This is a genomic window from Neisseria sp. WLZKY-1, assembly GCF_046546535.1.
Classification (GTDB): domain Bacteria; phylum Pseudomonadota; class Gammaproteobacteria; order Burkholderiales; family Neisseriaceae; genus Neisseria.
The window spans coordinates 1-56,794 of the sequence record NZ_JBKGTW010000007.1; the positions used below are offsets into that span (position 1 = coordinate 1).

48 protein-coding genes, 2 tRNA genes, 1 other RNA gene and 2 pseudogenes (1 of these 53 cut by a window edge) are annotated in these 56,794 nt (G+C 60.5%); 30 read left to right on the plus strand and 23 right to left on the minus strand.

Annotated elements, in window-relative coordinates; genetic code table 11:
- From ACLD9W_RS03475 to ACLD9W_RS03485, 3 genes are all read left to right on the plus strand, one after another.
- The coding region (locus tag ACLD9W_RS03475; protein WP_410840771.1) for a transposase at positions 1–167 on the plus strand (167 nt) is incomplete at its 5' end.
- 396 nt (positions 168–563) lie between these two features.
- On the plus strand, positions 564–2,396 hold the full coding sequence (locus ACLD9W_RS03480) for an NAD(P)-binding protein (protein WP_410840712.1): 1,833 nt from the start codon (positions 564–566) through the stop codon (positions 2,394–2,396).
- 411 nt (positions 2,397–2,807) lie between these two features.
- Entirely contained in the window at positions 2,808–3,626 is an 819-nt protein-coding gene (locus ACLD9W_RS03485; protein ID WP_410840713.1) for a tetratricopeptide repeat protein, read from the plus strand.
- A 165-nt stretch (positions 3,627–3,791) separates the two neighbouring features.
- Here ACLD9W_RS03485 and ACLD9W_RS03490 read toward each other — a convergent pair whose 3' ends face one another.
- From ACLD9W_RS03490 to purM, 5 genes are all read right to left on the minus strand, one after another.
- Complete coding sequence (locus ACLD9W_RS03490) at positions 3,792–6,071, minus strand: NADP-dependent malic enzyme (protein WP_410840714.1); 2,280 nt, start codon at positions 6,069–6,071, stop codon at positions 3,792–3,794.
- Between the two features lie 199 nt (positions 6,072–6,270).
- Entirely contained in the window at positions 6,271–6,807 is a 537-nt protein-coding gene (locus ACLD9W_RS03495) for a c-type cytochrome (protein ID WP_410840715.1), read from the minus strand.
- Positions 6,808–7,009: 202 nt separating this feature from the next.
- Positions 7,010–8,023: an adenosine deaminase gene (locus ACLD9W_RS03500; protein WP_410840716.1), complete on the minus strand. Its 1,014-nt coding sequence runs from the start codon at positions 8,021–8,023 to the stop codon at positions 7,010–7,012.
- A gap of 79 nt (positions 8,024–8,102) precedes the next feature.
- Positions 8,103–8,879, minus strand: a complete 777-nt coding sequence (locus ACLD9W_RS03505; protein ID WP_410840717.1) for a hypothetical protein — start codon at positions 8,877–8,879, stop codon at positions 8,103–8,105.
- A gap of 87 nt (positions 8,880–8,966) precedes the next feature.
- Complete coding sequence (purM, locus tag ACLD9W_RS03510) at positions 8,967–10,001, minus strand: phosphoribosylformylglycinamidine cyclo-ligase (RefSeq protein WP_410840718.1); 1,035 nt, start codon at positions 9,999–10,001, stop codon at positions 8,967–8,969.
- A 162-nt stretch (positions 10,002–10,163) separates the two neighbouring features.
- Between purM and ACLD9W_RS03515 the strand changes: the two genes are divergently transcribed.
- The 4 genes from ACLD9W_RS03515 to ACLD9W_RS03530 all read left to right on the plus strand — a co-directional run bounded on the left by ACLD9W_RS03515 (position 10,164) and on the right by ACLD9W_RS03530 (position 13,917).
- Positions 10,164–11,234 carry an AI-2E family transporter gene (locus ACLD9W_RS03515; RefSeq protein ID WP_410840772.1) on the plus strand — a complete coding sequence of 357 codons (1,071 nt, stop codon included), beginning with the start codon at positions 10,164–10,166 and terminating at the stop codon, positions 11,232–11,234.
- Positions 11,231–11,749 carry a chorismate--pyruvate lyase family protein gene (locus ACLD9W_RS03520; protein WP_410840719.1) on the plus strand — a complete coding sequence of 173 codons (519 nt, stop codon included), beginning with the start codon at positions 11,231–11,233 and terminating at the stop codon, positions 11,747–11,749. Before ACLD9W_RS03515 ends, ACLD9W_RS03520 begins: the two co-directional genes overlap by 4 nt.
- 364 nt (positions 11,750–12,113) lie before the next feature.
- Positions 12,114–13,376, plus strand: a complete 1,263-nt coding sequence (locus ACLD9W_RS03525) for a Glu/Leu/Phe/Val family dehydrogenase (protein WP_410840720.1) — start codon at positions 12,114–12,116, stop codon at positions 13,374–13,376.
- 85 nt (positions 13,377–13,461) lie between these two features.
- A complete protein-coding gene (locus tag ACLD9W_RS03530; RefSeq protein WP_410840721.1) occupies positions 13,462–13,917 on the plus strand; it encodes a hypothetical protein in 456 nt (151 codons plus the stop codon).
- Between the two features lie 129 nt (positions 13,918–14,046).
- Here the strand turns inward: ACLD9W_RS03530 and fumC are convergent, their stop codons facing one another.
- Positions 14,047–15,435: a class II fumarate hydratase gene (gene fumC, locus ACLD9W_RS03535; RefSeq protein WP_410840722.1), complete on the minus strand. Its 1,389-nt coding sequence runs from the start codon at positions 15,433–15,435 to the stop codon at positions 14,047–14,049.
- A gap of 177 nt (positions 15,436–15,612) precedes the next feature.
- On the opposite strand from fumC, the gene pncB reads away from it, so the two are divergent.
- The 5 genes from pncB to ACLD9W_RS03560 all read left to right on the plus strand — a co-directional run bounded on the left by pncB (position 15,613) and on the right by ACLD9W_RS03560 (position 20,592).
- Positions 15,613–16,824 (plus strand): nicotinate phosphoribosyltransferase, encoded by a 1,212-nt coding sequence (gene pncB / locus ACLD9W_RS03540; protein WP_410840723.1) that lies wholly within the window; start codon positions 15,613–15,615, stop codon positions 16,822–16,824.
- Positions 16,825–16,973: 149 nt separating this feature from the next.
- Positions 16,974–18,656: a vWA domain-containing protein gene (locus ACLD9W_RS03545; RefSeq protein WP_410840724.1), complete on the plus strand. Its 1,683-nt coding sequence runs from the start codon at positions 16,974–16,976 to the stop codon at positions 18,654–18,656.
- 216 nt (positions 18,657–18,872) lie between these two features.
- Complete coding sequence (locus ACLD9W_RS03550) at positions 18,873–19,412, plus strand: NUDIX hydrolase (protein WP_410840725.1); 540 nt, start codon at positions 18,873–18,875, stop codon at positions 19,410–19,412.
- A 97-nt stretch (positions 19,413–19,509) separates the two neighbouring features.
- Positions 19,510–20,166 (plus strand): protein-L-isoaspartate O-methyltransferase family protein, encoded by a 657-nt coding sequence (locus ACLD9W_RS03555; protein ID WP_410840726.1) that lies wholly within the window; start codon positions 19,510–19,512, stop codon positions 20,164–20,166.
- A gap of 99 nt (positions 20,167–20,265) precedes the next feature.
- Positions 20,266–20,592 (plus strand): rhodanese-like domain-containing protein, encoded by a 327-nt coding sequence (locus ACLD9W_RS03560; protein WP_410840727.1) that lies wholly within the window; start codon positions 20,266–20,268, stop codon positions 20,590–20,592.
- Positions 20,593–20,692: 100 nt separating this feature from the next.
- Here the strand turns inward: ACLD9W_RS03560 and ACLD9W_RS03565 are convergent, their stop codons facing one another.
- The gene (locus tag ACLD9W_RS03565; protein WP_410840728.1) at positions 20,693–22,030 is read right to left on the minus strand and encodes a sodium-dependent transporter; all 1,338 of its coding nucleotides are present in this window, start codon (positions 22,028–22,030) and stop codon (positions 20,693–20,695) included.
- A 500-nt stretch (positions 22,031–22,530) separates the two neighbouring features.
- Here ACLD9W_RS03565 and ACLD9W_RS03570 point away from each other — a divergent pair.
- Positions 22,531–23,349 (plus strand): annotated as a pseudogene (locus ACLD9W_RS03570) (sulfatase-like hydrolase/transferase).
- 469 nt (positions 23,350–23,818) lie between these two features.
- On the opposite strand, the gene ACLD9W_RS03575 reads toward ACLD9W_RS03570, so the two are convergent.
- The gene (locus ACLD9W_RS03575; RefSeq protein WP_410840729.1) at positions 23,819–24,811 is read right to left on the minus strand and encodes a LysR family transcriptional regulator; all 993 of its coding nucleotides are present in this window, start codon (positions 24,809–24,811) and stop codon (positions 23,819–23,821) included.
- 295 nt (positions 24,812–25,106) lie between these two features.
- Here ACLD9W_RS03575 and ACLD9W_RS03580 point away from each other — a divergent pair, with 295 nt between their 5' ends.
- A complete protein-coding gene (locus ACLD9W_RS03580) occupies positions 25,107–26,078 on the plus strand; it encodes a TIGR03571 family LLM class oxidoreductase (RefSeq protein ID WP_009427304.1) in 972 nt (323 codons plus the stop codon).
- 139 nt (positions 26,079–26,217) lie between these two features.
- Here ACLD9W_RS03580 and ACLD9W_RS03585 read toward each other — a convergent pair whose 3' ends face one another.
- The 3 genes and pseudogenes from ACLD9W_RS03585 to ACLD9W_RS03595 form a co-directional block, all read right to left on the minus strand.
- Positions 26,218–26,634 carry a pyruvate kinase gene (locus tag ACLD9W_RS03585; RefSeq protein ID WP_410840730.1) on the minus strand — a complete coding sequence of 139 codons (417 nt, stop codon included), beginning with the start codon at positions 26,632–26,634 and terminating at the stop codon, positions 26,218–26,220.
- A 316-nt stretch (positions 26,635–26,950) separates the two neighbouring features.
- Positions 26,951–27,301: an integrase core domain-containing protein gene (locus ACLD9W_RS03590; protein ID WP_410840731.1), complete on the minus strand. Its 351-nt coding sequence runs from the start codon at positions 27,299–27,301 to the stop codon at positions 26,951–26,953.
- A gap of 150 nt (positions 27,302–27,451) precedes the next feature.
- Positions 27,452–27,586, minus strand: a pseudogene (locus ACLD9W_RS03595) (IS481 family transposase); the annotation flags it as partial.
- A gap of 99 nt (positions 27,587–27,685) precedes the next feature.
- Here ACLD9W_RS03595 and ACLD9W_RS03600 point away from each other — a divergent pair.
- The 4 genes from ACLD9W_RS03600 (at position 27,686) to ACLD9W_RS03615 (ending at position 31,515) form a co-directional block, all read left to right on the plus strand.
- A complete protein-coding gene (locus ACLD9W_RS03600) occupies positions 27,686–28,531 on the plus strand; it encodes an aldo/keto reductase (RefSeq protein ID WP_410840732.1) in 846 nt (281 codons plus the stop codon).
- A gap of 64 nt (positions 28,532–28,595) precedes the next feature.
- The gene (gene ispF, locus ACLD9W_RS03605) at positions 28,596–29,114 is read left to right on the plus strand and encodes a 2-C-methyl-D-erythritol 2,4-cyclodiphosphate synthase (protein WP_410840733.1); all 519 of its coding nucleotides are present in this window, start codon (positions 28,596–28,598) and stop codon (positions 29,112–29,114) included.
- Positions 29,115–29,185: 71 nt separating this feature from the next.
- Entirely contained in the window at positions 29,186–30,157 is a 972-nt protein-coding gene (locus tag ACLD9W_RS03610) for a YheT family hydrolase (protein WP_410840734.1), read from the plus strand.
- A gap of 62 nt (positions 30,158–30,219) precedes the next feature.
- On the plus strand, positions 30,220–31,515 hold the full coding sequence (locus ACLD9W_RS03615) for an FAD-binding domain-containing protein (RefSeq protein ID WP_410840735.1): 1,296 nt from the start codon (positions 30,220–30,222) through the stop codon (positions 31,513–31,515).
- 103 nt (positions 31,516–31,618) lie between these two features.
- Here ACLD9W_RS03615 and ACLD9W_RS03620 read toward each other — a convergent pair whose 3' ends face one another.
- The 3 genes from ACLD9W_RS03620 to ACLD9W_RS03630 form a co-directional block, all read right to left on the minus strand.
- Positions 31,619–32,578 carry a cation diffusion facilitator family transporter gene (locus ACLD9W_RS03620; protein WP_410840736.1) on the minus strand — a complete coding sequence of 320 codons (960 nt, stop codon included), beginning with the start codon at positions 32,576–32,578 and terminating at the stop codon, positions 31,619–31,621.
- A 404-nt stretch (positions 32,579–32,982) separates the two neighbouring features.
- Positions 32,983–33,516 (minus strand): PepSY domain-containing protein, encoded by a 534-nt coding sequence (locus ACLD9W_RS03625; RefSeq protein WP_410840737.1) that lies wholly within the window; start codon positions 33,514–33,516, stop codon positions 32,983–32,985.
- Positions 33,517–33,573: 57 nt separating this feature from the next.
- Positions 33,574–33,858: a PepSY domain-containing protein gene (locus tag ACLD9W_RS03630; RefSeq protein WP_410840738.1), complete on the minus strand. Its 285-nt coding sequence runs from the start codon at positions 33,856–33,858 to the stop codon at positions 33,574–33,576.
- Between the two features lie 380 nt (positions 33,859–34,238).
- On the opposite strand from ACLD9W_RS03630, the gene ACLD9W_RS03635 reads away from it, so the two are divergent.
- Complete coding sequence (locus ACLD9W_RS03635; protein WP_410840739.1) at positions 34,239–34,901, plus strand: winged helix-turn-helix domain-containing protein; 663 nt, start codon at positions 34,239–34,241, stop codon at positions 34,899–34,901.
- A gap of 123 nt (positions 34,902–35,024) precedes the next feature.
- Entirely contained in the window at positions 35,025–36,443 is a 1,419-nt protein-coding gene (locus tag ACLD9W_RS03640) for an ATP-binding protein (protein ID WP_410840740.1), read from the plus strand.
- 43 nt (positions 36,444–36,486) lie between these two features.
- Here ACLD9W_RS03640 and ACLD9W_RS03645 read toward each other — a convergent pair whose 3' ends face one another.
- Both ACLD9W_RS03645 and recQ read right to left on the minus strand, forming a co-directional pair.
- The gene (locus ACLD9W_RS03645) at positions 36,487–36,975 is read right to left on the minus strand and encodes a DUF456 domain-containing protein (RefSeq protein ID WP_410840741.1); all 489 of its coding nucleotides are present in this window, start codon (positions 36,973–36,975) and stop codon (positions 36,487–36,489) included.
- A 130-nt stretch (positions 36,976–37,105) separates the two neighbouring features.
- Entirely contained in the window at positions 37,106–39,451 is a 2,346-nt protein-coding gene (recQ, locus tag ACLD9W_RS03650; protein WP_410840742.1) for a DNA helicase RecQ, read from the minus strand.
- Positions 39,452–39,509: 58 nt separating this feature from the next.
- Here recQ and ACLD9W_RS03655 point away from each other — a divergent pair, with 58 nt between their 5' ends.
- Both ACLD9W_RS03655 and ACLD9W_RS03660 read left to right on the plus strand, forming a co-directional pair.
- Entirely contained in the window at positions 39,510–39,950 is a 441-nt protein-coding gene (locus ACLD9W_RS03655) for a surface-adhesin E family protein (RefSeq protein ID WP_410840743.1), read from the plus strand.
- A gap of 23 nt (positions 39,951–39,973) precedes the next feature.
- Entirely contained in the window at positions 39,974–40,297 is a 324-nt protein-coding gene (locus ACLD9W_RS03660; RefSeq protein WP_410840744.1) for a hypothetical protein, read from the plus strand.
- Here ACLD9W_RS03660 and ACLD9W_RS03665 read toward each other — a convergent pair.
- Complete coding sequence (locus ACLD9W_RS03665; protein ID WP_410840745.1) at positions 40,294–40,509, minus strand: hypothetical protein; 216 nt, start codon at positions 40,507–40,509, stop codon at positions 40,294–40,296. The two genes, ACLD9W_RS03660 and ACLD9W_RS03665, sit on opposite strands and share 4 nt — an antisense overlap.
- 78 nt (positions 40,510–40,587) lie before the next feature.
- On the opposite strand from ACLD9W_RS03665, the gene rnpB reads away from it, so the two are divergent.
- The 3 genes from rnpB to ACLD9W_RS03680 all read left to right on the plus strand — a co-directional run bounded on the left by rnpB (position 40,588) and on the right by ACLD9W_RS03680 (position 43,224).
- Positions 40,588–40,951: RNase P RNA component class A (gene rnpB / locus ACLD9W_RS03670), an RNA gene on the plus strand.
- A 79-nt stretch (positions 40,952–41,030) separates the two neighbouring features.
- A complete protein-coding gene (locus ACLD9W_RS03675; protein WP_410840746.1) occupies positions 41,031–41,714 on the plus strand; it encodes a 2,3-diphosphoglycerate-dependent phosphoglycerate mutase in 684 nt (227 codons plus the stop codon).
- Positions 41,715–41,856: 142 nt separating this feature from the next.
- Positions 41,857–43,224, plus strand: a complete 1,368-nt coding sequence (locus tag ACLD9W_RS03680; RefSeq protein WP_410840773.1) for a DUF2868 domain-containing protein — start codon at positions 41,857–41,859, stop codon at positions 43,222–43,224.
- Between the two features lie 180 nt (positions 43,225–43,404).
- Here ACLD9W_RS03680 and ACLD9W_RS03685 read toward each other — a convergent pair.
- Positions 43,405–43,491: transfer RNA gene (locus tag ACLD9W_RS03685), tRNA-Leu, on the minus strand.
- A gap of 39 nt (positions 43,492–43,530) precedes the next feature.
- Positions 43,531–43,617 (minus strand) — tRNA-Leu (locus tag ACLD9W_RS03690).
- Between the two features lie 72 nt (positions 43,618–43,689).
- Between ACLD9W_RS03690 and rnr the strand changes: the two genes are divergently transcribed.
- The 3 genes from rnr to ACLD9W_RS03705 all read left to right on the plus strand — a co-directional run bounded on the left by rnr (position 43,690) and on the right by ACLD9W_RS03705 (position 48,653).
- Entirely contained in the window at positions 43,690–46,458 is a 2,769-nt protein-coding gene (gene rnr, locus ACLD9W_RS03695) for a ribonuclease R (RefSeq protein ID WP_410840747.1), read from the plus strand.
- Between the two features lie 497 nt (positions 46,459–46,955).
- Positions 46,956–48,341, plus strand: coding sequence for a nucleobase:cation symporter-2 family protein (locus ACLD9W_RS03700; protein WP_410840748.1), 1,386 nt, complete (start codon positions 46,956–46,958; stop codon positions 48,339–48,341).
- 78 nt (positions 48,342–48,419) lie between these two features.
- A complete protein-coding gene (locus ACLD9W_RS03705; RefSeq protein ID WP_410840749.1) occupies positions 48,420–48,653 on the plus strand; it encodes a heavy-metal-associated domain-containing protein in 234 nt (77 codons plus the stop codon).
- 344 nt (positions 48,654–48,997) lie between these two features.
- Here ACLD9W_RS03705 and tilS read toward each other — a convergent pair whose 3' ends face one another.
- From tilS to ACLD9W_RS03725, 4 genes are all read right to left on the minus strand, one after another.
- Positions 48,998–50,311 (minus strand): tRNA lysidine(34) synthetase TilS, encoded by a 1,314-nt coding sequence (gene tilS / locus ACLD9W_RS03710; RefSeq protein ID WP_410840750.1) that lies wholly within the window; start codon positions 50,309–50,311, stop codon positions 48,998–49,000.
- A 116-nt stretch (positions 50,312–50,427) separates the two neighbouring features.
- Positions 50,428–50,850: a hypothetical protein gene (locus tag ACLD9W_RS03715; RefSeq protein WP_410840751.1), complete on the minus strand. Its 423-nt coding sequence runs from the start codon at positions 50,848–50,850 to the stop codon at positions 50,428–50,430.
- Positions 50,851–50,979: 129 nt separating this feature from the next.
- The gene (locus ACLD9W_RS03720) at positions 50,980–52,041 is read right to left on the minus strand and encodes an ankyrin repeat domain-containing protein (protein ID WP_410840752.1); all 1,062 of its coding nucleotides are present in this window, start codon (positions 52,039–52,041) and stop codon (positions 50,980–50,982) included.
- 149 nt (positions 52,042–52,190) lie between these two features.
- Positions 52,191–54,335: an AsmA family protein gene (locus ACLD9W_RS03725; protein WP_410840753.1), complete on the minus strand. Its 2,145-nt coding sequence runs from the start codon at positions 54,333–54,335 to the stop codon at positions 52,191–52,193.
- Between the two features lie 241 nt (positions 54,336–54,576).
- Between ACLD9W_RS03725 and ACLD9W_RS03730 the strand changes: the two genes are divergently transcribed.
- Both ACLD9W_RS03730 and acnB read left to right on the plus strand, forming a co-directional pair.
- A complete protein-coding gene (locus tag ACLD9W_RS03730; RefSeq protein WP_410840754.1) occupies positions 54,577–55,464 on the plus strand; it encodes a chorismate mutase in 888 nt (295 codons plus the stop codon).
- A 244-nt stretch (positions 55,465–55,708) separates the two neighbouring features.
- Positions 55,709–56,794 carry the 5' portion of a bifunctional aconitate hydratase 2/2-methylisocitrate dehydratase gene (acnB, locus tag ACLD9W_RS03735; protein WP_410840755.1) on the plus strand. Its footprint extends 1,503 nt past the window's final position, so the window shows 1,086 of its 2,589 coding nt (coding positions 1–1,086); its start codon is at positions 55,709–55,711; its stop codon lies beyond the right edge, outside the window.

A 56,794-nucleotide genomic window follows, 5' to 3' on the forward strand; every position in this document is an offset into this window, starting at 1 on the left:
CCCGTTATGTGGTCGAACAGAGCTTCGGGACGCTGCACCGTAAATTCCGCTACGCCCGGGCAGCCTATTTCGGGCTGATTAAAGTGAGTGCGCAAAGCCATCTGAAGGTGATGTGTTTGAACCTGTTGAAAGCGGCCAACAGGCTAAGTGTGCCTGTTGCCGCCTAAAAGGCGGCCCGGATGCCTGATTATGGGGTGTCCGGGGAGGATTAAGGGGGTATTTGGGTAAAATCAGGAGTGATTGGGGGAGGAAACAGCCGAAAACCTGTGTTTGGGTTCCGGCTGTCGAAGGAAGGGCTTTTTTGCAAAGGTCTCAACCTGTGTTTGGATTTCGGCTGTTGGGGGGAGAAGGGGAAGAGGGGAATTTTGCAAAGGTCTCAGACGGCCTCATTCAAGCCCGACCTGTATTCCAGTACAATCGCCCCTTTTTATAGTTGCTTAGAATTTCAATGATACGGCGTTGCCACCGCTCTTATGTATTACTCATACACGGCGAGCGTTGTTGCCTTGTCTCATTTCCATTTTAAGCAACTATGCCAACCACAACACAATAAGGAACACACCATGCCTTTACATCTCACCCGCCGCCGCTTTCTCAAAAGCACCGCCGCCGTCGGCGCATTCGCCTTCGCCAGCCCCGTTTACCGCGTCCTCGCCGCCGAAGAAGCCGCCGCCTATTACCCGCCCGCGCTGATTCGCGCGCTGATGGGCGACAACGACGGCAGCCAGGCCGCCGCCCACGGCCTTGCCCTACGCGGGCAAAGCGTTACCCTGCCCGAAAAAGCCGGCGAACAATACGATTTAATCGTGATCGGCGCAGGATTAAGCGGTTTGACCGCCGCCTATCTCTACCGAAAATCCCGCCCCAAAGCCAAGATCCTGATTTTGGACGCGCATCAGGATTTCGGCGGACACGCCACCCGCAACGAATTTAATGCAAACGGCAAACTCATCTTGGGCTACGGCGGCAGCGAATCCATCGACTCGCCCAAAACAGGCTATTCGCGCCAAGCCAAGCAGCTCTTGCGCGACCTCGGCATCGACTACACCAAATTCAACCGCTATTTCGATCAAACCCTGTATCAAAAATGGGGCTTGAAAGAAGGCGTATTCTTTGACGAAGCCACCTTCGGCAAAAACGCCGTCGTCGCGGGGCAGCCTGAAATAGGCAACGCCAAAGCCGCCGCCGTTATCGCCCAATTCCCCATGCCCGAAGACGCACGCGCCGCGCTCACCGCGCTGTACACCAAGCCCGCCGACTACTGGCAGGGCAAAAACAAACGCGAGCGCGCCGAGCTTGCCCACAGCACGAGCTACTACGACTTCCTGAAAAACACCGCCAAGCTGCCCGAAAGCGCCCTCAACTACCTCACCCAAATCAGCAGCGAATACTGGGGCATTTCCATCCACGCCATTTCCGTTTATTCCGCGCTGGAAGACGGCTACCCCGGCGTGCAAAACCTGCAAATCAGCCACACAGCCCACACCGAAGAGCCCTATATCTACCACTTCCCCGACGGCAACGCCTCCATCGCCCGCCTGCTGGTGCGCAAACTCATCCCCGGCATCGCCGCAGGCCACACCATGGAAGACATCGTTACCGCGCAGTTTGACTACGGCAAACTGGACTTGCCCGCCAACAACGTGCGCATCCGCCTCAACAGCACCGCGCTGATTGTGCAAAACACGGCAAACGGCGTGGCAGTGGCATACAAAACCCCGGGCAGCCAAGACTTGGCGCGCGCCGACGCGGCAAAATGCATTTTCGCGGGACACAGCGCGCTGGCGGCGAAAATCATGCCCGAAATGCCCGAAGCGCAAAAAACGGCCGAGCTGAGCAACTCGCGCACGCCCATGGTTTACGCCAACGCCCTGGTAAAAAACGCCCGCGCCTTCAAAAAACTCGGCGTGCACCGCCTGTATTCGCCCGCCGCCTTCTTCTGCGACGTGAAACTGGACGACCCCGTCAGCATCGGCGACTACCAATTCGCCAAAACGCCCGACGAGCCGATTGTGATCCACATGGCGCATATCGCCACCGCCACCGAAGGCAAAACGCCGCAGGAAATGTATAAAAAAGGGCGCGGCAAACTGGCGGGCATGAGCTTTGACGCGATTAAAGAAGAAATGCTCAAACAGCTTCGCGCCATCTACGCGCTGGCAGGCGAAAACCTCGACGACGACTTGCTCGACGTTTCCATCAACCGCTGGTCGCACGGCTACAGCTACGAGCGGCTGGATTTGTTCAACACCGAGCGCAACGCGGCGGACACCACCGCAAAAATGCAAAAACGCCTGGGCAACATCCTGATGTCCGGCAGCGACGTGGCATGGAAGCCCTATGTGCAGGACGCCATCGACCAAGCATACCGCGCGGTGAAAGAAGCGCTGGCCTAGGGTCTGTTGACATTCAGCTTGCGAGACGGTTTTTTGAGTAAAAAATGCCCGAATGCAAGGAAAAAAGCACAGCAAGGTTGGACACCTTGCGAGCATTTTTGACGCGGCAGGCGGGGATTTTTTGCCAAAAACACCGCCGCAAGGCTGATTGTCAACAGACCCTAAAGCATTGCCGTTAAAAAGGCCGTCTGAAAACCTGTAATACAGGTTTTCAGACGGCCTTTTACTGTTCCAGCCCCAATTCGTCGGCGAGCTGTTCAAACTGCCGGGTTTCTTGTGCCTTGGCCGACTGGAAGTAAACTTTTTCAGGCTGCCGCTGCGGGCGGCGGCTTCGATTTGGGGGAAGGGCACTTGGGAAAAGGTGAGCGACAGGCTGCGTAGGGTAGGTGGCAGCGTGCCCAGTGCGGCAAGGTGTTTGCAGTTGAAAAAACCGGCGGTGTGCAGTTTGGTATTGCGGGAAAAATCTGGCGCGGCGGTCAGTTTGGCGACGGTGCTGAAGCAGATTTCCTGCAGCTGCGGCAGGCGGGAAACGAAAGAGAAGTCGTTGGTTTGGCGGCAGGCGGTGAGTTCAAGGCGTTGGAGATTTGGATAGATGTCGGGCAGTTTTTCGGCGCGGATGAGTTCGTGGCGGATGTCCAGCGATACCGTGCTTTCGTTGCGCGGCAGGCGGCTCAAATCCAGTTTGCGCAGTCTGATGCTGTGCAGTTTGGGGTTGTGCAGCAGGGGATAGTCTTTCACGGGCAGGATGCAGTCATCCAGCGACAGGCTTTCCAAACCGGCAATTATGAACAAGCCTTTCGGCTATGGCAGCCGCTTGCCGAGAAGGGCGATGCTCGGGCGCAAAATAATTTGGGCGTGATGTATGAGAAAGGACGAGGCGTAGCACAGGATTACCAACAAGCCATAGCGTGGTGGCAAAAAGCTGCCAATCAGGAAGATGCTAAGGCGCAGTTCAATTTGGGAGTGATGTATGAAAAGGGCTGGGGTGTGAAGCAGAATGACCAACAAGCCGTGGCGTGGTATCAAAAAGCCGCCAACCAAGGATTTGCTATGACGCAATACAATTTGGGCTTAATGTATGCCAACGGTCGCGGCGTGGCGCAAGATTACCAACAAGCCAAAGCATGGTGGCAAAAAGCGCTGGCGCAGCCCGATACAAAAGCCGATGCCGAAGCCAAAGCCCTTGCCCGCGAAAATCTGCAAAAATTAAGAAAAATGGGCATCCGCTAAGCATCCCCAATATTCAGGCCGTCTGAAAACGGATTTTCCTGTTTTCAGACGGCCTCTTTTTGCCGACGCGGCATGGAGGGTTTTGCAGTGGGTTTCAGCTGCTTTAAAGGCCGTCTGAAAGGTCTTTGCGGACTTTTCAGACGGCCTCTTGTCTGCCAAACAGGCTTACTGGCGCTGTGCGTCCACGGCGGCCAGAGCGATCATGTTGACGATGCGGCGCACGGTGGAAATCGGGGTAACGATTTGCACGGGTTTGTTCAAGCCCATCAGGATCGGGCCGACGGTCACGCCGTCGGTGGCGTTGACGCGCAGCAGGTTGTAGCTGATGTTGGCGGCTTCGACGTTGGGCATGACGAGCAGGTTGGCCGCGCCCGAAAGCGTGGTTTCGGGGAAGATGCTGCGGCGCATTTCGTCGTCCAAGGCCACGTCGGCCTGCATTTCGCCGTCGATTTCCAACTCGGGATCAAGCTCGCGGATCATTTCCAAAGCCTGCTGCATTTTGGTGGCATCCGCATCGCGGCGCGAACCGAAGTTGGAGTTGGACACCAGCGCGGCTTTGGGCTTGATACCGAAGCGTTTCATTTCGGCGGCGCACATCAGCGTGCCTTTGGCCAGCTGCTCGGCGGTGGGGTTTTCATTGATGTAGGTGTCGGCGATGAAGAAGTTGCCTTTGTTGGAAATCAGGGCGTTCATGGCAAAGGCTTCTTTTTCGGGGTTGTTGTAGCCGATCACTTCTTCCATCACGGCAAAGTGGTCGTGGAAGCGTCCCATCGTGCCGCAGACGAGGCCGTCGGCGTGGCCGAGTTTGACCATCAGCGCGCCGGCAAGGGTGCTGTTGGCTTTGACGCGGCGACGCGCCATTTCTTCGGTGACGCCTTGGCGTTTGCGCAGGTTGTAATACTCTTTCCAGCTTGCTTCGTAGTGCGGGTTGCCGTTGAGGTCGATCAATTCGAAATCTTTGCCGGCGCGGATGGTGAGACCCTGCGCGATCAGGCGCTCTTCGATGGTTTTGGCGTCGCCAATCAGGATGGGGAAGGCCAGTTTCTGCGACACGACCTGCTGGGCGGCATGGAGAATGCGCTCGTCTTCACCTTCGGTGAGGACGATGCGTTTGATTTCCTTGCGCGCCTGGTTGAAGACGGGGCGCATGAAGAGGCTGGTTTTGTAGACGAACTCGGTGAGTTTTTCGGCGTAGGCTTCCAAATCGGCAATCGGACGGGTGGCGACGCCGGAATCCATTGCGGCTTTGGCGACGGCGGGGGCGATGCGGGCGATCAGGCGCGGGTCGAAGGGTTTGGGAATGAGGTATTCGGGGCCGAAGGTGAGTTCGGCGTCGCCGTATGCGCCGGCTACTTCCGCGCTGGATTCGGCCATGGCCAAATCGGCGATGGCGCGCACGCAGGCGAGTTTCATTTCTTCGTTGATGGTGGTGGCGCCGACATCAAGCGCTCCACGGAAGATGAAGGGGAAGCAGAGGACGTTGTTGACCTGGTTGGGGAAGTCGGAACGGCCGGTGCCGATAATCACGTCGGGGCGGGCTTCTTTCGCTTCGGGCGGCCAGATTTCGGGCTGCGGGTTGGCCAGAGCGAGGACGATGGGGCTGGCGTTCATGGTTTTCAGCATGTCGGTGCTCAGCACGTTCGGGCCGGAGAGGCCGAGGAAGATGTCTTTGCCGGACACGGCGTCGGCGAGGACGCGCTGGCCGTTGTCGGCAATAGCATAGCGTACTTTGCTCTCGTCCATGCGCTCGCGGTCTTCGCGGGTTTGGTAGATCACGCCTTTGGAGTCGCAGACGGTGATGTTTTCGCGTTTCATGCCTAGGGCGACAAGCAAATCGAGGCAGGCGATGGCGGCCGCACCTGCGCCGGAGCAGACGAGCGACACTTGGCCGATGTCTTTTTTCACCACGCGCAGGGCGTTGAGAACGGCGGCGGCGGTGATGATGGCGGTGCCGTGCTGGTCGTCGTGGAAGACGGGGATGTTGCAGCGTTCGCGCAGTTTTTTCTCGATGTAGAAACACTCGGGCGCTTTGATGTCTTCGAGGTTGATGCCGCCGAAGGTGGGTTCGAGCGAGGCGATGATTTCCACCAGCTTGTCGGGGTCGGTTTCGTTCACTTCGATGTCGAACACGTCGATATTGGCGAATTTTTTAAACAGCACGCCCTTGCCTTCCATCACGGGCTTGCCCGCCAGTGCGCCGATGTTGCCCAAGCCGAGCACGGCCGTGCCGTTGGAAATCACGGCGACAAGGTTGCCTTTGGCGGTGTATTTGTAGGCGTTCAGCGGGTTGTCGTAAATCTCCATGCAGGGCGCGGCGACGCCGGGCGAGTAGGCCAGCGACAAATCATACTGCGTGCCCAAGGGCTTGGTGGGGGCGACTTGGATTTTGCCCGGATTGGGGTATTCGTGAAAGCGCAGGGCGGCTTCTTTAATCAGTTCATCCATGCTGTTTGCTCCGTGAGGGTTTCGGGTTGGGGAACAGGCCGTCTGAAAAGCCGTTTGCCGGATTTTTTCAGACGGCCTGTGAAGATTTGCAAAGGCGCGATTCTAACACGCGGCGCGGCGCGGTGGGTATGCGAAAGGCCGTCTGAAAGCCTGCAACGGGGCTTTCAGACGGCCTTGGCGCTCTGCGGCGGACGGGAAATCAGAACTTGCCGCCCGATTCGTTCACCATATACACCACGGCGGCTTTCACTTCGTCGTCCGACAGCGCGGAATTGCCGCCGCGCGCGGGCATCATGCCCTTGTCGGTAAAGCCTTCGAGGGCGTGTTTGAACAGGGTGTCCTTGCCTTTTTTGATGCGCGGCGCCCATTCGTCTTTGTGGGTGATGCGCGGGGTGTCGGGAATGGCGGAGTTCGCACCGTGGCAGCCGAAGCACAGGCCGTCGAACACTTTTTTGCCGTCGGCAGCGGCGCTCTCGGCAGGCTTGGCTTCCGGTTCAGGCTTGGCCTCTTGTGCCGGTTTCTCTTCGGCAGGCGCTTGCGGCTCGGGCGTTTCGGCAGACGCGGCAGGCTGCTGTGCCTGCTCTTGGTCGGCCGCAGCGGCTTCGGATGCGGCCTGATCGGGCGCGGAAACGGCCGCTTCGGCAGCGGGCACGGGTTCGGTGGGTTTCGCCGCTTCCTGCGAGCAGGCGGCCAGTGCCAGAGCGGCGGCGGAAATCATCGCTAAGTAGATTTTCATGCTTTGTGTCCTTTTCGGTTTCGTCATCGTTGCTTGCCATACCGCTGCAAATGAAACGGTATAACACTGGTGAAATTAACACAAAGGCGGACGCGGAAATTTGAGCTGCGTTAAGTTTTGTCAGAATGCAAGGAGGAAATAGGCCGTCTGAAACCCATTTTCAGACGGCCTATTTTCCTATTTTGATGTGCACGCTGCGTTTTCAGACGGCATCAAGCACGCATTCGTCCACGCGCCTGCACCATTGTTCTTTTTCCGCATCACTCAAAAACGATGCTTTGAAGGAGTTTTTGCACAACATGCGGATGTTGTTTTCGTTTAAGTCCAGCGCATCGGCAACGTCGGTGAAATTTTTGTTCATATAGCCGCCGAAATAGGCCGGATCGTCTGAATTGACGGTAACGAGTACGCCGCGTTCGAGCATACGGTGCAGGTTGTGGCGGGTCAGCTCGCTGACGACTTTGAGTTTCAAGTTGCTCAAGGGGCAGACGGTGAGCGGCATTTGTTCGGCAATCAGGCGGCGCATCAGCGCGTCGTCTTCTTCGGCGCGCACGCCGTGGTCGATACGGCTGACTTTGAGCAAATCGAGTGCTTCGTAAACGTATTCGGGCGGCCCTTCTTCGCCCGCGTGGGCAACGGCGAGAAAACCTTCGGCGCGGGCGCGCTCGAACACGCGGGTGAATTTGGAGGGCGGGTGGCCGACTTCGCTGGAATCGAGGCCGACGCCGATGATGTGTTGTTTAAACGGCAAAGCCTGTTCGAGCGTGGCGAATGCGTCCTCTTCGGAGAGGTGGCGCAAAAAGCACATAATCAGGCGGCTGCCGATGCCCCATTTGGTTTCGGCGTCGCGGCAGGCGCGGGTGAGGCCGTTTAATACGGTGTCAAACGCTACGCCGCGTGCGGTGTGGGTTTGCGGGTCGAAAAAGATTTCGCTGTGTACGACATGATCGTCGCGGCAGCGGGCGAAATAGGCGGTGGCCAAGTCGTAAAAATCCTGCTCGTACAGCAGCACCGAGGCGCCGGCGTAATAAATGTCGAGAAAGGATTGCAGGTTGTGGAAATCGTAGGCGCGGCGCAGGGTTTCGACATCGGGATAAGGAATGGACACGCCGTTGCGGCGGGCGATTTCAAACATGAGTTCGGGCTCGAAGGTGCCTTCGATGTGGACGTGCAGCTCGGCTTTGGGCAGGGCGCGGATAAGGGCTTTGCGGGTCATGCATAGGCTTTCGTGGGGATGGTTTGAGGCCGTCTGAAAGGGTTTCAGACGGCCTCAAAGGTTTCAGACGGCCTGGAGCTTATTGTTTTGTCTCGTCTTTCGATTTTTTCATTTTGTCGTAAATCAGGCCGTAGATGCCGAAAGGCTTGGGAATGTCGGGCAGCATGGCTTTGCCGGTTTCTTTCAGGTTTTTCTTGGCCAAATGGCCGGTGGGCGTGTTGCAGCGCTGCACTTCGACGGGGCGGGGGGCGCTGCCGCCAATTTCCTGTATCTGCATACCGCAGCGGCCGCCGTCTTCAAAATACACCGCTTCGTAGTCTTTGCCGGCTTCGGGGATGAATTTCACGGCAACATGGCAGCTTTGGCTTGTCGTGGTGTTGCCGGTTTTCATCGGCATGCCGCCGCTCAAAATCTGAACGGTCACGGGGCGTCCGCCGCGTGCGGCCAGCTCGCGGTAGAAAGCCCGGCCGTTTTGGCTGCCGGTTGCTTGGCGGGAGTAGTCGCTTTCGGGCATGCCGAGGCTGAAGTTTTTGGCGATGCCGCGAAAAGAGGCGGCGGTGTCGCTCCAGCTGTTGCCCGCCGTTACCATAATGGCGTCGGATTTTGGGGTGCAGTCGGTGTCTTCGTAGGCGATGGTGGAAAAATAGTTGCGGCCGTAAATGCGCAGGCGTGCGTCTTCCTCCGGCTTGTAGTCGCGAGCGGGGGTGTAGTCGCCGGGTTTGGCCGGGGCTTTGGCAAACAGGGCTTGGGGACTGCCGAAGATTTTTTTGTCGGGATACAGGGCGTGCAGCACGGGGTTGTAGCAGGCCGAGAGTAGGGGCAGTGCCAGGGTGCAAACGAGAAAGGTTTTTTTCATGGCGCTATCTTTAATGTGTGTTTGGATACGGGAGGCCGTCTGAAAAATGGTTTTGCTTTTTCAGACGGCCTTTGTTTTGCTTCGGCGTTAAGCGACTTGGGTTTGGTGCTCGCCGCCCTCGCGCTCGCGGATGCTGCCCAAGCGGTAAACGGTTTCGCCCTGTTCGGCAAGGAACGCGGCTACCGCATCGGCATCTTCGGCGGCGACCACCAGCACCATGCCGATGCCGCAGTTAAACGTGCGGTACATTTCCTGCGGCTCGACATTGCCCGCTTGTTGCAGCCATTGGAACAGCTTGGGCATCTCCCACGCTTTGGCGTTGATTTGGGCAACGGTGTTGTCGGGCAGGATGCGCGGTACGTTTTCGGTGATGCCGCCGCCGGTGATGTGCGCCATGCCTTTGATAGTAAATTGTTTGAGTGTGGCCAGAATCGGTTTGACATACAGGCGCGTGGGGGCGATTACGGCTTCGCGCAAGGTTTTGCCATTGTCAAATTCCGCGTCCAAATCGGGCGCGTCGCGCTCGATGATTTTGCGGATAAGCGAGTAGCCGTTGGAGTGTGCGCCGTTGGAGGCCAAACCGAGCACCGCGTCGCCCGCTTTAATGCTGCGGCCGTTGATGACGCGGTCTTTTTCAACCACGCCCACGGCAAAGCCCGCCAAATCGTATTCGCCTTCGGGATACATGCCGGGCATTTCGGCGGTTTCGCCGCCGATAAGGGCGCAGCCGGATTCTTCGCAGCCTTGCGCGATGCCTTTAATCACGTCGGTGGCGCGTTCGACATCGAGTTTGCCGCAGGCGAAATAATCTAGGAAAAACAAGGGTTCTGCACCTTGTACCAGAATATCGTTCACGCTCATGGCCACCAAATCGATGCCCACGGTATCGTGTTTGTCCCAGTCAAACGCGAGTTTGAGTTTGGTGCCCACGCCGTCCGTGCCGCTCACGAGTACGGGGTTTTGGTATTTTTTGCCGATTTCAACCAGCGCGCCGAAGCCGCCCAAATCTCCCAATACTTCGGGGCGCATGGTGCGTTTGGCAAAGGGTTTGATGTTTTCGACCAGGCGGTCGCCCGCGTCGATGTCCACGCCCGCGTCGCGGTAGCTTAAAGATTCGCTCATGTCTGCTCTGCTTTCAAAACGGTAGGAAAAAAAACGGTGCGCATTTTACCCGAACTTGCAACAGGCCGTCTGAAAACGTTCGCCGCCGTTTCAGACGGCCTGCTGCGGCAAAACCCGCGCCGTGTTATCCTGCGCGCCTTTTTCTTTTTCGGCAGACAACCCATGTATATCAAGAAAAAACGCGGCCTCTCGCCGTGGATCATCGGCACGGTGTTTTTCCTGGCCGCAGGCTGGCTGGTATACGCCCTGAGCGGCATCCTCACACCGTTTGTCGTTGCCGCCGTGCTCGCCTACATCCTCAACCCGCTGGTGGAAAAACTGCGCGACCGCCACATTTCGCGCGGCATCGCCTCGATGCTGGTAATGATATTCGCCCTACTCGTACTGCTCGCCCTGCTGCTGATACTGATCCCGATGCTGATAACGCAGTTCCAAAACCTGCTCAACCGCCTGCCGCAGCTGACGGATTTCGCGCAAAACAAAGCCCTGCCCTGGCTGCACGCCCATTTCGGCGGCAGCCTGCCGCTCAACCGCGAAGCCGCCGAAGCCTGGCTCAAAAGCCACAGCGGCACACTGCGGCAAACCGTCTCCAACCTCGCCCCCGCCCTGATGGCGCAGGGTGGCGCGCTGGCAGCCGGTTTGAGCAACCTCATCCTGCTGCCGCTGCTGCTTTACTACTTTTTATACGACTGGCAACGCTGGTCGCACGGCATACGCGCCCTCATTCCCCGCCGCTTTATCGACACCTACACCCGCATCAGCCGCGAAATGGACGAAGTGCTCGGCGAATTTTTACGCGGCCAGCTGATGGTGATGCTCATCATGGGCGTTATCTACGGCACGGGGCTGATGCTCACCGGCCTCGACTCGGGCTTTGCCATCGGCATGATTGCCGGCATCCTCGTGTTCGTACCCTATCTGGGCGCGTTTACCGGCCTGCTGCTCGCCACCGTCGCCGCCCTGCTGCAATTCGGTTCTTGGCAGGGCTTGTTTACCGTGTGGACGGTGTTTGCCGTCGGCCAGCTGCTCGAAAGTTTCCTGATTACGCCGAAAATCGTCGGCGACCGCATCGGCCTGTCGCCCTTCTGGGTAATCTTCTCGCTGATGGCCTTCGGCCAGCTGATGGGCTTCACCGGCATGCTCATCGGCCTGCCGCTGGCCGCAATCTGCCTCGTCCTGCTGCGCGAAGGCTCGCAGGTTTATTTCGCCAGCAACTTTTACAACCATAAATGAACGCCCCCATCTGGCACGACGCGCCGCCCGCCGAGTTGAGGCCGTCTGAAAACGGCGGCGCGGCACTTTTGCACATCATCACCGCCCCCTCGCTCACCGCCGCCCTGCGCGCCCTGCCGCACGCCTTTTCCGTGCACCTGCTGCACTTGGGCGCAGACAAGGCCGCCCCCCTGCTCGCCAACGGCGCAACAGAGCAAACTGCCCTGCCCTTCTGCCGCGACGTCTTCCTCTGCCTCGGCAACACACCCGTCGTCTGGGCGCGCAGCCAGTGCCCGCCCGATTCCGCCTTCTGGCGTGGCATCCTCGACTGCGGCACGCGCCCCCTCGGCGAAATGCTCTTCGGCGGCGGCATCGCCGGTCTGCACCGCAGCCCTCTGCAATACGCCCGCCCCGCACCCGCTGCCGTTGCCCAAGCCCCAACGGCCTTCCTTGCCCGCCGCTCCTTCTTCACCCACCAAGGTCAAACCCTCGCCCTTGCCGAGTGCTTTTTGCCCGAACTGGCGGATTTTGTGTAACAAGGCCGTCTGAAAACCCGAGGCCGTCTGAAAACACGGTTTGAAACCCTGTTTTCAGACGGCCTTTTGTATTTGTCTGCCGACCCGGCACAGCGCCGCCCGAAGGCCGTCTGAAACACCGCATCGGCACAATCCGACCCGCCTGCCGTGCAGTCGGAAACGGCCTGCGCCCGCACAAAACGTCAAACTCCGCTGCCGCCTTCCCTCCTGTGTTTTCTTCACACAAATCGTGCAAAAATGTAGACAATGTTAAAAATTAGGGAAATAGCCGTTACACACTATTACATTTCCCGCGAATTTTATATATAGTTGCGCCTTTGTCCGTGCCGAGCACATTCCCGCAAACCCAAACACAGGAAAAGCCATGTCCGCTACTGCAAAAGAAACCCTCAACCCCTTTGAAATCGCCCGCAAACAGGTCAAAACCGCCTGCGACCGCCTCAACGCCGAGCCTGCCGTTTACGAAATCCTGAAAAACCCCATGCGCGCGCTGGAAGTAACCTTCCCAGTGAAGCTCGACGACGGCAGCGTCAAAACCTTCACCGGCTACCGCGCCCAGCACAACAACGCCGTCGGCCCCTACAAAGGCGGCGTGCGCTTCCATCCCAATGTCAGCTTCGACGAAGTCAAAGCCCTTTCCATCTGGATGACCATCAAATGCTGCGTTGCAGGCGTGCCCTACGGCGGCGGCAAAGGCGGCGTGATCATTGACCCCAAACAATATTCCGAAGCCGAACTTGAACGCATCGCCCGCGGCTACGCCAACGCCATCGAGCCCTTAATCGGCGAAAAAATCGACATCCCCGCGCCCGATGTGAACACCAACGGCAAAATCATGTCGTGGATGGTCGACGAATACGAAAGCATCGTCAAAAAATCCGCTCCCGGCGTGTTCACCGGCAAACCTGTGGAATTCGGCGGCTCGCTCGCCCGCAACGAAGCCACCGGCTACGGCGTGAATTTCGCTGCCGTGCAGGCGCTCGCCAAGCTCGGCAAAGACGTCAAAGGCGCGACCTACGCCATCCAAGGCTTCGGCAACGTCGGCTTCCACACCGGTCTCTACGCCCATCAAGCAGGCGCAAAAGTCGTCGCCATCTCCACCGTCGATGTCGCCATTTACAACGAAAACGGGCTGGACATGGACGCCATCATCCAAGAATTCCGCGCCAACGGCTTTGTTACCAACCAAGCGGGCTACGGCAAAGAAATCAGCAACGCCGAACTCTTGGCGCTGGATGTGGACGTACTCGCCCCCTGCGCGCTGGAAAACCAGCTCACTTCCGAAAACGCGGGCAAAGTGCGCGCCAAAATCGTCGTCGAAGGCGCGAACGGCCCGACCACGCCCGAAGCCGACGCCATCATGCGCCAAAACGGCGTGCTGGTTGTGCCCGACATTCTCGCCAACTGCGGCGGCGTGGTCGTTTCCTATTTTGAATGGGTGCAAAACCTGCAAGGCTACTACTGGGAATTCGACGAAGTGCAGGAAAAACAAACCGTCGTCCTGCGCCGCGCGTTTAACGATATTTGGGATTTGGCGCAAGAATTTGATATTGACCTGCGCACCGCGTCCTACATGATGAGCATCCGCCGCTTGGAAAAAGCGATGAAGTTTCGCGGCTGGTATTGATTGCGCCTGATTGAACAGCAGTTGGAAAGGCAGCCTGAAAGCGGGAAATCAGCTTTCAGGCTGCCTTTGCACAGAAAGTTACGCTATGGAAAACAGCCTTAAAATCCACCGCACCGTTTTTCCCGTTGAACGCGCCGTGTTTCGCTATTGCCCCCAAAGCGGGCATCAGCCCTACAACAGCTGGGATTTTAATATTGAATGCGGCGAAAACCCCGATCTCACCGCCCGCCACAATCTCTATGGGCGCACCCCCCGCCTGTATGCCGAGCGCGACCCAATCCCCCTTGCAAACAAAGATGATTTGACAGGCACAGCCCTGATTCTGCCCGATGCTTGGAACAGTGAGTACAACGAACCCTATTTCACCCTTTACGTTTTTGAACACGGTGACCTATTCAACACCAAGCTGCAATTTATTGAAAAACAAGGAAATACCTACCGAATCCACCTGAGCGCCCGCATTCCCGCAGGCAGCGTGTATGGCAGCGAAACCCGTCTTGACTTGCAAACATGGATGGAGCGTTTGCCTGATGGAGAGTGATGTTGCAAATGGGTTTCAGGCTGCTCCTAAATGCCGTCTGAAAACCAAAAAAAGCAGCCTAAAAACCCCGTCACAAGGTTTTCAGGCTGCCTTTTTACTGTATCCAATCAAAATCAAACGAAAAGCAGCTTAACGCGGTGCCACCATATCCGCAGGCACGACCAGTTCGTCAAACTCTTCGCCTGTCAGCAAGCCCAGCTCAATGGCGGTTTCGCGCAGGGATTTGTCGTTTTTGTAGGCGGTTTTGGCGACTTTGGCGGCGTTTTCGTAGCCGATTTTGCGGTTGAGCGCGGTAACCAGCATCAGCGAGTGGTGCAGGAAATAGTCGATTTTTTCCGGCACGGGTTTGATGCCGACGGCGCAGTTTTCGTTGAAACTGTTGCAGGCGTCGCCGAGTAAGCGCACGGATTGCAGCAGGTTGTAGGCAATCATCGGCATGTACACGTTCAGTTCGAAGTTGCCCGACGCACCGGCCATGCCGATGGCGACGTCGTTGCCGAACACTTGGCAGCACACCATGGTCATGGCTTCGCACTGGGTGGGGTTCACTTTGCCGGGCATGATGGACGAGCCGGGTTCGTTTTCGGGGATTTTGATTTCGCCCAAGCCGCAGCGCGGGCCGGAGGCGAGCCAGCGGATGTCGTTGGCGATTTTGTTCAGGCTGGCGGCAAGGGTTTTGAGTGCGCCCGAGGCGTACACGGCGGCATCGCGTCCGGCCAATGCTTCAAATTTGTTCGGCGCGGTAACAAACGGCAAACCAGAAAACTCGGCCAGGCGCGCGGCGGCTTTGGCGGCGTATTCGGGGTGGCTGTTCAAACCTGTGCCGACGGCGGTACCGCCCAAGGGCAGTTCGTACAAGCCTTTGAGCGCGTCTTGCAGGCGGTCTAAACCGTGGTCAAGCTGGGAAACGTAGCCGGAAAATTCCTGACCCAAAGTCAGCGGAGTCGCGTCTTGCAAATGGGTGCGGCCGATTTTCACGATAGGCGCGAACGCTTTGGCTTTTTTGTCCAGCGTGTCGCGCAGGGCTTTAACGGCGGGAATCAGCAGGCGGTTGATTTCAATCGCGGCGGCGACGTGGATGGCGGTGGGGAAGCTGTCGTTGGTGGACTGGGCGTGGTTCACATGGTCGTTGGGGTGCACGGGCTGATAGGCGGCCAAGCCAGTGCCTGCGATTTCGTTGGCGCGGTTGGCCAGCACTTCGTTCATGTTCATATTGGACTGCGTGCCCGAACCGGTCTGCCACACCACCAGCGGAAACTGGCCGTCGAGCTTGCCTGCGAGTACGTCATCGGCAGCCTGCACAATCAAATCCGCCTGTTCCTGCTTGATGCGGCCAAGCGCAGCATTGGTGTGGGCAGCAGCTTTTTTCACCAGCGCCATCGCGTGAATCATCGGCTGCGGCAGGGTTTCGCCGCCGATTTTGAAATTCTGGCGGCTGCGCTGGGTTTGCGCGCCCCAATAGGCTTCAGACGGCACTTCAACATTGCCCATGGTGTCGTGTTCGGTACGGGTGCTCATAAGGTTTCTCCTGTTTGACAAGGTGGAAAGAAAACGGCGTTTTCCGTGCCGTCTCTGCAAATTGATTATAGCTATTGTTTGCATAACTTTGCAAACCGCCTTTTCAGACGGCCTGTTTGCCGCCTTTTTGTAAACGTGTTCTAATGCGTTTTCCCTTCCAACGCAAAGGCAAAAGCCATGTCCCACGCCCCCGTTATCCGTTCCCTGCTCGACACCGACCTGTACAAATTCACCATGCTACAAGTCGTGCTGCACCAGTTTCCGCAGGCGCACGGCGTGTACGAATTCCGCTGCCGCAACAATGAAGACACGGTTTACCCGCTGGCCGAAATCCGCGCGGAACTCGAAGCCGAGCTTGACGCGCTGTGCACCCTCAAACTCACGCAGGACGAACTGGACTACCTGCGCGGCCTGCGCTTCATCAAAAGCGATTTCGTCGATTACCTCGAACTGTTCCAGCTCAAACGCCGCTTCGTAACGGTAACGACCGACGAGGCCGGCCGACTGCACATCCGTGTTGAAGGGCCGATGATACAGGCCATGTTCTTTGAAATTTACATCTTGGCCATCGTCAACGAACTCTACTTCCGCCGTTTGGAAACGCCCGAAGTACTGGCCGAAGGCGAACGCCGCCTGCAAGAAAAGGCAGCCCGCCTGAAAACCTTTGCCGGCAACCAAAATCCCGAAGACCCGCCGTTTCTCGTTTCCGACTTCGGCACGCGCCGCCGCTACACCCTCGCCTGGCAGGAACACGTCGTGCGCACCCTGCACCAAGCCGCGCCCGATGCGTTCAGGGGCACCAGCAACGTCTATCTGGCGAAAAAACTCGGCCTCACCCCCATCGGCACCATGGCGCACGAATTTTTGCAGGCCTTCCAAGCCCTGCACGTGCGCCTGCGCGACTTTCAGACGGCCGCCCTCGAAGCCTGGGTGCACGAATACCGCGGCGACTTGGGCATCGCGCTGACAGACGTGGTCGGCATGGACGCCTTCCTGCGCGATTTCGACCTCTACTTCGCCAAACTCTTCGACGGCCTGCGCCATGACAGCGGCGACCCCTACGAATGGGGCGACAAAGCCTATGCCCACTACAAAAATCTCAAAATCGACAGCCGCACCAAAATGCTCACCTTTTCAGACGGCCTCGACATCGAACGTTCATGGGCGTTGCACCAATATTTCAAAGACCGCTTCAAAACCAGCTTCGGCATCGGCACCAACCTCACCAACGACCTCGGCCACACGCCGCTGAACATAGTCTTGAAACTGGTGGAATGCAACGGCCAGTCCGTCGCCAAACTGTCCGACAGCCCGGGCAAAACCATGACCCACAACGACACCTTCCTGGCCTACTTGCGCCAAACGTTCCAAATCCCCGAACCGAAATAAACGGCAGACCGTCTGAAACCCATAAATTCAGGCGGCCTTTTCCGAACTGCGAATCTGCCGCACCAAAAAAACGCCGAATGCAGGCAAACCGACAAAACAGCCCTCCTGCCGCCCCAAACGGCGGGGTTTCAACCATAAAGGAAATTTCGATGAAAACCCATTCCGACATTCCCGCACGCAAACATATCTTGTTAAACATCACAACCGTCCTGACGGTTGCCGCATTGGCCGCCTGCCAGCCGGCCACCCCGCCACACGAATCGGGTATACAAAAAAACAGCGCGGCAAAAGAAAGTTTGGCTTTGGACGGGGCTGCCGACAAACCGATACCGGCCGAAGCGCCCGCCGCAGTGGCGTATTCGCCTGCCGCCGTATACGATGTACAGGAAACCGCCCCACACGTTACCAACACCGAACGCTACCAGAAGCAGCCTGAAAACCCCGTCAAAGCCGTTGCCCAAGAGCCCGTTTCCACCTTCAGCATCGACGTCGACACCGGCAGCTACGCCAACGTGCGCCGCTTCCTCAACAACGGCCGCCTGCCGCCCAAAGACGCCGTGCGCATCGAAGAAATCGTCAACTACTTCCCCTATTCCTACCCCTTGCCGCAAGACGGCCGCCCCTTCGCCGTGCACACCCAAACTGTCGATTCGCCGTGGCAGCCTGAAGCCAAGCTCATCAAAATCGGCATACAGGCGCAGGATGCCGCCAAGAAAAACCTGCCCCCCGCCAACCTCGTTTTCCTGGTGGACGTTTCCGGCAGCATGGCCGAGCCCGACAAACTGCCGCTGGTCAAAAAAACCCTGCGCATTCTCACCGAACAGCTGCGCCCGCAAGACAAAGTCACCATCATCACCTACGCCTCCGGCGAAAAACTCGTCCTGCCGCCCACCTCCGGCAAAGACAAAGACACCATCCTGCGCGCCGTCAACAGCCTTGAAGCAGACGGCGCCACATCGGGCGAACGCGCCCTCAGAATGGCCTACGAAGAAGCGCAAAAAGCCTTCGTCAAAAACGGCATCAACCGCATCCTGCTGACCACCGACGGCGACTTCAACGTCGGCGTGTCCGATACCGAAACCCTCAAATCCATGGTCGCCGAAAAACGCAAAAGCGGCATCTCGCTCAGCACCTTAGGCTTCGGCACCGACAACTACAACGAAGAGATGATGGAACAAATCGCCGACGCGGGCGACGGCAACTACAGCTACATCGACAACGAAAAAGAAGCGAAAAAAGTGCTGCAACACCAGCTCACCTCCACCCTCGCCACCGTTGCCCAAGACGTCAAAATCCAAGTCGAATTCAACCCCGCCACGGTTAAAGAATATCGCCTCGTCGGCTACACCAACCGCACCCTGCGCAACGAAGACTTCAACAACGACAAAGTCGATGCCGGCGACATCGGCTCCGGCCACAGCGTCACCGCCCTTTACGAAATCATCCCGCAGGGCAAAACCGGCTGGCTGGATAACTCCCGCTACCAGAAAGCCCCCGCCGCAGACGGCAGCAAAAACGAATACGCCTACGTCAAAGTGCGCTACAAACTGCCCGGCCAAAGCGCGAGCAAACTGATCGAGCAGCCCGTGCCCGCCCGCAGCATCCCGCTTGCCCAAGCCGACACCGACACCCGCCTAGCCCTGGCCGCCGCCTCCTACGCCCAACAACTGCGCGGCGGCGAATACAACGGCAAACTCGACTGGAATGCCGTCGAAAAAATGGCCGCCGACACCCGCGCCCACGACCCCTTCGGCCTGCTTGCCGAGTTCCGAGAACTCGTCGGCATTGCCAAAAGTTTGAGCAGCAAGCAGCCTGAAAAACAGGGCGAGTAAACCGCAAAGGCCGTCTGAAAACGGGTAAACGGTTTTCAGACGGCCTCAACACCCGCAAATCTTTTACCGCCGTCATGCCCGCGTTTATGCCCCGAAGGGGTACAGGCGGGAACGACGGCACCGATTGTTTTTCAGGCCGTCTGAAACCCCTTCAGAAACGTCATTCCCGCGTAGGCGGGGATGGCCTCCCACCAACCGAACAAGGAACAACCCGATATGGACTTAACCGAAACCCGAATCGGCAGCGAACCGATTTACGAAGGCTCGTTTGTCACCATCTCCCGCGACACCGTGCGCCTGCCCAACGGCAACGAGGGGCAGCGCGTCGTTATCCGCCACCCCGGCGCGGCCTGCGTGCTGGCGGAAACGGCCGACGGCGAAATCGTCTTCGTGCGCCAATGGCGTTACGCACTGGGCGCGCCGCTGCTCGAACTGCCCGCAGGCAAACTCGATGCGGGCGAAGACCCCGCCGCCTGCGCCCTGCGCGAGCTGGCCGAAGAAACGCCCTACGCCGCCGAGCGCGCCGAGTTAATCGCCACTTTCTACACCGCCCCCGGCTTCTGCGACGAAAAAATGTATCTCTACCGCGCCGCCAACGTCAGCAAAACCAGCACCCTGCAGCCCGACCGCGACGAATTTGTCGAAACCGTCCTGCTCACGCGCAACGAAGTGCGCCGCGCCCTTGAAAACAACGAAATCCAAGACGGCAAAACCCTGATCGCCCTGCAACACTGGCTGTTGCAGGAGGCCGTCTGAAAAACGGTTTTTCAGACGGCCTCTTGCTGTCAAAAGCACGGCAAAGCCTTTATAATCGCGGCCTTTCCCGCCAGACAAAACACAACGGAGCACAATCATGGACTTTGCAAAAGCACGTTTCAATATGGTCGAACAACAAATCCGCCCGTGGGACGTGTTGGACTTCGACATTCTCGACGCGCTGGATGCCATCCCGCGCGAAGCCTTCGTCAGCCGGGAGCAGCAGGGCTATGCCTATGCCGATCTGACGCTCGCCCTGCCCAACGGCAGCGCCATGCTCGAACCGAAAGTCGTCGCCCGCCTGATACAGGGGCTTGCCCTGAAAAAAACCGACAAAGTGCTGGAAATCGGCACCGGCTCGGGCTACGCCTCTGCGGTGCTCGCCAAACTCGCGGGCGAAGTCGTCACCGTAGACATCGACCCCGAACAGCAGCAGCGCGCCCAAACCGTGCTCGATAGCCTGGGTTTCGACAACATCGTCTACGCCCAAGGCGACGGCCTCGCCACGCAGAACGCTGCCGCCCCGTTTGACGCCATTTATGTCGGCGGCGCGGCCGAGGGCGTGCCCGAAGTACTGAAAAACCAGCTCAAAGACGGCGGCAGGCTGGTGATCGTTACCGGCCGCAACCCCGTGCAGCGCGCCCGCCTGATTACCCGCGAGGGCGAGAAATTCGGCGAAAAAATCCTCTTCGACACCATGATTCCCTATCTGAGCGACAAAACCGCCAAGCCTTTCGGCGACTTCGATTTTTAAAACCTGTTCAACACGCCGCGCAGGAGCGATGTTTGGCGCAGGCCGTCTGAATTTCAGACGGCCTGCACTCTTTCGCCCCTGCTTCAAGGAATGTAATCCATGACCGACATCACCCAACTCACCCCGCACGAACTGCAAGCGCTCCTGGCCGAACAGCCCGACACGCTGCTGCTCGACGTGCGCGAGCCGGAAGAAACCGCCCTCTGCGCCCTGCCCGGCAGCGTGCCCATCCCGATGGGCGAACTGGCGATGCGCCATAACGAACTGCCCGACGATACGCCCATCGCCGTCTACTGCCACCACGGCATCCGCAGCCAATACTGCGCCCTCTATCTGGCCGACGCGGGCTTTGCGCCGCTCTACAACCTCAAAGGCGGCATCGACGCCTGGGCACGGGATCTCGAGCCCGATATGCCGCGCTACTGAGCGCAAAGCGGCCGCCCGCCGCCCCGAGGCCGTCTGAAAAAAGGCCGTCTGAAAGCGCAAACCCGCTTTCAGACGGCCTTATTCTTTATCGGCATATCCCCTAAATCCAACCCAACGTATTGGCAAACACCAGCACAATCGCTACCGGAGCGATAAAGCGCAGCGTGTTGAGCCACAGGATCAGCACCGCCTGCGGCACGGTGCTGCCCTCGCGCATATGTTCCAGCACCGCCGCGCGGTTTTGCAGCCAGCCGACGAACACCGACACGCTCAGCGCGCTCAGCGGCATAATTAGCGCGGTAATCATATAGTCCCACAGGTCAAACAGCGTCTTACCGAAAAACTTCACCTCCGCCATCACGCCGAAGGACAGCGCCGACGGAATACCGACGAGAAAAATCGCCGTGCCGATCAGCCAGGTGCGGCTGCTGCGCTTGCTTTCGTCTTCGCGGATCACCGCCGCAATCACCGTTTCCAGCATCGAAAACGCCGAAGTCAGCGTGGCGAACACCACTAGCAGCATAAACACCGCAAACAGCACGCCGCCGAAGGGAATCTTCATAAATACCGCAGGCAGCACCATAAAAATCAGCCCCGGCCCGGAACTGGGCTCGAAACCGAAGGCGAACACGGCGGGGAAAATCACCAGCCCGGCTAGCAGCGACACAAACAGATTCATCCACATAATGCTGTGTCCCGAGCGGAACAAGTCCTGCTTGTTGTCCAAATAAGAGGCATAAGTAATCATCGTCGACACACCGATGCTCAGCGCAAAAAACGCCTGCCCCAGCGCGGTCAGCATCGACTGCGGCGTGAAATACGACCAGTCCGGTTTCAGCAGGAAAGACACGCCCGCCATCGCATCAGGCAGCGTCAGCGAGCGCACCGCCAACACGACAAACAGCACAAACAGCGCGGGCATCATATAGCGGTTGGCCTTCTCGATGCCGTCTGAAATCCCGCTTTTCACCACCCACACCGTCATCAGCATAAACAGCCCCTGATAGGCAATCGAGCCGACGGGATCGGCAATCGTCGCCGAGAACAGCGCGCCGAAATCCGCGCCCGCGTGAATCTCACCCGTAAAGGCGTGCACCACATAATTGAGCACCCAGCCGCCGACCACACTGTAAAACGACAGCAGCACAAAGCAGGCGAACACGCCCAAACGCCCCACCCACGGCCAGATTCTGCTCGACGAGAGCGCTTTGAACGAATCCACCGCATTCTTGCCGCTCTTGCGGCCGATATAAAACTCGGCAAGCTGCACCGGCAGCGCCACCAAAACGGTAAACAGCAGAAACAGCAGGAAAAAAACCGCACCGCCGTTGGTGCCGGCGGTGTAGGGAAATTTCCAGATTGCGCCCAGGCCGATGGCCGAGCCTGCAGCGGACAAAATAAAACCGATCTTGGAAGACCAGCTCGAAGGGGTTTTCATCGCGTAAACCTGTCTTATTGTTAAAAAGAAGCGCGCGATTTTAACAAAAAGGCCGTCTGAAAAAAGCGCCCGCCGCGATAAGGCAGGCTTTGTGCCGAAGAGCCCCGCAACACGCATTTATCTTTCCGAAAAACCTGTTTTCAAAACACGATATTCCGAAATTCTCTTTTAAAAGACGTTTTATATCGTTTTAAAACGTTAAGGCCGTCTGAAATATTACGCAGCCGTATAATCGCGCCTTTTTTCAGACGGCCTCTTCTTTACACTCCGTAACAACTCCCTACCGACCGCGCCACCAAAACATAACATGAAAAAAAGCCTGTCCGTTATCCTAGGGCGTGTTGACATTCAGCTTGCGAGACGGTTTTTTGAGTAAAAAATGCCCGAATGCAAGGAAAAAAGCGCAGCAAGGTTGGATACCTTGCGAGCATTTTTGACGCGGCAGGCGGGTATTTTTTGCCAAAAACACCGCCGCAAGGCTGATTGTCAACACACCCTAGATAGCCGAAGCCTACTCCGCCGGACTGATGACCCGCGTCGCCCTGCCCATGCTGTTTAACGCCGTGCCCCGCCCCAACGGCTTCATGCAGATATCGCGCGGCGACACCTCCCTGATGCGCCTGGCCAAAGAACAGGGCTACACCAACCACTTCCACAGCGCCCAGGCCGAAGGCGAAATGCGGATAATGAACCTGCTGGGCATGAAGTGGATCGACCGCCTCACCTACTCCGGCAGCTTCGGATTCGGCGCGGAAGAAAGCATGCCCGACAAAAACCTCGTCAAACAGCTCAAAGAAACCGACCTGTCGCAGGGCAGGCATTTCATCGTCCTCCACCAGCGGGGCTCGCATATGCCCTACGGCAAGCTGCTCGAACCGCAGGAGCAGGTATTCGGCACGGCCTCGCAAACCGACAAATACGACAACACCGTCCGCCAAACCGACACCGTCCGCGACGAAATCCTCCAACACCTGCAAAGCACGGGCGGCAGCGACTGAATTTTCATCTACACCTCCGACCACGGCCAGCTCGTCAACGACAAAGACGCCGCAGCGGGCGTTTGGCACGAAGACGTCTACACCGTGCCCCTGATGGTTTACACCCCCGACAGCGCCTTGCAGGCACAGGTCAGACAAACCTTCTCCGCCTGCCGCCGCAACCACCACTACCAACTGTCTGCCTGGATAATCGGCCTGCTCGGCTACAACTACCCCGCCGCCCCCTGCCTACCCGCCTATGTGACGGGCAACATCCTCAGCGGCGACGCCGGATATATGGAAATCGACGCAAACGGCAACCGGAAGATGATCGGCAACTGAACGCCGCCTTGCGGCTTGCAAAACGCAGACAGAGGCCGTCTGAAAAAACCACATCCGCGTTTTTTTAGACGGCCTCAACCTTTCAGACGGCCTTTCAGATTTGAAAACCACGTTTTCACTCCGTTTAAGCTTTCCTTTCAGACGGCCTTTCGGGTTTCAGGCCGATTTGAGGCCGTTTCCGCCTTCGCGGGAATGACGTTTCTGAAACCTATCGGACAACGGCGTCCCCTCTCCCGCCAGTACCCCTTCGGAGCATAAACGGGTTAGGGCTAGGGTGAGATGTGCACCGCTGCGGAAATTTTTCGGGAGCGGCTGCGGCGGGAAATGCAGTTCTGCGAACTGCCACCCCCACCCCGACCCTCCCCCGCGCTTGGGGTGTACATTGGGCGCAGAGGAGGGAGTAAGGTGCACGGCGGGATTTTTGATTTCAGACGGCCTTTCGGGTTTGAAAACCACGTTTTCATTCCGTTTAAACTTCGCTTTCAGACGGCCTTTCGGATTTCAGGCCGATTTGAGGCCGTCTGAAAACCCTGTTTTGCAGGCTTTCAGACGGCCTCCCCCTTTCACCCCCGCCCTGCAGCCGGTACTCATACAAAGCCGCGCCGAGGGCTTCGACTGCGGCGCGTACGCGGGCGGGTTGTTCGCGGTTGAGGGTAACGAGGTAAATCGGGATTTTCGGCAGCGTCCATTGCGGCAGGATTTCGATTAGGCGGCCTTGGGCGAATTCGCCGTCAAACTCGGCGCGGGCGCGCACGGCGATGCCGAAGCCTTTGAGCAAAAGTTCTTTGGATAACAATCCGTTGTTGCACAGCATTCGGGCTTTGGGGGCGATGCGGACGCTGCCTTGTGCGGCATGGGTAAACACGTATTCGGCGGGCGCGGCATCTATCCATTGCTGGGCGGGCAGGTCTTGCGGCGTACGGATGGCGGGTGCGGCGGCGAGATAGTCGGGGCTGGCGCAGAGTACGCTTTCGGTTTCCAAGAGTTTGCGGGCGATGAGCTGCGGGTCGTTGAGGGCGTGTGCGCCGCCGCGTATGGCGATGTCGATTTGTTGGCGGTAGAGGTTGCTGAAGCTGTCGTCCACGTGCCATTCGACGGTGAGCGCGGGGTGTTGCGCGAGCAGGTTTTTCAGGCTGTCGGCAATCGGCAGCGCGCTTACGGAAGTGAAGCTGGCGATACGCAGTGTGCCTTCGATTTCGGTTTTCTGCTGCTCCAAAATCCGATGGGCGCGCTCTGCGCCGTGCAGCATTTGCAGGCAGGCTTGGTAAAAGGCTTCGCCGGCGTTGGTGGACGAGAGGCTGCGCGTGGTGCGGTTGAGCAGCTTGATGCCGTGCTGCTGTTCGAGCTTGGACACGGCAAGGCTGACGGTGGACACGGTCAGACCCAAGGCTTTTGCCGCCTGCTGCATGGACTGGTGTTTGATGACTTCGGCGAATATCGCCATGGCGCGGAAATCGTGCATATCGGTTTTCTCTAATGTTTTTTAAATGCCGCTATTCCTGAGCAGGCGGGAATCTTGGTTGGCATTCGGCTATTTCTGATAGAACAATCGGCCGGTTAAAGGGTAGAAAAGATTCCCGCCTGCGCGGGAATGACGGCATTTAGGAAGTTGGCTTGCTAAGCATTCAGGCCACCTGAAACCCCGATTATTTGAAACAATCAAAAAGTTTTTTCATCATTATGCGGTTTTTCTCTGCCAATAGCCAGCCTACAATGCAGCCATTCCCTTTCGGGCAACTGATTTTAAGGAGCAGCAAATGGAAAAAACCGTGCCGCAACATCTGCAAAACCATCGCGGTTTCGCCCGCGCCTTCCGCCCGGGCAGGCTCACGCTGGGCATTATTTCGCCGTTTATGGGCTACGCCGATTCGCCCTTTCCCGACATGAGCGACTTCACCGCGCTGGTGAAACAGGCCGACAACAGCGGGCTGGGTGCGCTGTGGGTGCGCGACGTGCCGTTTTACGACCCCAATTTCGGCGACGCGGGGCAAATGTACGACATCACCGCCACGCTGGGTTATCTCGCCGCGCTCACCGAACACATCACCATCGGCTCGGCGGGCTACGTTTCGCCGCTGCGCGAGCCGATACTCACCGCCAAAGAAGCCGCCTCCGTCGACCAGATGAGCGGCGGGCGTTTTGTGTTGGGTCTGGCAGGCGGCGACCGCCCCAGCGAATACCCCGCCTTTGCCAAAGAGTTTGACAACCGCGCCGAGCGTTTCCAAGAAAACTGGCAAACCATCCGCCGCCTCACCGAGCAGAGCTTCCCGCGCTTCGACACCGCACACGGCGGCCGCTTTTACGGCAATTTGGATTTAACCCCCAAGCCGACCCAATCGCGCCTGCCGATGATGACCGTCGGCCGCGCGCGGCAGGATTTGCGCTGGATTGCCAACGAATCCGACGGCTGGCTGTGGTATTCCGCCGACCTGCCGCACCTGAAAAAACTCTTGGCGGAACTCGATGCGTTGAACGAAAGCGGCATCTGGCGGCCGTTTGGCACGTGCAACTTCGTCGAGCTTTTGGAAGACGCAGACGCGCCGCTGCAAGTGTTCAACGGCATCTACCTGCGCGGTGGTCATAAAGCCATTGCCGACTTTTACGCGCAGCAGCAGGAAATCGGCGTCTCGCACATCGTCGCCAATCTCAAACCCACCCGCCGCCCGCCGCTGGAAACCATGCAGGACTTTTTGGAAAACATCGTGTCGCAGTTTGATGCGGGCAAATAAAACTGAAGGCCGTCTGAAAACCCCAAACAGGGTTTTCAGACGGCCTTTTTGATTTTTCAGACGGCCTCCCGCCCTTCCCGCGTTGATGCCTGTGCAGACACGGATAACGCCGCTTCGGCAGATTGGCGGAGCAACGCTTTCAGGCTGCCTGTACGCGGTGATGCCAGTCGCGGATGATTTGGCTCGTGGCGGTTTGCATATCGGCGCAGCGCACCAGCGTGCCGCGGTTGTGCGGGATGCGCGCGCTGCCGTCTGCCCAATCAAGCACGCGTACGGGGCGGCGGTGCGCCATCCAGCGGCTGTGCGGGTCGGGATCGTCGGCGGGGGCGGCGGTGTAGGCGTCGCCCGCCACTTCCACCAGCGCCACCAACTCCCCGCCCCGTTTGACGGCGACAATATCGCCCGTCTGCATGGTTTCGTGAAACGCGCGAATTGCCGCCGCGCCCTGCGGCCACTCGCCCAGGCCGATAATGCCGCGTGTCAGGATGCCCGCCAGATGCGGCGCAAACTCGGCGGCTTGGCCGCTTGGGTGGATTTGCATATGCCAGTAGTTCATGGTTTTGCCTTTGGCTTGGGGCAGCCTGAAAAAAGGGGTTTTCAGACGGCCTCATGGTTTTCATTGCGTCGGAGTTTGCGGCTTTCAGGCTGCCTTTGCGGCCGTCTGAAACTTGTCGGGCTGCTGCGTCCCTCTCCCGCTTGCGGGGGAGGGCTGGGGTGGGGGCGCAGGCCGCTGTGGAAACTTTTGCGGGATATCGGCAAACGCAGTTCTGCGAACTGCCACCCCCACCCCGACCCTCCCCCGCGCAAGCTGTACAGACCGGACACATAGGTAACACCTGTGCGGGGACATGGGTAACAGTTTTTCGGGCAGTTTAGCAGAAGTCGTTCAGGTCAATCCGGCCGAGGCGGTAGAAGCAGAAATAGACTTCGTACACACCGTCTTCGCTTGGTACCGGACGGCAGGCTACGGTTTGTCCGACCAGCCCTTTGCCGATGCGTATCTGCCGACCCAGCAGGCTGATGTGGCCGTTGATGTCCGTTTTGCGCACTAAGTCTCCCGGCGGGTATTCGACCGGTGCCAAGTGTTCGGGAAATTCCCTCGGGCTGCTGCGGTAGTGTTGCGAAGGGGTGTCCAGTCCCAGTGCTTCATGCGGCCTTTCGTGGTTGTAGCAGTGCCGCCAGCTGTCAAATGCCTGCTGTGCCTGCTCGGGGGCTGTTGGCAACCGGCCTTGCGGCAGTGTTTTTGGTAAAAATCCGCGACTGCCGCGTCAAAAATGCTTGCAAGGTGTCCAACCTTGCTGTGCTTTTTTCCTTGCATCCGCGAATTTTTCCTCAAAAAACCGCTTCGCAAGCTGATTGCCAACAGCCCCGCCGAAGGTTCTGCCTTTGAGCACTTCGGCTTTCAGGCTGCGGTGGAAACGTTCGTCTTTGCCGTTGGTCTGCGGGTGCAGCGGACGGCTGCGGCCGGGGAGGATACCCAGGCGGATAAGCCATGCGGCCAGGCGGGATTGTCAAAGGCTTCTTTTCAAACGGCCTCTGTCTGATTGGGCTGCCTTTGCGGTAAGATTGGCCGTCTGAAACTTCTGTTTACCCGCAAAGGAATCCTTATGCATACCCTCACCCTCAACAACGGCGTAAAAATCCCGCTGCTCGGCTTCGGCGTGTACCAAATCCCGCCGCAAGACACAGAACAGGCCGTTATCCATGCCGTCGAAGCGGGCTACCGCCATATCGACACCGCGCAGGCCTATCTGAACGAAAGCGAAGTCGGCCGCGGCATCGCGCATTGCGGCGTGGCGCGGGAAGACTTGTTCGTTACCACCAAAATCTGGGTGGAAAACGCGGGCGAGGCCGCTGCCGAAGCCTCGCTGCACCGCTCCTTAGGCCGTCTGAACCTCGACTACATCGACATGGTGCTGGTACACCAGCCCTACGGCGACTACTACGGCACCTGGCGCACGCTGGAAAAATGGCAGGCCGCAGGGAAAATCCGCGCCATCGGCGTGAGCAACTTCGCGCCCGAACGCGCCGTGGATTTGGGCGTATTCAACCGCGTGATGCCGCAGGCAGACCAAATCGAAGTCAACCCCTTCCACCAGCGGCTGCGCGAAGCCGCCGAATTGCAGGCCGAAGGCATCGCCGTGCAGGCGTGGGCGCCGTTTGCCGAAGGGCAGCACGGCATTTTTGAAAACCCCACGCTCTGCGCCATCGGCGCGAAACACGGCAAATCGGCGGCGCAGGTCATCATCCGCTGGCTGGTGGAACGCAATATCGTGGTGCTGGCCAAATCCGCCCGCCGCGAGCGCATGGCGGAAAACCTCGACGTGTTCGACTTCGCGCTCGACGATGCAGACAAAGCCGCCATCGCCGCGCTCGAATCCGGCCGCAGCCTCTTTACCCGCGAACCGGTAGAACGCGTGAAATGGGCGCACGGACTGGCTTTCAACATATAACAAACCGGCAAAAGGCCGTCTGAAACCCTTTCAAACGGCCTCCCACCCAAAAAGGAATCCCGACATGAACCTGCGTATCGGCCAAGGCTACGACGTACACCAGCTCGTCCCCGGCCGCCCCCTCATCCTCGGCGGCGTCGCCATCCCCTTCGACAAAGGCCTGCTCGGCCATTCCGACGCCGACGCCCTCCTGCACGCCCTCACCGACGCCCTACTCGGCGCGGCGGGGCTGGGCGACATCGGCAGCCACTTCCCCGACACCGCCGCCGAATTCAAAAACGCCGACAGCCGCGTCCTCCTGCGTGCCGCCTACCAAAGCGTGCGGGAAGCGGGCTGGCGCGTCGTCAACGCCGACACCACCGTCATCGCCCAGCAGCCCAAACTCGCCCCCCACATTCCCGCCATACGCGCCAACATCGCCGCCGACCTCGGACTCCCCGAAAGCTGCGTCAACATCAAAGGCAAAACCAACGAAAAACTCGGCTACCTCGGCCGCAGCGAAGCCATCGAAGCCCAAGCCGCCGTCCTCCTCGCCCCGATCGACAACGCCTTCACACCCCCTCCCGCCGTTCAGACGGCCTAAACCGCCCGAAAGTCCAAAGGCCGTCTGAAAACCGCAAACACGCTTTCAGACGGCCTCCTGCCCTTGCCGACATGACCCCAAACCACAACAAACTTCCCGACCTGCCGCCTTTTTGCAGCCCCCGCTGGCTCGTCGGCGGCCACCTGCAAAGCATCTACGCCAAGATGCGGCAAAGCCCGCCGCCCGCCTACCGCCGCGAGCTGCTGCCCGACAGCTACGGCGAAGACCTGGCCGCCTACGATTTCGTCGACGCGGCCAACCCCGACGCGCCGCTGGTCATCCTCTTCCACGGCCTCGAAGGCAGCAGCCGCAGCCACTACGCCGTCGAACTCATGCACGCCGTGCAGGCGTGCGGCTGGCACGGCGTCGTCGCCCATTTCAGAAGTTGCGGCGGCGTTCCCGCCAAACGCAAATACCACAGCGGCGACACCCGCGAAATTGCCCACATGCTCGGCCTGCTCGCCGCGCGCTACCGCGAAATCTACGCCGTCGGCGTCTCCCTCGGCGGCAACGCGCTGGCCAAATACCTCGGCGAACAAGGCCGTCTGAACGCGCCCGCCGTGCCGCGCGCCGCCGCCGTCCTCTCCGCCCCCGTCAACCTCGCCGCCTCGGGCGCTGCCCTCGAGAGCGGCCTGCCGCGCCTCATCTACACCCGCTATTTCCTTAGCAGCCTGCTGGCGAAAATGCCGCCGTCCGATCGCAAAATCCGCACCCTCGGCGATTTCGACAACGCCTACACCGCCCCCATGCACGGCTTCGCCGACAAAGACGACTACTACCGCCAAGCCGCCGCCCTGCCCTACCTGTGCAACATCGCCGTGCCCACCCTGATCGTCAACGCCAAAAACGACCCCTTCCTGCCCGCGCGTTTTCTGCCAGCCGAACATGACGTTTCCCCGCAAGTGCGCCTGCTGCAACCCGAACACGGCGGCCATGCGGGCTTTGTCTCCGGCGGCAGCCTCGGCCATCTGCGCTGGCTGCCCGAAACCGTGCTGCGTTTTTTCGACCAAGTCCGCCGCGCCAACGGCAAAGAGGCCGTCTGAACACGCGCCGACCGCCGAAAACCGCCCCCGCAACCTTTTCCTTTTTTTCAGACGGCCTCCTCATGCCCGCACCCACCCTTATCCTGCTCCACTTCACCCGCAACCTGCGCCTTGCCGCCAACCCCGCCCTGAACGCGGCGCTGCGCTTTGGCCTGCCCGTGGCGGGCGTGTTCGTCTGGCCGCAGCACGCCAACCCGCGCCAACAGACCTTTCTGCGGCAAACGCTGGCCGAACTTTCAGACGGCCTCGCCGCACACGGCATCCCGCTGCACGTTTTGCACGGCAGCGCCGCAGACGCCCTAAACGGCCTGATGGCGCGTCACCCGTCCGCCCGCCTCGTCACAGCGCAGGCCGTACGCCTGGCCGGCAGCGAAGCCGCAAACCGCGTGCTGCGCGTACAGGAAGAAATCCTCGCCGTGCCCGTCATGCGCCACGGCGCCGATGCCGCGCCGCCGCCCGATTTTTCCGTGTTCCGGCAAGCATGGCTGCGGCAGGCGCAGGCCGACGACGGCGCAGACGGCGAACCCGATTGGGCGGCGGCAGAGCGCATACAGCGCGGCCTGCCCGAAGAGCTGCGCGACGTACCGCCGCTGCCCGACGCCCCCGACGCGCCGCTGTTGCAGCAGGGCGGCGAAACCGCGGCGCAGGCCGCCTGGCGCGCGTTCGTTCCCAAACTGGCGCTCTACCCCCTGCTCAAAGACCTGCCCGCGCAAAAAGGCACATCGCAGCTCTCCGCCGCCCTGCGCTTCGGCCTCCTGTCAGTGCGCGCCCTCGCCCGCGAAGCCCTGCGCCAAGACGCGCCGCAATGGCTCGAAGGCTTGGTTTACGCCGACTACTGCCGCCGCAAAATGCCGTTTTCAGACGGCCTGTGGACGTGGGAAAACGGCGGCCTGCGCGAAATCCTGCCGAGCGCGCCGCCGCCCGAAACACCCGCCGCCGACAGCGCCCGCAGCGAAGCCCTGAGTCGCTGGCAGCGCGGCGAAACGGGCGTGCCGCTTGTCGACGCCGCCATGCGCTCGCTCGTGCGCAGCGGCTGGCTGCACCCGCGCCTGCGCCTGCTGTGCGCCGCCTTCCCCGCCGCCCTGCCCGATATGCCCGCTGCGGCGGCAGAACGCTTTTTCGCCGACACCCTCGCCGACTACGACCCCGCCCTCTGCCGCGCCGGCTGTCGGGAAGCAGCGGCAGGCCGTCTGAAAAACCCCTTCGTCCAATCGCAGCACCTCGACCCCGACGGCCGCTTCATCCGCAGCCACCTGCCCGAACTGGCACACCTGGACAGCAGCCTGATCCACGCACCGCACCGCGCAGGCAGCGGCATCGAGCGCAACGGCTACCCCGCACCGATGGCGGATTTCTGAGCGCGCGGCATCGAAACAAAGGCCGTCTGAAACCCGAAAGGCCGTCTGAAAACCCGTAAAAGCGGTTTTCAGACGGCCTTTTGCGTTTGTGCGGCGGGTTCGGCTAATGGTGGCGGCTGTGGCCGTTATCGGCGTCTTCGGTTTGGCAGTAGAGATGGTCGCCGTGGGTATGGTCTTGCGCGTCGGTTTGCAGGGTGATGTGGCCGATGCCTTTGCCGCGCGCCAGCTCTTCCACGGTGCGGACGACGACCTGCGCTTCGCGCACGGTGAGCGCGCCGTCGAGTACGAGGTGGGCGGATAGCAGGTGGCGGCTGCTGGTGAGTGTCCAGATGTGCAGGTCGTGCACGCCCAGCACCTGCGGCACGGCGCGGATTTCGGCAACCAGCGCGGCTTGGTCGATATGCGGCGGCGCGCCCTGCATCAGGATGTGCAGGGTGTGGCGCAGCACGGAAGCGCCGCTGTTGGCGATAAGCAGGGCGATGAGTACGCTGATAACGGGGTCGGCCCAGCGCCAGTCGAAAAACATCAGCAGCAGGGCGGCGGCCACGGCGCCCAGCGAGCCGAGCAGGTCGCCCAAAACGTGCAGGTAGGCGCTTTTCATGTTGATATTTTCGTGCACGCTGCCGCGGCTGTGCATATAGCGGGCGACGAAAAGGTTGACGGCCAGTCCGACGGCGCCCACCGCCAACATGCCCGCGCCGGCAACGGCGGGCGGGTTGTCCAGCCGTTCGACGGCTTCGATCACGACGAACACGGCAATTGCCAGCAGGGTGAGGCCGTTGAACAGGGCAAAGAGGATTTCGGCGCGTTTGTAGCCGAAGGTCTGGCTGCTGTTCACTGCTTTTTCGCCGAGTTTGAAGGCTAAAAGCGACAGGCCGACGGAAAGGGCGTCGGAGAGCATGTGTCCAGCGTCGGAGAGCAGCGCCAGCGAGCCGGTGGCGAGGCCGCCGACGATTTCCACCAGCATATAGCCCGCGATGATGAAGAAGGACACGGCCAGCACTTTTTTGTTGGCGGTGTGGCCGTGGCCGTGGGCATGGTCGTGATGATGGCCGGCGCTCATGTTCTGCTCCTTATTCCTTATGTGGGAAACGGCAGATTGTATAGTGAAACAAAATAGGAAAGATACAAGGCAGCAAGCCGCAGACAGTACAAGTAGTACGGCAAGGCGCAGCAACGCCGTAGATTTTCTATTTTGTTTCACTATAGCCGAAAGGGGGCGAGACGGGGTTTTCAGACGGCCTAAAACGGAAAAGGCCGTCTAAAAATGATTCAGACGGCCTGAGGGGCAAACGGAATACCTTAGGGTCTGTTGACAATCAGCGTTGCGGCGGTGTTTTTGGCAAAAAATACCCGCCTGCCGCGTCAAAAATGCTCGCAAGGTGTCCAACCTTGCTGTGCTTTTTTCCTTGCATTTGGGCATTTTTTACTCAAAAAACCGTCTCGCAAGCTGAATGTCAACAGGCCCTAGAAATCCAGATGCGAGGAGAGAACCTGACCATCGGCGGCGTTGACGCGCACTTCGTATTTGCGTGCGCCGTTAACCGTTCCCACTTCATATACTGGCAGGTCGCGTTTGTATTTCAACTCGGCTTCTTTGGCGCGGCCGCCGGTTTTCGTTTCGGCGGCGGCAATGGCCTGTTTCAGCGAAATGCCGGTCTGCGGCACGGGGCGGCGCGGTTTGCTGTCGTAGTCGGGGCGGCTGTCGATGATGCTGCCGTTGGCGGCGTCGACGAATACTTCGGTCTCTTCGCTGCCGTTCATGATTTCGACTTTGTAGTAGCTTTGGCCGTGTTTGTGGCGGAAGTCGACGTCGACGGCCTGTCCTTTGACTTTGGCCAGCGCGTAATCGACGGCTTGGGCGGCGCTGATTTTGCTTTGCGCGAGGGCGGCGTGTTTGCTGCCGGGAACCATGCCTGCGGCGTAGGCGCCCGCGCCTGCGGTGCTCAGGAGGGCGGCGGTGACGAGGGCGGCGATGATGCTTTTTTTGTTGGCTTTCATAAGGTTTCTTTCTTTGGTGTCTGAATGATGGCTAAAGGATAATCGGAAAACGGAAAATCAATAGTCGATGCGCTCTTTGATGATTTTCAGGTCGGGGTAGGAGAGCACGATGTCGTATTTGCGGCCGTTTTTATAGGCGTCGATGTCCAAAACGGGTTTGCCGCGACGGTCGTCGGCTTCGACTTCTTGAACCTGATAGCCGCGTTTTTCCAGCATTTTCACTGCTTTGGTGCGGTTTTGCTCGAAATTCCTGTCGCTGTAAATCTGACGCTCGATGTGGTCGTCGGCAAAAGAAGCGGCGGCGGTGAGGGCGATCAGGGCGGTGAAGAGGGATTTTTTCATGTCGGATTCCTTTTTTCGGTTTGAGGTAAATGGGGCGGGATGTTTTTCTGCTGCCATCCCTTTCGATGGAGCGCATTAAACCAAAGCAAGATTAAGCGAATCTTAAGAAGGCATTTTGATGCGGATTTTTATTCAATCTATTGTTTTTAAAACAAACAAATTTAATTGCCCGTTTGGTATACGCGTTTTGTTTATAGTGAGTCAAAATAAAAAAGATACAAAGCAGCAAGCCGCAGACAGTACAGGTAGTACGACAAGGCGCAGCAACGCCGTAGATTTTTTATTTTGGCTCACTATTAAGCTTTCCTTAATCAAACCGTGCTTTAATACAGGCCGTCTGAACGCCTTTCAGACGGCCTCTCACTCATACGGAATCTCCCATGCGCATATTGTTGATAGAAGACGACCCCCACATCGGCGACGGCATCGCCGCCGGTTTGAAAAAGCTCGGCATGGCCGCCGACTGGTTTTCAGACGGCCTCCAAGGGCGCGACGCCGCCGCCCTCGCGCCTTACGACGCCGCCGTGCTCGACCTCGGCCTGCCGGGCATGGACGGTATGGAAGTCTTGCGTGCGTGGCGGCAAAGCGGCCTGAGCTTTCCCGTGTTAATCCTCACCGCCCGCGACGCGCTGCCCGACCGCCTCGCCGGTTTGAACGGCGGCGCGGACGACTATTTGTGTAAACCCTTTGCCCTCGAAGAACTCGCCGCGCGGCTCAACGCCCTCGTGCGCCGCAGCCAAGGGCGCAGCGACAGCGGCCTGACCTTCGGCCGTCTGAAACTCGACACCGCCGCGCAAACGGCCACCCTCGGCGGCGAGCCGCTCGACCTGACCGCCCGCGAATGGCGTCTGCTCGAAATGCTGGTGTCCAAGCCCAAACACATCGTCAGCCGCGCGCAAATCGAAGACCGCCTCTACGGCTGGGAGCAGGAAGTGGAAAGCAACGCCGTGGAAGTGCACATCCACAACCTGCGCAAAAAAATCGGCGCTTCCGTTATCCAAACCAAGCGCGGACTGGGCTACTGCCTCGGCGAAGCGCCCTAGGGCTGTTTGCATCTGGTTTGCAATGCAAGGCCGTCTGAAAACCATATCCCCCGCCATCACAGTTTTCAGACGGCCTCACCGATACAGAGGCCGTCTGCCCTCCCCAATCACTGACAACACGCCATGCCCCTTTTCAAAACCCTGCCGCCCGAAACCGCCATCCGCACCCGCCTGTTCTACTATCTGGCGGGCGGCCTGTTTGCCGTCTGGCTCGTTACCAACGCCGTTTCCCTCACCCTCGCCCTGAACGAGCTCAACGAATCGGCCGACAGCCAGATAAGCGAACTCGCCCGCGCCCTGCCCTATATCGACATCGAAGACGACGAACACGACGACGATGCCGACGATGAAGACGAAGACGACGCCGAAGGCCAAGCCGACTGGGAAACCATCCTCCTGCCCAAAATCAAACACAGCTTTGAAGAAGCGCGGCGCGGCAGTGCCAAAGACAAACACAACGGCATCGCCATCTGGGACAAACGCGGCCGCCTGCTTTTGGCCGACGAAAAAGGCCGCCGCATTCCCTTCAGCGACACCCCCGGCTTCACCGACACCGCCCCCGTCTGGAGCGACGACAGCTGGCGCGTCGTCTACTACCGCAACGACGCCACCGGCCTCACCGCCGCCGTTGCCCAACGCTGGCACGAACGCCTCGAAATGCTCTGGCACATCGTCTGGGTGCAGCTTGCCGCCTCCCTGTTCGTCCTACCCCTGCTCGCCATCCTCCTGCATCTGGCCGTCAAACGCAGCATCCGCCCGCTCGATCTGCTGGCGCGCGAACTCTCCGAACGCCGCGCTGACAACCTTACCCCCGTTACCCACGCCGTACCCAAAGAAACCCAAGCTGTCGTCAACGCCCTCAACCGCCTGCTCGAGCGCGTTCAGACGGCCTCCGAGCGCGAAAAACGCTTCACCGCCGACGCCGCACACGAACTGCGCAGCCCGCTGGCCGCGCTCAAAGTGCAAAGCGAAGTGCTCGCCCTCAGCGACCCCGACGAGCAGCCGCACCACCTGCACCAAATCCGCCAAAGCCTCGAACGCGCCGAACACCTCATCAACCAGCTCCTCACCCTCGCCCGCCTCGACCCCGAAAGCGGCCTCGCGCGGCGCGAAGACATCGATTGGGAAACCCTCAGCGGCCAAGTTTTGCAACAGGCCAACACCGCCGCCCGCGAAAAACGCATCCGCCTCAAACGCGACTTCGCCGGCCGCCCCCTGCCGCTGCAAGGCGACCCCGTTTTGCTGCAACTCATGTTGCGCAACCTCATCGACAACGCCGTGCGCCACTCGCCTAAAGAGAGCGAAGTCGGCCTGTACTTCTACCCCGAGCGCATCGAAATCCGCGACCACGGAGCCGGCATCGCCGCCGAACACCTGCCGCGCATCAAAGAACGCTTCTACCGCCCCGCCGGACAAAACGGCCAAGGCAGCGGCCTCGGCCTCTCCATCGTCGAACAGATCGCCGCCCTGCACGGCCTGACCCTGCGCTTGGAAAACCGCCGCGAAGGCGGCCTGAGCGCGTGGATAGAACAGGCCGTCTGAAAGGCCGTCTGAAAAAAAACAAAGGCCGTCTGAAAACAGGTTTTCAAAACAGGCCGTAGAGCCACACGCCCAGCAGGGTCAGCACGATGGCGGCGGCGCAGCCGATTTTGGCGGCCGTGCCGACAATGAAGCCGACGAAGGCGCCGAGGCCGACTTTTCCCGCGCGCAAGGCTTCGCGGCGGGCGGCGAATTCGCCTGCGGCCGCGCCGAGCAGCGGGCCGAGCAGCAGGCCGGGGATGCCGAAGAAAGCTCCGGCGATGCCGCCGAAAAACGAGCCCCACAGCGCTTCGCGGCTCGCGCCGGTGAATTTGGCGCCGAGCACGCCCGCGACGTAGTCGGTGGCCGTGCCGATGGCGGCGAGGATGCCGACGGCGGCAATCGTGCCGCCGCCTATCGTTTGGTAGCCGTCGGCATAACCGAGCAGCCACGCGCCCGCAAACATCAGTATCAGGCCGGGCAGCGCGGGATAAACCGTGCCGAACAGACCGGCGGCCAAGGCGGCAATGCCGAGGATAATCAGGAAAACGGTCATGGGTGTCCTTTCGTAGGGAGGCCGTCTGAAACGGTTTCAGACGGCCTCAAACAAGGCTTTCAGACGGCCTGTGCACTGCGGCGGCCGTCTGAAAAAACGGGCAAAGCCTGCCGCGTGCCGACGCGCTTTTTCAGACGGCCTCTTCGCGGCAGATTTGCAGGATTTCGCTGCCGTAGCGGGCGGTTTTTTCCGCGCCCATGCCGTGGATGGCGGCCAGGTCGTCCGGGGTTTGCGGCTGTTTGGCGGCGATGGCGCGCAGGGTGATTTTGCTGAGGATGCGGAAGTCTTCTTCGCCTTCGGCGGCGGCGGTGGCGGCGCACCATTGTGTCAGGCGGCGGGCGAGGTTGCGGCGGCGTTCGGCCGCAGGCGGCAGGCCGTCTGAAAAGGGGCGGCAGATGGCGAGGATGTCGGCGCCGTAGCGTTCGATCCGCACTTTGCCGAGGCCGTAAACGGCGGCGAGGTCTATGGTTTCGGCGGGCGGGTTGCGCGACAGGTCGTCTATGCTGTCGTCGGGGCAGACGGTGTGCAGGGCGGTGTTTTCGCTTTCGGCCTGACGCTGGCGCCATTGGCGCAGGGCGACGGCGAGTTCGGCGGCGCGGGGGTTGCCGTCTGTGTCTTTGAGGCCGTCTGAAAGAGCGGGCGGGGCGGCGGCAAAGTCTGTTTCAGACGGCCTGTTGTGTTCCTGCGCGGCGGCGGTGACGGCGAGGATTTCGTCGCCGTATTTGTCGATTTTGGCCGCGCCCAGGCCATAGATGTCGTGCAGGGCGGCGCGGCTTTGCGGTTGTTTTTCCACCAGATCGCGCAGGGTTTTGTCGCCGCAGACGACGTAGGCGGGCACTTCTTCGGCGCGGGCGCGTTCGAGCCGCCAGTGGCGCAGCGCCTGCCACAGGCGTTCTTCGCGCTCGGTACGCAGCCAGGTGTCCTGCGGGGTGCGGGTGGCGGCTTTGTCGCGTTTGAGCGGGCGCAGCATGACGGTTTCGCTGCCTTTGAGCACGGGCACGGCGGCCTCGGTGAGGCGTAGGGCGTGGTAGTTTTGCGCGTCGGTTTCGAGATAACCCAAGCCGATGCACTGGCGGATGATGCCGCGCCATTCTTTGTCGGACAAATCGGCGCCGATGCCGTAGGTGGAGAGGGTGTCGTGGCGGTTGTCGCGTATCCATTGGTCGGCTTTGCCGCGCAGGACGTTGATGATGTAGCCGGAGGAGAAGCGTTGTCCGGCGCGGTAGACGCAGCTGAGGAGTTTGCGCACGTTTTCGGTGGCGTCGAAGCGCACGGGCGGGTGCAGGCAGTTGTCGCAGTGGCCGCAGGGTTCAATGGTTTCGCCGAAGTGGCGCAGCAGGGCGGCGCGGCGGCAGGCGGCGGTTTCGCACACGGCAAACATGGCGTCGAGTTTTTGCAGCTCGATTTGTTTTTGGAAGTCGTCGCCCGTGCCGGTTTGGATGCGCTCGCGCAGCAGGGCGTAGTCGTTGAGGCCGTAGCACAGCCAGCTTTGCGCGGGCAGGCCGTCGCGTCCGGCGCGGCCACTTTCCTGATAGAAGTGTTCGATGCTCTGCGGCATGTCGAGGTGGGCGACGAAGCGCACGTCGGGTTTGTCGATGCCCATGCCGAAGGCGACGGTGGCGACGATGGTGAGGCCGTCTTCGTGGGTGAAGCGGTGTTGGGCGGCTTCGCGCTGCGCCATGTCCATGCCCGCGTGGTAGGCGGCGGCGGGGATGCCGTTTTCGTTGAGGAAGGCGGCGGTGTCGTCGACTTTTTTGCGGCTCAGGCAGTAGACGATGCCGCTTTGCCCGGGCGGCTGCTGTTTGATGAATTGCAGGAGCTGCTTTTTGCCGCCGTTTTTTTCGACGACTTGGTAATAGATGTTCGGGCGGTCGAAACCGGCAACGAATTCGCGGGCGTTTTCGAGTTGGAGATAGTGTTTGATGTCGGCGCGGGTTTCGGCGTCGGCGGTGGCGGTGAGGGCGATGCGGGGGATGCCGGGGAAGCGTTCGGCCAGAAGGCCGAGGCGGCGGTATTCGGGGCGGAAGTCGTGCCCCCACTGGCTGACGCAGTGGGCTTCGTCGATGGCGAACAGGCTGACGGGGGTGTGGTCGAGAAAACGTAAAAAACGCTCGGTAACGAGGCGTTCGGGCGACACATAAAGCAGTTTCAGACGGCCTTGCGCGATGTCTTCGGCAATCTGTCGCACCTCGTCGGGCGGCGTGCCGCTGTGCACCGCCGCACAATGCACGCCCGCCGCGCGCAGGTTGGCGACCTGGTCGTTCATCAGCGCAATCAGCGGCGACACGACAACGGCCACGCCCTCGCGCATCAGCGCGGGAATCTGGTAGCACAGCGATTTGCCGCCGCCCGTGGGCATCAGCACCAGCAGGCTTTCGCCCCGCGCGAGCGTGTCAACGATTTCGGCCTGGCTGCCGCGAAAGGCGGGATAGCCGAACACACCGTTCAGTATCTCGAGCGCACGCGGGTTGGACATAAAATGTTTTCCGTTATAATGGGCGCGTTATTGTAAAGGCCGTCTGAAAGGATAGCAAATGAACGCAAAACGCACGCTCCGCCTTGCCGCACTGCCCGCCGCAGCGGCTTTTTTTCTTGCCGCCTGCCAAACGGCCAACATCCCGCAGGGCGGCGGCGACTGGCACAATATGGGCGAGGCGGGCAACGGCAACCTGATGCTGGCCGTCGATAAAAACAGCATCAAACGCAACGGCGCACTCGTCACCTTCCGCGACCGCAAAATCGTCGTCGACATGAAAAACGAACGATTCGTTAACGTTCCCGCCTACAAAACCGCCATCAGCACTTGGGAAATGCACTGCACCAACAAAACCTTCCGCCTCACCGCGTCCACGCTGTACGACGAAAAAGGCAATATCGTCTCCAACGAAAGCTACACCGCAGTCGACATCCGTCCGATGGCCGTGCCGCCCAACTCGCTGACCGACGAGCAGCGCAAAATCGTCTGCGCGCCGTAAACCGCATTTTCGAGGAACATAAAATGAACATCCGCCTCCTGCTTCCCGCCCTCGCCCTCACTTTCGCCGCCGCCGCGTCGGCCGACCCCGCCGACGAACTCCTCAGCGCCCAGGCCGCCTTCCGCCAGGCGCTGTCGCAGCAAAACAGCGTCGATTCCAAACTCGCCTTCGCAGAAGAAAAACTCACCAACGCCCGCCAGAGGAAAGCCGCCGCCGAAGCCGACATCCAAACCTACGCGCAGCAGGTCGAACAAATGCGTCAGGAAAAAGCCGCCAACGACGCCGCCCTGCAACAGGCGGGCGAGCGCCTCAACGCCGCTTGGCAGGCCGCGCGCGGCAGCCGCTAGGCCGTCTGAAAGCGCAGCTTTACACCTCCGCAAGACTGATTACCAACACGCCCTAGGGCGTGTTGACATTCAGCTTGCGAAGCGGTTTTTTGAGGAAAAATCTGCGGATGCAAGGAAAAAAGCGCAGCAAGATTGGACATCTTGCGAACATTTTTGACGCGGCAGGCGTGGATTTTTACCAAAAATACCGCCGCAAGGCTGATTACCAACACGCCCTAAGGCCGTCTGAAAACGCGTTTACAGCTTTTCAGACGGCCTTTTTCCTTTTCCGCTATAATCCGCGCCGCACACGGGTCGGACAGACAGTCGCCGCGTATCGCGTAAGGCATACGGGGAGGAAAGTCCGGGCTGCACAGGGCAGGATGCCGGCTAACGGCCGGGCGCGGCAACGCGACGGAAAGTGGAACAGAAAGCAAAACCGCCGACGGCCGCTTGAAAAAGCGGCACGGGCAAGGGTGAAAAGGTGCGGTAAGAGCGCACCGTGCCCCTGGCAACAGGGCGCAGCAGGCTAAACCCCATCCGCAGCAAGGCCAAACAGAACGCATTGACGCTGCCCGCCGAGCGTTCGGGTAGGCCGCTTGAACACGCCGGCAACGGCGCGTCTAGAGGAATGACTGTCCGCGACAGAACCCGGCTTACCGTCCGGCCCGCGTGCCCCATTCAGGCCGTCTGAAAACCCTTTCAGACGGCCTTCCCCCAACCGGAAACCGCAAAACACCCAAAGGAGCAAACCATGGAACTCGTCTTCATCCGCCACGGCCAAAGCCAATGGAACGCCAAAAACCTCTTCACCGGCTGGCGCGACGTCAACCTCAGCGAACAGGGCGTCGCCGAAGCGCAGGCCGCCGGACGCAAACTCAAAGAACAGGGCTACCGCTTCGACCTCGCCTTCACCTCCGTCCTCACCCGCGCCATCAAAACCTGCAACATCGTCCTCGAAGAATCCGACCAGCTCTACGTTCCGCAAATCAAAACATGGCGGCTGAACGAGCGCCACTACGGTCGTTTGCAGGGACTCGATAAAAAACAAACCGCCGAACAATACGGCGACGAACAAGTGCGCATCTGGCGCAGAAGCTACGACACCCTGCCGCCCCTGCTCGATGCCGACGACGAATTCTCCGCCCGCAAAGACCCGCGCTACGCCCACCTGCCCGCCGACATCATCCCCGACGGCGAAAACCTCAAAACCACCCTCGAACGCGTCCTGCCCGTGTGGCACGACCGCATCGCCCCCGCCGTCTTGGGCGGCAAACGCGTCCTCGTCGCCGCCCACGGTAACTCCCTGCGCGCCCTCGTCAAACACATCGAAGGCATCGGCGACAACGACATCATGTCCGTCGAAATCCCCACCGGCCAGCCGTTGGTGTACAAACTCGACGACAAACTCAACGTCCTCGAAAAATTCTATCTCTAACCTCAGGGGCTGTTGACAACCGGCCTCGCGGCAGTATTTTTGGCAAAAAACCGTCCCGCAAGCCGAATGTCAACAGCCCCAAGGCCGTCTGAAAGCGCCGCCACGCCTTTTCAGACGGCCTCTGTCCGCCCGCACCGCCATGCTGCTCGACCCCCGCCGCCAACTTGCCGAACTCGTCCGCCTTCTCGAAGAAAGCGGCCACCTCTTCGCCGCCGACCCCGCCCCGATTACCGAATCCCTGCGCCACAGCAGCCTCGGCACGGAAGAGCGCCTGCTGCGCCGCGCCGAACTGGCCGACCGCGACGGCCGCCTCGCCGACGCCCTGCAACGCAACCGCCAAGGCGTATTCTGGCTGTGGGTTGTGGCCGCCACCGCCCTCTTTTCTGCCGCCTTCTCCGCCACCTTCGTCCTGATGGACGAAAAAGGCCTCAACTTCTTCCTCATCCTCGCCGGCGTGCTCGGTACCAACACCGTCATGCTCGCCGTCTGGCTCGCCGCAACCGTCTTTTTGCGCGTCAAAACCCTGCTGCCCGTTTCCAGCCCCTCCACCTGGCTGCGCGGCCGCGACAGCATCAACCAGGCCGTATTGCGGCTTTACGCAGACGAATGGCGCAAACCCGCCGTGCGCTGGCGCATCGGCGCCGCCTCGCACAGCCTCTGGCTCTGCACCCTCGCCGGCATGCTCGTCTGCATCCTGCTGCTGCTCACCGTGCGACAGTACACCTTCAACTGGGAAAGCACCCTGCTCGACAACGGCGCGCTGGTACAGACTGTCGCCGCCCTCGCCAAACTGCCCGCCGCACTCGGTTTCCCTGTGCCCGACGATGCCGCCGTGCTGCAAGGCCGTCTGAACGGCAACGCCGCCCACGCCCGCGCCTGGTCAGGACTGCTGATCGGCAGCATCCTCTGCTACGGCATCCTGCCGCGCCTGGCCGCCTGGGCAGCCTGCACCCTCCTCCTGCGCCGCGCCGCCGAAACCCTGCCGCTCGACAAACCGTATTACCAAAACATCATCCGCCAGTGGCAAAGCGCCATCACCGACGCCGACAAGGGCGGCGAACCCGCGCCCGCTCCCCTGCCCGACATCACCGCCGACAACGGCGCGGCCAAATGGGCGGTGACGCTCGAAACCGAATGGCCCGACAAAGGCTGGTACAAAAACGTCCTCGGCCAAGACTGGCTCGACCAGGGCTGCGCCGACAGCCGCGACGCCGCAGCCGCCCTGCGCGAACGCCTCGCCGCCCAACCCGTCCGCCTGCTGATTGGCATCCGCGCCCACACCGTGCCCGACCGCGGCATCCTGCGCCAAACCGCCGCCCTCGCCGCCGCCGCGCAAGGCGGCGCCATCGTCCAGCTCTTGCAGCAGGATACGGCCGACAAACAGGTTTCAGACGGCCTCGAAGCCCTGCTGCCGCAATGGCACGCCGCCCTCAACAGCCTCAACCTCCCGTGGCTCGACCCGCCGCACGCCGCGCAAAAACAACGCGCCTGCGCATCACAAGAGCGTTGAACAAACAACGCAAAAAGGCCGTCTGAAAGCCCGGTTTCAACCAACCCGAACCTTTCAGACGGCCTCGTGCATCCCGTCCGCCACACGCGGTAAACAAAAACGCCCGCAAAACGCGGGCAAAATAAAAACCGCTTTATGCGGCTTTGTTTTCGTTTTTACATTGTCATGCTGTTTTATTTTTGGTGCCCAGGAGAAGACTCGAACTTCCACACCCGTGAGGATACCAGCACCTGAAGCTGGCGCGTCTACCAATTCCGCCACCTGGGCAATCCGAATTTTTACAGCATCGTTTCAAAGCAAAGTGTTTGGTGCCCGGGAGAAGACTCGAACTTCCACACCCGTGAGGATACCAGCACCTGAAGCTGGCGCGTCTACCAATTCCGCCACCCGGGCTTTGCTTTAATATCCGTCTTGCGTTAAAGTAACGCCCGACCGAAAGGGCGCATTATATATCCCCATTAAGGAATGTCAATCAGAAAAATGAAGAAAAAAGCTAAACCTTTAAGCCTTCGGGAAAAAGACCCGTTTTTGGCACGCGAGCAGCAGCGCTACGAATTCCCCCTGCCCAGCCGCGAATGGATTATCGAAATATTGGAAAACGAGGGCGTGCCGCTATCCATGCCCGCGCTGGCGGAAAAACTCTCCATCAGCGAAGCGGAATACGAATTTTTCGAACGCCGTCTGAAAGCGATGGCGCGCGACGGGCAGATTCTCATCAACCGCCGCGGCGCGGTGTGCGCGGGGCAGAAACTGGAGCTGGTCAAATGCCGCATCGAAGCGCACAAAGACGGCTTCGGTTTTGCCGTACCCGTCGACAAGCTGCCCAAACAGGCCGATTTCGTTTTATACGAACGGCAGATGCGCAACCTGATGCACGGCGACATCGTCACCGTCCGCCCCGCCGGCACCGACCGCCGCGGCCGCCAGGAAGGCGAAGTGCTCGACATCATCGAACGCGCGCAAACCGACGTCGTCGGCCGCTTCTATCTCGACCACGGCGTCGCCATCATGGAGCCCGAAGACAAGCGTCTCAACCGCGCCATCCTGCTCGAACCCGATTCCGTCGCCGCCCTCTCCCCACAACAGGGACAAGTCGTCGCCGCCCGCATCGAAAGCTACCCGCACAACCACCAGCCCGCCGTCGCCCGCCTCACCGAAGTGCTGGGCGATTACGCCGACAGCGGCATGGAAATCGAAATCGCCGTGCGCAAACACCGCCTGCCGCACGAATTTTCCGCCGCCTGCGCCCAAGCCGCCGCCAAAATCCCCGACAAAGTCCGCCCCGCCGAGCGCAAAGGCCGCGAAGACCTGCGCAAACTGCCGCTGATCACCATCGACGGCGCCACCGCCCGCGACTTCGACGACGCCGTTTACGCCGAAAAACAAGGCCGCAACTACCGCCTGGTCGTCGCCATCGCCGACGTCAGCCACTACGTCCGCCCGGGCGAACCCATCGACCGCGACGCCTACGAACGCGCCACCAGCGTCTACTTCCCGCGCCGCGTCATCCCCATGCTGCCGGAAAACCTTTCCAACGGCATCTGCTCCCTCAATCCCGAGGTCGAGCGCCTGTGCATGGTGTGCGACATGACCGTCACCTACGCCGGCAACATCAAAGAATACCGCTTCTACCCCGCCGTGATGCGCTCGCACGCACGCCTCACCTACGACCAAGTCTGGCAATACCTCGAAGCGGGCGGCGACTACCCCCACAAAACCCAAATCGAAACCCTCTACAAACTCTTCCAAATCCTGCACAAAAAACGCGCGCAGCGCGGCGCGATGGAGTTTGAAACCGTCGAAACGCAAATGCTGTTTGACGACCACGGCAAAATCGAGCGCATCGTCCCCGTTATCCGCAACGACGCGCACAAACTCATCGAAGAATGCATGCTGGCCGCCAACGTCTGCGCCGCCGACTTCCTCATCAAAAACAAACACCGCGGCCTCTTTCGCAACCATCTCGGTCCCACCCCCGAAAAACTCGCCGCTCTGCGCGAACAACTCGCCCTGCTCGGCCTCAGTCTCGGCGGCGGCGACAAACCCACCCCAAAACACTACGCCGAGCTTGCTGAAAAAATCAGCGGCCGACCCGACCGCGAACTCATCCAAACCATGCTCCTGCGCTCCATGCAGCAGGCCGTATACGAAGCCGAAAACCAAGGCCACTTCGGCCTCGCCTACGAGCATTACGCCCACTTCACCTCCCCCATCCGCCGCTATCCCGACCTCATGGTGCACCGCGCCATCAAAGCCGTGCTCGAAGGCGGCGCCTACGCCCCCGAATCATGGAACGAAGCGGGCGTGCACACATCCGCCTGCGAGCGCCGCGCCGACGACGCCTCCCGCGACGTCGAAAACTGGCTCAAAACCTACTACATGCGCGACAAAGTCGGCGAAACCTTCGACGGCCGCATCACCGGCATGGCCAACTTCGGCCTCTTCGTCACCCTCGACGACATCCACATCGAAGGCATGGTGCACATCAGCGACCTGGGCGCCGACTACTTCCACTACCGCCCCGAAGTCATGCGCATCGAAGGCGAACGCAGCGGCATCCGCTTTGAAATGGGCGGACGTGTCACCGTCCGCGTCACCCGCGCCGACCTTGACACCAGCAAAATCGACCTCGCCCTTATCAGCGGCGGCGAAGGAAAACGCCAACGCGGTAGACAAAAAACCGAAACAGCCGCGCAGCCCGCAGCGCCGCAGAACAGGCCGTCTGAAAGCACAGCTTCAACAGAATCAAAACAGCAGCAAGACACCCCCGCCAAAAGCCGCAAACGCAAGCGCAGCGGGAAAAAGGCCGAAGCCGCAGCCGCCCCGCAAACAGCAGCACCTCAGGAAAGGCCGTCTGAAAGCACAGCTTTAACAGAGTCAAAACAGCAGCAAGACGCCCCCACCAAAAGCCGCAAACGCAAGCGCGGCGGGAAAAACAGCGAAGCCGCCGCCCCGCAAACGGCAGCACCGCAGGAAAGGCCGTCTGAAAACAGCCGAAAAGCATCTTCCGACAGCCCGGCACCCGCCGCACAGCCAACCCAAGCCCGCGTGCTCGCCACCGTCAACGGCAAAATCACCCTCGTCTCCGGCCGCGCCGACAGCGCCCCTGCCGCGCCAAGCAAAACGACGGCGGACGATGCATCCGATAAAAAGGAAAAAGGCAAAACCCGCAAACCGCGCGGCAGCGGCAAAACCGCCGCACGCAAAAAGAAAACGGACAAACAATCCCGCTGACACGGCAACAACAGGCCGTCTGAAACCCTGCAAGCGCTTTCAGACGGCCTTTCCGCCACCAGTAGGGTGTGTTGCGCAGTAACGCACGCAGTTTTTTGATGCCCCGACAACCTGCGCAGCAGCCCCGCAAATCGACTATGCACCTGCAGCACACGATCCGCACGAATATCCGAAGGCCGTCTGAAACCCGCAAGGGCTTTCAGACGGCTTTTCCGCCACCAGTAAGGTGTGTTGCGCAGCAACGCACGCGGTTTTTTGATGTCACAACAACCTGCGCAGCAGCTCCGTAAAACGCCCGCGCACCTGCGGCACACAATCCGCGCGGATACCCGAAGGCCGTCTAAAAGCGGAGCTTCAACAAAATCAAAACCCGTTTTCGATTCTTTCAGACGGCCTTTGCGCCGCTTTCAGGCGGTGCGCCTCCGCTTTATAATGCCGCCCTTTTCCCGCAGCCGCCCTCTGCCGCTGCGGTTTTCCCGCACACACGAAAGCACGATATGTCCGCCCCCACCCCACAGCAGCCCGCCGATCTGGTCTACCGCCTCGAAGACAGGCCGCCTTTTGCCAATGCGCTTTTGAGCGCCGTCACCCACCTGCTCGCCATTTTCGTGCCGATGATTACGCCCGCGCTGATTGTCGGCAGCGCGCTCAATCTGCCGCCGGAAATGACTTCGTATCTGGTGTCGATGGCGATGGTGGCCTCGGGCATCGGCACGTTTTTGCAGGTCAGCCGCTTCGGGCCGGTCGGCTCGGGGCTCTTGTCCATCCAGTCGGTCAACTTTTCCTTCGTCGGCGTGATGATTGCGCTGGGCAGCGGCATGAAGGCGCAGGGCATGGACGAAAACGCGATGATGTCGGCGCTGATGGGCATTGCTTTTGCGGGGGCGTTTATCGTGGCCGGTTCGGCCTGGCTGCTGCCCTATCTGAAAAAAGTGATTACGCCCACCGTCAGCGGCGTGGTGGTGATGATGATCGGTTTGAGCCTTATCAGTGTGGCGATTACCGAGTTCGGCGGCGGCTTCGCGGCACAGGGCAACGGCACCTTCGGCTCGCTGCAAAACATCGGCCTCGCCTCCTTCGTGCTGGCCGTGGTGCTGGTGTTCAACTGCCTGAAAAACCCGCTGCTGCGCATGAGCGGCATCGCCGTGGGCATGATTGCGGGCTACGCGGTGGCGCTGTATTTGGGCATGGTCGATTTTTCCGTGCTGGACAATCTCCCCACCCTCACCCTGCCCGTGCCCTTCAAATACGGCTTCGATTTCCAACCAGCGCCGTTTATGGTGGCCGCGCTGGTTTACCTTCTGAGCATTTTCGAAGCAGTGGGCGACCTGACCGCCACGGCCATGGTGTCGGGCGAAGACTACGAAGGCGAAGCCTTCCGCAGCCGCCTGCGCGGCGGTGTGCTGGCCGACGGGCTGGTGTCGGTGATTGCCACCGCGCTGGGCTCACTGCCGCTGACCACCTTCGCGCAAAACAACGGCGTGATCCAAATGACGGGCGTCGCCTCGCGCCACGTCGGCCGCTACATCGCCGCGATTTTGGTGCTGCTGGGGCTGTTTCCCGTCGTTGGCCGCGCCTTCACCACCATCCCCAGCCCCGTTATCGGCGGCGCGATGGTGCTGATGTTCGGCCTGATTACCGTGGCCGGCGTGCGCATCCTGATGAGCCGCGGCATCAACCGCCGCGAAACCGTTATCGCCGCCACTGCCATCGGCCTCGGCCTGGGCGTGAGCTTCAAACCCGAAGTCTTTGCCCTGCTGCCGCTCAAAGAGCTGTTCCAAAACCCCATCTGCATGGGCGGCTGCGCCGCGCTTTTGATGAACCTGCTGATGCCGCACGACAACGGCAGCCGCGTCTACCTGAGCGACGATTTGGAAGTATAGGCCGTCTGAAACGGCCGTCCCAAGCGCCTGCCCCGCAGGCTTTTTGTCCGCAAGGACGTTCACACAAGGAAACCCGCCATGACCTCAAAAACCATGCTCGCCGCCGTCCGCGGCATGCACTGCCCCAACTGCGTTGCCAAAGTCAACCGCGCCTTCTCGTCGGTTGACGGCGTCACCGCCGCCGAAGCCGATCTGGACGGCCAAAACGCCCGTATCACCTACGACCCCGCCGTTACCGACCCCGAACGCGTGATGGCGGGCTTCGTCGAAATCTTCGGCAACCGCTTCGAGCTCGCCATACTCGAATCCTGAGCCGCTGCCGTCACGAAAGGCCGTCTGAAAACCCAATTTTGGGGTTTCAGACGGCCTTTTTTATTCGCGCCAATGCCCTGCAAAGTTGCCGCAGCGGTATCAACCCCCACCCTAACCCTCCCCCATTTATAGTGAGTCAAAATAAAAAAGATACAAGGCAGCGAGCCGCAGACAGTACAAGTAGTACGGCAAGGCGAGCTAACGCCGTATATTTTTTATTTTGGCTTACTATATGCTCCAACGGGGTACAAGCGGGGGAGGGGACGCTGTTATCCGATTAAGATTCATCCCAGATCATCCCGATTTCAGAACCATCACTCCCGTACAGGAAACAGCCTTCCGCCCTACTCTTTCATCAGAAATTTATCGTAATCCGGCAGACAGGGCAGCAGGCCGTCTGAAACGGTGTGGCGGCTGTCGGCGCGCAGGTTGGCGAGGGCGAGGGGGCGGTTGTTTTCGTCGGCGATCAGCGGCCAGCAGGGGCGGATGAAGGGGGGGATGCGGTGTTCGTGCAGGATTTGTTTGGGCGGTTTGCGGCCGGCGGGGGTGTGCAGCAGGTCGCCTTTTTCTATCGGGCGGATGCGCAGGGTTTGGTTTAGCAGCTCGCGCGGCAAGCCGTGGCGGGCGGGGCGGAGCTGCCAGCCTGCGGCCTGCAGGTCTTTCAGGCTGCCCTGCCGTGCGGCGGGGGTGTATTGCCGCTGCCAGTCTTGCGGCAGGAGGAACAGGCGGTTTCGGCTGGCGATGAGGGTGTGATCGGACAGAGGCCATTGCGCTTCGCCTGTGCCGATTTGGTCTAACACGCGGCAGAAGTCGGCGAGGAAGGCTTGGTTTTTCAGGCTGCCGCCCGTTTCAAGCAGCAGGCGGCGGGCGGTTTGGCGGCGGCGGGCGGGGGTGAGCTGCCGCCAGGCGGCGGTGTTGAAGCCGTGGGCGTCGTGCACGGCCTGCCAGTCGGCGTCGGCGGTTTCCTGCAATACGGCCAATTCGTCCTGCAACAGGGCGACGGCGGCGCGGATGTGGGCATCCAGCTGCGGCTGTATCTGCCGCAGGCGGGGCAGGCCGTCGTGGCGCAGGCGGTTGCGCAGATAGGCGGGGTCGGCGTTGGCGGGGTCGGTGATGTAGTCGAGGCGGTGTTCGGCGGCGTAGGCGGCCAGTTCGTCGCGGCTGTAGGGCAGAAGCGGCCGCCAGATGTGCACGGCGGGGTTTTCGGCAAGGGGGCGCAGTTCGGGCATGGCGGCAAGGGCGCGCAGGCCGCCGCCGCGCAGGGCGGCGAGGAAGAAGGTTTCGGTTTGGTCGTCGGCGTGGTGGGCGGCGGCGAGGATGTCGGCGCTGCTGCGGGCGAAGGCTTGGTAACGCGCTTCGCGGGCGGCGGCTTCGATGCCTCGTCCTGCGGGGCGGACGGTAACTTTTTCGACGCGCAGGGGGATGCCGAGGCGTGCGCAGTAGCTGCGGCAGAAATCGAGCCAGCCGTCGGCATCGGCGTGCAGGCCGTGGTGGACGTGGACGGCGGTCAGTTCGGCGTTCAGGCTGCCTTTGAGCTGCGCGAGGATGTTCAGCAGGACGACGGAATCAAGCCCGCCGCTGAGGGCGGTTTCGATGCGGCGGGCGCGGAGGACGACGGCGGGTAGGGCGCGGAGGACGGCGGCGGGAACGGGGTGCATGGTTTCGGGTTTTCGGGGTGGGTTTGCGGGAGGCCGTTCCCACCTATACTCCTGCGGGGCATAAACGCGGGAACGACGTTTCTGAAAGCGCGGTTTCGGCAAAGTAAAAACTGCCTTTAAGGTTTCGCCCCCTTGCTTTCGGAGATGTCCAAGGTGGCAGTGCAGGCGGCAGCGGCGCATTCTGTTACGGTGAGCACGGCGGTGTAGTCGGCGTCTGCGGCTGCCGTCCAATTCAGGCCGGGGTTTTTCAAGCCGCTCTGTTCGCCCACAAGCGCGCCGTGGCGGGTGTCTTCGTCATACAGATCGACATGCGCGCTGCTGTTGAACAGTTGCAGGCGCAGTTTGCCGCAGTGTTTGCCGCAGCTACCGCTGATGCGGTAGGTTTTACCGGCGGCAAGGCGGGCGGCGGCGGTGATGGTTTGTCCGGCGGGAAGCTGTTCGGTTTGACTGACGATGCCGCGTGTGGCAGGCGCATTGTCGGCGGCGCAGGCGGCGGATGCGGCAAACAGGGCGGCGAACATCAGGGCGGTTTTTTTCATGAGGTTTCCTTTGGTTGGGGGATGGGGTTTGGTTGTGGGGGCTGGCTTTCAGACGGCCTCCGAGGCCGTCTGAAAGCCGTAGGATTCAGCGAAGCCAAAACGGGAGGCGGCGTTTCAGGCTGCCTTCGTTCAGATTTTATACGCCGTTTCGCCCAAGGCTATCGGCGCGGGGTTTTGCGCCACCCATTGCGCGGCGAGTTCGCACAGGCGTTGGGAGAGCGTGCCGTCGTCGCCGAGGATGCCTTTTTGGATGGCGGCGATTTCGGCGAGTGCGTCGGCGGCAAGGGGCGTGCCGAGTTTGGCGTATTTGGGGAAGCTGTTGATCATTTTGCGGTGTTCCCTGCCCCAGTTGCCCATGGCGTTGCGCAGCAGTTCGTCGCGGATGCGCCCTGCGATGCGGATGATTTCGCCCTGCACGGTGGCGGCACGTCCCGATGGCGGCACGAGTGCGTCCCAGCCGTTGATGTATTTGTCCCACAGCGTATCGCCTGCAAGCACAATCGGGGCGGTGGGTATGGGCTGCGGCTCTTCGCACACGGGTTCGGGGGCAACTCCGAACATTTCGCACAGGCGGCGCAGGGCGGCGTAGCCTTCGGGTGTGTGTGGGACTTCAAAGCGTTCCATGTGTTCGTCGTAATGGTCGCGCGACCATGCCACCTGCTCGCGCTGCTGTTCGGTGATGGTCATGCCGGCCTGCAAATAGATTTCGGTGCAGGCAATCATGTCGGCAATTCTGTCGGAGAGCGGGGCGGTATCCAACAGGCTGTCAAACGGGGTTTGCCCGCGCCGGTTTTTGGCGGCGGGGTTGGCACCGTGCGCCAGCAGCAGTTTGACCAGCGGCGCGGTGCGGGCGAAATGGAGAATGGAGTTGCCGAACTCGTTGGTGTAACTGGCGTTTGCGCCGTTTTGCAGCAGCACGGCGGCGTGTTCGGCGTTGCATGCTTGGACTTGATGATAGAGCGGCGGGCTGTCGTCGGCGGTGCGTTGGAAATTAACATCCGCGCCGTGGTCGATCAGCCATTGCATGAAGGCGGGCGGGGTTCCGCTCATCGCCAGCGGATGCGATTTCCCTATGGTGCGCTCGACGGCGTTGATGTCGGTGTCGTCATACACGGCTTGCAGGGCGGCAAGATCGCCTGCTTGGCAGAGTTCGCGGAAGTTTTTGGGGAGGGTGGTTTTCTTTTTGGGCATGGGGGAGCCCTTTCTTTGGGTGGAACGGCTTTTCAGACGGCCTTGAAGGCTGTCTGCTTCGGCCGACACAGTTAACGAAAACAGTCTGTCTGACAGGCTAAGGCCGTCTGAAAGCGGAGAAACGGGGCTTTCAGACGGCCTTTTTGTGTTTACGGTTTGGCGTTTGCGGGCGGGGCGGCGGGTTTGGCGTTGTTGAGCCACTGCCATTGTTCGCGGATGGCGCGTTCGAGTGCCTGCTGTTTTTCTTCGGCGCTCGCCAGCCCTTCGGTGAGGCCTTTGTAGTCGAGTGTAACGGAGAGGTTGTCGGGTTTGCCGCGGATGATGAGGGGGACGGGTGTGCCCTGCCCGCCTGCGGGGTAGAGTTTGAGGCGCTCGTTGAGGGTCATGGTGTTGAAGTCGGTGGCGCCGGTGAGTTCGATGCGGAAGGTGTCGGAATAAAGCTCGGCTTTGTCGTGGCGGCTGATGCCTTTGCCGATACTGCTGCTCATGGTGAAGCGCTCGAAGGGGGTGGCGGAGTTGCCGTCGGTTTGCACGGCCTGGCTGCCGAGGAGGTTTTGCAGCGCGCGGTTGAGGTTGACGCCGTGCCATGCGCCTTTGCTGAGGTTGAGTTCGAGGGTGCCGGAGAGGGTGCGTGTGAGGCCGGCGCGGCCTGTACCTTGGGCGGTGAGGTCGATTTCGGCGTCGCCGCGGCCGCTGATGTTGCCGTAGCGGAAGAGATCCTGCATGAGGGGGCGGATGTTGATGTTGCGGGCGTATTGTTGCAGGCGGTAGGTGGGCGGGGTGGTGGCGGCCATGCTGATGCCGCCTTCCATCACGCCGTTGTAGAGTTCGGCGCTGAAATCGGGCAGGACGATGCGTTCGCGGTCGGCTTGCAGGCGGGTGGTGAGGTTGTTGATTTCGAGATTGGGCGATTGCAGGGTTTTGACGGCGATGTCGGCTTCGATTTCGGGCGCACCGGGTTTTTGCAGCCAGGCGGGGTAGGCGGCGGCGCTGTCGGCGGGCAGGCTTTCGAGATAGGGAGACAGGGAGAGTTTGTCGAGGCGCAGGTCGGCATTGAGGCGGGCGGGCTGTTTGTCGGCGGTGGGGGTGTAGGCGGCTTTGAGGGCGAGGGCTTCGCGGTCGAGCTGTCCTTTCAGACGGCCTTCCCAAGAGCCGTTGCGGTATGTCCACGAGCCGTCGAGTTCGCTGACGAGGCGGGGACGGGGGTTGCCGGTGAGGTTGTCGAGGCGGGTGGTGAGTTTGAGGGCAGGCAGCACCCAGTCGGCGCCGCTGCGGTTGACGGCGGTGTCGAGTGTGAAGGCGGTTTGCGTAGCGGCAGTTTTGCGGCTGCCGTTGAGCTGCACCTGTTCGACGGCCAGCGAGCCGGGGCGCAGGGCGATGTCTTTGGCCGAGAGGGTGGCGTCCCACTGCGCATCGTCCCATTGTGCGGTGAGCACGGCATTGGCGGCGCGGGCAGACAGCCTACCGTCGGCGGCGTCGACGGCAGGGGCTTCGGCGTTCAGGTGGAGTTTGTAGGCGGGGATGTCGAGCTGCAAACCGGCCTGGGCGAAACGGATGTTGCGGTCGCGCCGCTGCCAGAGGGCGTCGGCGGCGAAACGGAAGACGAGTTCGGCGTCGTGGTAGCGGCTGCTGCCGGTGAGCGCCATTTCGGGTATCTGCCAGCTGCCGCCGCTGCGGTGGAGCACGCCTTGCAGTTTCCATTGCGCTTCGTTTTCCCACAGCGGGGTTTTCAGACGGCCGTCTGCCTTGATTTGGGTTTGTTCGTCGTCGGCATTGTTGATGTTGAAGCCGACGTCTTCGAGAACATGGCGGTGCTGCGGCGTGTCAATCAGCACGCGGCCGCCTTCGACGATGATACGGTCGACTGCCGTCCCGCTCTGTTTTTCCAGTAGGTCGCGCACGTTCCATTCGCCCGCCGCGTCGCGCGCCAGGGAAACGACGGGGCGGACGAATACCCATTTTTCTATCCTCGGTTCGCCGAACAGGCTTGCCCAGCCGATGCCCACGCGCATTTCTTCGGCACGCATCTGCGTACCCGCGCCGTCGGGCTGCGTCAGCTCGACCTGTTTGAGCGTCACCGTCGGACGCGGAAAAATGGCGGCGGAAACGCCGTTTTCGACGAAACGCACGCGCCGCCCCGTTCCGGCCACCGCTTCGTCGGCCGCACGCCGCAGGTTTTCCGGCGAAAAAAGCCAAGAAAGCAGGATATGTTTCACCGCAAAAGCCAGCACAAACAACAGCGTGCCGCCGCTGATGAGTTTCATCCAAAATTTACCCGATTGCAGACGTTTCATATCCCGTGCCGATGGTGCAAAAAACAGCGGCGGAGTATAGCAGATTGCGCCCCGCCCTTTTCAGACGGCCTTTCCGTCGCTGCGGCGGCACGAAAGGCCGTCTGAAAAGACAGAAACCCGCCTGTCTGCCGCATAAGGCCGTCTGAAAAGGACGAAGGCGGCGGTTCGACTCCGCTTTCAGACGACCTGCCCATCCTGTGCTACCATCGCCCGCCTTATCCGCAGCAGGAGCAGCCGAACCATGATTATCGTGATGCACAAACACGCGCCCGCCGAAGCCGTGGCCGCCGTTACCGACTTTATCCGCAGCAAAGGCCTGCGCGAACACGTTTCGCGCGGCGACGAGCGCACCATCATCGGCGCGGTGGGCGACGAGCGCGTGTTCCAAGTGCAGGAAATCGAAGCCCTGCCCCACGTCGAACGCGCCATCCGCGTGCTCTCCAACTGGCGCATCATCAGCCGCGAAACACAGGCCGAAGACAGCGTGATTACCGTGCGCGGCGTTGCTTTCGGCGGCGCGAAAATCCTGTCCGTCACCGCCCTGCCCGACCGCACCGACGCCGACGCACTCTTTCTCGACCCCTTCCGCCTGCCCGACAACCCCTACGCCGAGCAACAGCCGCCGAACGAAAAAGAACAAATCCGCCTGCTGCGCGGGAACACCGCCGCCAACCATGCCGCAGGCCGCCCCGTGCTGGTGCGCATCCGCGACGTGCGTCAAATCGAAGCTGCCCTGCAGGCCGAAGCCGACATCCTCTATCTCGGCGGCGAACTGATGGCCAACCGCGCCCTGCAGGACGAAATAGGCCGTCTGAACACCCCGCTCGTGCTGTGCAAAGACAAACACCACAGCACCGACGAATGGCTCACCGCTGCCGAACACATCGCCCTCAAAGGCAACCACCAAATCATCCTCGGCGAAAGCGGCACGCTCAGCTTCTCGCCGCGCCACCCCCACCGCCTCGACACCGACGCCCTCGTCCGCGCCCGCCGCCTCTGCCGCCTGCCCGTGCTCGCCAACATCACCCGCCTGCACCACAGCGACATGCCGCAGGAAATCCTACGCAAACTGGCCGAAGCCGCCGGCGCGAACGCCGTCGTCCACACCCTGAACACAAGCATCCGTTAATATCGAACCGCCGCCCGCGTCAGGCAGCGGAAACGCGGTGCAAAGGCCGTCTGAAAACGCAGAAAGAGTAAGGCTTTCCCGCGTTTCAGACGGCCTCATTGCATTTATTTATCACAATCCTTTTCACACTGTAAAACCCCCTGCCCTTCGTATTCCTATTTATCGGGAATTGGTTTATAGTTCGGCCACTACTGCAAACTACATTTGCAGTGTTTCAGAAGAAAAACAGCCAAGGAACAATATTATGTTAGAAACTTACCGCAAAGCCGCCGCCGAGCGCGCCGCTCTGGGCATCCCCGCCCTGCCCCTCTCCGCCCAGCAAACCGCCGATCTGGTGGAACTGCTGAAAAACCCGCCCGCCGGCGAAGACCATCAGTTTTTGGTCGATCTGCTCGCCCACCGCGTACCGCCCGGCGTGGACGACGCGTCCAAAGTCAAAGCCTCTTTTCTTGCCGCAGTTGCCGAAGGCAGCGTCGCAAGCCCGCTGATTTCCCCCGAATACGCCACCGAGCTTCTGGGTACCATGCTCGGCGGCTACAACATCCATCCCCTGATCGAGCTTCTGGACAACGACAAGCTCGCCCCCATCGCCGCCGAAGGTTTGAAACACACGCTGCTGATGTTTGATTCCTTCCACGATGTGCAGGAAAAAGCCGAAAAAGGCAACGTCCACGCCAAAGAAGTATTGCAGTCGTGGGCGGATGCCGAATGGTTTACCGCGCGCGAAAAAGTGCCGGAAAAAATCACTGTTACCGTATTTAAAGTCGACGGCGAAACCAATACCGACGATCTTTCCCCCGCACCCGATGCGTGGAGCCGCCCCGATATTCCGCTGCACGCGCTGGCGATGCTGAAAAACCCGCGCGAGGGCATCAATCCCGACAAACCGGGCGAAGTCGGCCCGATCAAGCTTTTGGAAGAGCTCAAAACCAAAGGCCATCCCGTTGCCTACGTCGGCGACGTGGTCGGCACCGGCTCTTCGCGCAAATCCGCCACCAACTCCGTCATCTGGCACACCGGCCAGGACATCCCGTTTGTGCCGAACAAACGCTTCGGCGGCGTGTGTCTCGGCGGCAAAATCGCGCCGATTTTCTTCAACACGCAGGAAGACTCGGGCGCGCTGCCGATTGAAGTGGACGTCTCCGCGCTGAAAATGGGCGACGTGGTCGATATTCTGCCCTACGAAGGCAAAATCGTGAAAAACGGCGAAACCGTGGCCGAATTTGCCCTGAAATCGGAAGTGTTGCTCGACGAAGTGCAGGCCGGCGGTCGCATCAACCTGATTATCGGCCGCGGCCTGACCGCCAAAGCCCGCGAAGCACTCGGCCTG

Coding starts and splice junctions, on each gene's coding strand:
- ACLD9W_RS03560 (WP_410840727.1), top strand. CDS start 20,266: ATGACCGACATCACCCAACTCACCCCGCACGAACTGCAAGCGCTCCTG.
- ACLD9W_RS03545 (WP_410840724.1), top strand. CDS start 16,974: ATGAAAACCCATTCCGACATTCCCGCACGCAAACATATCTTGTTAAAC.
- ACLD9W_RS03640 (WP_410840740.1), top strand. CDS start 35,025: ATGCCCCTTTTCAAAACCCTGCCGCCCGAAACCGCCATCCGCACCCGC.
- ACLD9W_RS03565 (WP_410840728.1), bottom strand. CDS start 22,030: ATGAAAACCCCTTCGAGCTGGTCTTCCAAGATCGGTTTTATTTTGTCC.
- ACLD9W_RS03505 (WP_410840717.1), bottom strand. CDS start 8,879: ATGAAAAAAACCTTTCTCGTTTGCACCCTGGCACTGCCCCTACTCTCG.
- ACLD9W_RS03525 (WP_410840720.1), top strand. CDS start 12,114: ATGTCCGCTACTGCAAAAGAAACCCTCAACCCCTTTGAAATCGCCCGC.
- ACLD9W_RS03490 (WP_410840714.1), bottom strand. CDS start 6,071: ATGGATGAACTGATTAAAGAAGCCGCCCTGCGCTTTCACGAATACCCC.
- ACLD9W_RS03580 (WP_009427304.1), top strand. CDS start 25,107: ATGGAAAAAACCGTGCCGCAACATCTGCAAAACCATCGCGGTTTCGCC.
- rnr (WP_410840747.1), top strand. CDS start 43,690: ATGTCAATCAGAAAAATGAAGAAAAAAGCTAAACCTTTAAGCCTTCGG.
- ACLD9W_RS03725 (WP_410840753.1), bottom strand. CDS start 54,335: ATGAAACGTCTGCAATCGGGTAAATTTTGGATGAAACTCATCAGCGGC.
- pncB (WP_410840723.1), top strand. CDS start 15,613: ATGTCCCACGCCCCCGTTATCCGTTCCCTGCTCGACACCGACCTGTAC.
- ACLD9W_RS03730 (WP_410840754.1), top strand. CDS start 54,577: ATGATTATCGTGATGCACAAACACGCGCCCGCCGAAGCCGTGGCCGCC.
- ACLD9W_RS03515 (WP_410840772.1), top strand. CDS start 10,164: ATGTATATCAAGAAAAAACGCGGCCTCTCGCCGTGGATCATCGGCACG.
- ACLD9W_RS03495 (WP_410840715.1), bottom strand. CDS start 6,807: ATGAAAATCTACTTAGCGATGATTTCCGCCGCCGCTCTGGCACTGGCC.
- purM (WP_410840718.1), bottom strand. CDS start 10,001: ATGAGCGAATCTTTAAGCTACCGCGACGCGGGCGTGGACATCGACGCG.
- fumC (WP_410840722.1), bottom strand. CDS start 15,435: ATGAGCACCCGTACCGAACACGACACCATGGGCAATGTTGAAGTGCCG.
- ACLD9W_RS03700 (WP_410840748.1), top strand. CDS start 46,956: ATGTCCGCCCCCACCCCACAGCAGCCCGCCGATCTGGTCTACCGCCTC.
- ACLD9W_RS03715 (WP_410840751.1), bottom strand. CDS start 50,850: ATGAAAAAAACCGCCCTGATGTTCGCCGCCCTGTTTGCCGCATCCGCC.
- ispF (WP_410840733.1), top strand. CDS start 28,596: ATGAACCTGCGTATCGGCCAAGGCTACGACGTACACCAGCTCGTCCCC.
- ACLD9W_RS03655 (WP_410840743.1), top strand. CDS start 39,510: ATGAACGCAAAACGCACGCTCCGCCTTGCCGCACTGCCCGCCGCAGCG.
- ACLD9W_RS03585 (WP_410840730.1), bottom strand. CDS start 26,634: ATGAACTACTGGCATATGCAAATCCACCCAAGCGGCCAAGCCGCCGAG.
- ACLD9W_RS03500 (WP_410840716.1), bottom strand. CDS start 8,023: ATGACCCGCAAAGCCCTTATCCGCGCCCTGCCCAAAGCCGAGCTGCAC.
- ACLD9W_RS03550 (WP_410840725.1), top strand. CDS start 18,873: ATGGACTTAACCGAAACCCGAATCGGCAGCGAACCGATTTACGAAGGC.
- ACLD9W_RS03620 (WP_410840736.1), bottom strand. CDS start 32,578: ATGAGCGCCGGCCATCATCACGACCATGCCCACGGCCACGGCCACACC.
- ACLD9W_RS03720 (WP_410840752.1), bottom strand. CDS start 52,041: ATGCCCAAAAAGAAAACCACCCTCCCCAAAAACTTCCGCGAACTCTGC.
- ACLD9W_RS03610 (WP_410840734.1), top strand. CDS start 29,186: ATGACCCCAAACCACAACAAACTTCCCGACCTGCCGCCTTTTTGCAGC.
- ACLD9W_RS03520 (WP_410840719.1), top strand. CDS start 11,231: ATGAACGCCCCCATCTGGCACGACGCGCCGCCCGCCGAGTTGAGGCCG.
- ACLD9W_RS03635 (WP_410840739.1), top strand. CDS start 34,239: ATGCGCATATTGTTGATAGAAGACGACCCCCACATCGGCGACGGCATC.
- recQ (WP_410840742.1), bottom strand. CDS start 39,451: ATGTCCAACCCGCGTGCGCTCGAGATACTGAACGGTGTGTTCGGCTAT.
- ACLD9W_RS03600 (WP_410840732.1), top strand. CDS start 27,686: ATGCATACCCTCACCCTCAACAACGGCGTAAAAATCCCGCTGCTCGGC.
- ACLD9W_RS03645 (WP_410840741.1), bottom strand. CDS start 36,975: ATGACCGTTTTCCTGATTATCCTCGGCATTGCCGCCTTGGCCGCCGGT.
- ACLD9W_RS03675 (WP_410840746.1), top strand. CDS start 41,031: ATGGAACTCGTCTTCATCCGCCACGGCCAAAGCCAATGGAACGCCAAA.
- tilS (WP_410840750.1), bottom strand. CDS start 50,311: ATGCACCCCGTTCCCGCCGCCGTCCTCCGCGCCCTACCCGCCGTCGTC.
- ACLD9W_RS03575 (WP_410840729.1), bottom strand. CDS start 24,811: ATGCACGATTTCCGCGCCATGGCGATATTCGCCGAAGTCATCAAACAC.
- ACLD9W_RS03615 (WP_410840735.1), top strand. CDS start 30,220: ATGCCCGCACCCACCCTTATCCTGCTCCACTTCACCCGCAACCTGCGC.
- ACLD9W_RS03660 (WP_410840744.1), top strand. CDS start 39,974: ATGAACATCCGCCTCCTGCTTCCCGCCCTCGCCCTCACTTTCGCCGCC.
- ACLD9W_RS03705 (WP_410840749.1), top strand. CDS start 48,420: ATGACCTCAAAAACCATGCTCGCCGCCGTCCGCGGCATGCACTGCCCC.
- ACLD9W_RS03555 (WP_410840726.1), top strand. CDS start 19,510: ATGGACTTTGCAAAAGCACGTTTCAATATGGTCGAACAACAAATCCGC.
- ACLD9W_RS03480 (WP_410840712.1), top strand. CDS start 564: ATGCCTTTACATCTCACCCGCCGCCGCTTTCTCAAAAGCACCGCCGCC.
- ACLD9W_RS03630 (WP_410840738.1), bottom strand. CDS start 33,858: ATGAAAAAATCCCTCTTCACCGCCCTGATCGCCCTCACCGCCGCCGCT.
- ACLD9W_RS03530 (WP_410840721.1), top strand. CDS start 13,462: ATGGAAAACAGCCTTAAAATCCACCGCACCGTTTTTCCCGTTGAACGC.
- ACLD9W_RS03625 (WP_410840737.1), bottom strand. CDS start 33,516: ATGAAAGCCAACAAAAAAAGCATCATCGCCGCCCTCGTCACCGCCGCC.